51 protein-coding genes (2 of these 51 running past the window's edge) are annotated in these 57,671 nt (G+C 65.2%); 37 read left to right on the top strand and 14 right to left on the bottom strand.

The genetic code is table 11. From position 1 onward, the window contains the following. The 7 genes from VN706_13790 to VN706_13820 all read left to right on the top strand — a co-directional run. On the top strand, window positions 1-753 hold the 3' end of the coding sequence (locus tag VN706_13790) for a hypothetical protein (protein HXT16705.1). It extends 783 nt beyond the left edge of the window; the window shows 753 of its 1,536 coding nt (coding positions 784-1,536); its start codon lies beyond the left edge, outside the window; its stop codon occupies window positions 751-753. 5 nt (window positions 754-758) lie between these two features. Beyond that, the gene (locus tag VN706_13795; GenBank protein ID HXT16706.1) at window positions 759-1,898 is read left to right on the top strand and encodes a glycosyltransferase family 4 protein; all 1,140 of its coding nucleotides are present in this window, start codon (window positions 759-761) and stop codon (window positions 1,896-1,898) included. A gap of 8 nt (window positions 1,899-1,906) precedes the next feature. After that, window positions 1,907-3,049 (top strand): glycosyltransferase, encoded by a 1,143-nt coding sequence (locus VN706_13800; GenBank protein ID HXT16707.1) that lies wholly within the window; start codon window positions 1,907-1,909, stop codon window positions 3,047-3,049. 77 nt (window positions 3,050-3,126) lie between these two features. After that, the gene (locus VN706_13805; GenBank protein HXT16708.1) at window positions 3,127-4,932 is read left to right on the top strand and encodes a carbamoyltransferase C-terminal domain-containing protein; all 1,806 of its coding nucleotides are present in this window, start codon (window positions 3,127-3,129) and stop codon (window positions 4,930-4,932) included. A 7-nt stretch (window positions 4,933-4,939) separates the two neighbouring features. Further along, window positions 4,940-6,058 carry a glycosyltransferase gene (locus VN706_13810; protein HXT16709.1) on the top strand — a complete coding sequence of 373 codons (1,119 nt, stop codon included), beginning with the start codon at window positions 4,940-4,942 and terminating at the stop codon, window positions 6,056-6,058. Continuing rightward, window positions 6,055-7,083, top strand: a complete 1,029-nt coding sequence (locus tag VN706_13815) for a glycosyltransferase (GenBank protein HXT16710.1) — start codon at window positions 6,055-6,057, stop codon at window positions 7,081-7,083. Before VN706_13810 ends, VN706_13815 begins: the two co-directional genes overlap by 4 nt. Window positions 7,084-7,192: 109 nt before the next feature. Then, on the top strand, window positions 7,193-8,407 hold the full coding sequence (locus VN706_13820; GenBank protein HXT16711.1) for a glycosyltransferase family 4 protein: 1,215 nt from the start codon (window positions 7,193-7,195) through the stop codon (window positions 8,405-8,407). Here VN706_13820 and VN706_13825 read toward each other — a convergent pair. Both VN706_13825 and VN706_13830 read right to left on the bottom strand, forming a co-directional pair. Continuing rightward, window positions 8,401-9,429 (bottom strand): glycosyltransferase family 4 protein, encoded by a 1,029-nt coding sequence (locus VN706_13825; GenBank protein HXT16712.1) that lies wholly within the window; start codon window positions 9,427-9,429, stop codon window positions 8,401-8,403. The two genes, VN706_13820 and VN706_13825, sit on opposite strands and share 7 nt — an antisense overlap. Continuing rightward, window positions 9,426-10,397 carry an NAD-dependent epimerase/dehydratase family protein gene (locus VN706_13830; protein HXT16713.1) on the bottom strand — a complete coding sequence of 324 codons (972 nt, stop codon included), beginning with the start codon at window positions 10,395-10,397 and terminating at the stop codon, window positions 9,426-9,428. Before VN706_13830 ends, VN706_13825 begins: the two co-directional genes overlap by 4 nt. A 109-nt stretch (window positions 10,398-10,506) precedes the next feature. Here VN706_13830 and VN706_13835 point away from each other — a divergent pair, with 109 nt between their 5' ends. From VN706_13835 to VN706_13845, 3 genes are all read left to right on the top strand, one after another. Next, entirely contained in the window at window positions 10,507-11,661 is a 1,155-nt protein-coding gene (locus tag VN706_13835; GenBank protein HXT16714.1) for a glycosyltransferase, read from the top strand. Window positions 11,662-11,730: 69 nt separating this feature from the next. Further along, window positions 11,731-12,747 carry a hypothetical protein gene (locus tag VN706_13840; protein ID HXT16715.1) on the top strand — a complete coding sequence of 339 codons (1,017 nt, stop codon included), beginning with the start codon at window positions 11,731-11,733 and terminating at the stop codon, window positions 12,745-12,747. A 2-nt stretch (window positions 12,748-12,749) separates the two neighbouring features. Continuing rightward, window positions 12,750-14,189, top strand: coding sequence for an MBOAT family O-acyltransferase (locus VN706_13845; protein HXT16716.1), 1,440 nt, complete (start codon window positions 12,750-12,752; stop codon window positions 14,187-14,189). A gap of 2 nt (window positions 14,190-14,191) precedes the next feature. Here VN706_13845 and asnB read toward each other — a convergent pair whose 3' ends face one another. From asnB to gmd, 3 genes are read right to left on the bottom strand one after another with little or no spacing between them, the layout of a single operon-like run. Continuing rightward, a complete protein-coding gene (gene asnB, locus VN706_13850; GenBank protein HXT16717.1) occupies window positions 14,192-15,991 on the bottom strand; it encodes an asparagine synthase (glutamine-hydrolyzing) in 1,800 nt (599 codons plus the stop codon). Between the two features lie 15 nt (window positions 15,992-16,006). Then, a complete protein-coding gene (locus VN706_13855; GenBank protein ID HXT16718.1) occupies window positions 16,007-16,978 on the bottom strand; it encodes a GDP-L-fucose synthase in 972 nt (323 codons plus the stop codon). After that, window positions 16,965-18,044 carry a GDP-mannose 4,6-dehydratase gene (gene gmd, locus VN706_13860; protein ID HXT16719.1) on the bottom strand — a complete coding sequence of 360 codons (1,080 nt, stop codon included), beginning with the start codon at window positions 18,042-18,044 and terminating at the stop codon, window positions 16,965-16,967. Before gmd ends, VN706_13855 begins: the two co-directional genes overlap by 14 nt. A gap of 189 nt (window positions 18,045-18,233) precedes the next feature. Here gmd and VN706_13865 point away from each other — a divergent pair, with 189 nt between their 5' ends. Beyond that, window positions 18,234-19,589 (top strand): polysaccharide biosynthesis C-terminal domain-containing protein, encoded by a 1,356-nt coding sequence (locus tag VN706_13865; protein HXT16720.1) that lies wholly within the window; start codon window positions 18,234-18,236, stop codon window positions 19,587-19,589. On the opposite strand, the gene VN706_13870 is transcribed toward VN706_13865, so the two are convergent. Then, on the bottom strand, window positions 19,571-20,299 hold the full coding sequence (locus tag VN706_13870; GenBank protein HXT16721.1) for a WbqC family protein: 729 nt from the start codon (window positions 20,297-20,299) through the stop codon (window positions 19,571-19,573). The genes VN706_13865 and VN706_13870 overlap by 19 nt on opposite strands. A gap of 17 nt (window positions 20,300-20,316) precedes the next feature. Between VN706_13870 and VN706_13875 the strand changes: the two genes are divergently transcribed. Next, window positions 20,317-21,132: a class I SAM-dependent methyltransferase gene (locus VN706_13875; protein ID HXT16722.1), complete on the top strand. Its 816-nt coding sequence runs from the start codon at window positions 20,317-20,319 to the stop codon at window positions 21,130-21,132. Here the strand turns inward: VN706_13875 and rffA are convergent. Continuing rightward, a complete protein-coding gene (gene rffA, locus VN706_13880; protein HXT16723.1) occupies window positions 21,127-22,290 on the bottom strand; it encodes a dTDP-4-amino-4,6-dideoxygalactose transaminase in 1,164 nt (387 codons plus the stop codon). The genes VN706_13875 and rffA overlap by 6 nt on opposite strands. Before the next feature lie 51 nt (window positions 22,291-22,341). Here rffA and VN706_13885 point away from each other — a divergent pair, with 51 nt between their 5' ends. From VN706_13885 to VN706_13925, 9 genes are all read left to right on the top strand, one after another. Then, window positions 22,342-22,557, top strand: coding sequence for an acyl carrier protein (locus tag VN706_13885; GenBank protein ID HXT16724.1), 216 nt, complete (start codon window positions 22,342-22,344; stop codon window positions 22,555-22,557). 6 nt (window positions 22,558-22,563) lie between these two features. Further along, entirely contained in the window at window positions 22,564-23,298 is a 735-nt protein-coding gene (locus VN706_13890) for an SDR family oxidoreductase (protein HXT16725.1), read from the top strand. Window positions 23,299-23,341: 43 nt separating this feature from the next. Further along, window positions 23,342-24,862, top strand: coding sequence for an amino acid adenylation domain-containing protein (locus tag VN706_13895; GenBank protein ID HXT16726.1), 1,521 nt, complete (start codon window positions 23,342-23,344; stop codon window positions 24,860-24,862). Then, window positions 24,859-25,863: a glycosyltransferase family 2 protein gene (locus tag VN706_13900; GenBank protein HXT16727.1), complete on the top strand. Its 1,005-nt coding sequence runs from the start codon at window positions 24,859-24,861 to the stop codon at window positions 25,861-25,863. The genes VN706_13895 and VN706_13900 overlap by 4 nt, the downstream gene beginning before the upstream one ends. A gap of 137 nt (window positions 25,864-26,000) precedes the next feature. After that, window positions 26,001-27,032 carry a class I SAM-dependent methyltransferase gene (locus VN706_13905; GenBank protein HXT16728.1) on the top strand — a complete coding sequence of 344 codons (1,032 nt, stop codon included), beginning with the start codon at window positions 26,001-26,003 and terminating at the stop codon, window positions 27,030-27,032. Between the two features lie 55 nt (window positions 27,033-27,087). After that, a complete protein-coding gene (locus VN706_13910; GenBank protein HXT16729.1) occupies window positions 27,088-27,753 on the top strand; it encodes an acetyltransferase in 666 nt (221 codons plus the stop codon). A 10-nt stretch (window positions 27,754-27,763) separates the two neighbouring features. Next, window positions 27,764-28,705 carry a hypothetical protein gene (locus VN706_13915; GenBank protein HXT16730.1) on the top strand — a complete coding sequence of 314 codons (942 nt, stop codon included), beginning with the start codon at window positions 27,764-27,766 and terminating at the stop codon, window positions 28,703-28,705. A 33-nt stretch (window positions 28,706-28,738) separates the two neighbouring features. Next, complete coding sequence (locus VN706_13920; GenBank protein ID HXT16731.1) at window positions 28,739-29,131, top strand: SMR family transporter; 393 nt, start codon at window positions 28,739-28,741, stop codon at window positions 29,129-29,131. Continuing rightward, the gene (locus VN706_13925; protein ID HXT16732.1) at window positions 29,128-30,726 is read left to right on the top strand and encodes a DUF6798 domain-containing protein; all 1,599 of its coding nucleotides are present in this window, start codon (window positions 29,128-29,130) and stop codon (window positions 30,724-30,726) included. Before VN706_13920 ends, VN706_13925 begins: the two co-directional genes overlap by 4 nt. Here VN706_13925 and VN706_13930 read toward each other — a convergent pair. Further along, window positions 30,712-31,338, bottom strand: a complete 627-nt coding sequence (locus VN706_13930) for a class I SAM-dependent methyltransferase (protein ID HXT16733.1) — start codon at window positions 31,336-31,338, stop codon at window positions 30,712-30,714. The genes VN706_13925 and VN706_13930 overlap by 15 nt on opposite strands. A gap of 11 nt (window positions 31,339-31,349) precedes the next feature. After that, complete coding sequence (tkt, locus tag VN706_13935; protein ID HXT16734.1) at window positions 31,350-33,362, bottom strand: transketolase; 2,013 nt, start codon at window positions 33,360-33,362, stop codon at window positions 31,350-31,352. Between the two features lie 38 nt (window positions 33,363-33,400). Between tkt and VN706_13940 the strand changes: the two genes are divergently transcribed. The 7 genes from VN706_13940 to VN706_13970 are packed head-to-tail and all read left to right on the top strand — an operon-like array spanning window position 33,401 to window position 40,435. Next, a complete protein-coding gene (locus VN706_13940) occupies window positions 33,401-34,207 on the top strand; it encodes a YdcF family protein (GenBank protein HXT16735.1) in 807 nt (268 codons plus the stop codon). Window positions 34,208-34,255: 48 nt separating this feature from the next. After that, entirely contained in the window at window positions 34,256-35,401 is a 1,146-nt protein-coding gene (locus tag VN706_13945; GenBank protein ID HXT16736.1) for an FAD-dependent oxidoreductase, read from the top strand. Then, the gene (locus VN706_13950) at window positions 35,398-36,339 is read left to right on the top strand and encodes a glycosyltransferase family 2 protein (GenBank protein HXT16737.1); all 942 of its coding nucleotides are present in this window, start codon (window positions 35,398-35,400) and stop codon (window positions 36,337-36,339) included. Before VN706_13945 ends, VN706_13950 begins: the two co-directional genes overlap by 4 nt. Next, window positions 36,336-38,060, top strand: a complete 1,725-nt coding sequence (locus VN706_13955; protein HXT16738.1) for a hypothetical protein — start codon at window positions 36,336-36,338, stop codon at window positions 38,058-38,060. The genes VN706_13950 and VN706_13955 overlap by 4 nt, the downstream gene beginning before the upstream one ends. Before the next feature lie 10 nt (window positions 38,061-38,070). Next, a complete protein-coding gene (locus tag VN706_13960) occupies window positions 38,071-38,856 on the top strand; it encodes a glycosyltransferase family 2 protein (protein ID HXT16739.1) in 786 nt (261 codons plus the stop codon). Further along, window positions 38,853-39,629 (top strand): NAD(P)-dependent oxidoreductase, encoded by a 777-nt coding sequence (locus VN706_13965; GenBank protein ID HXT16740.1) that lies wholly within the window; start codon window positions 38,853-38,855, stop codon window positions 39,627-39,629. The genes VN706_13960 and VN706_13965 overlap by 4 nt, the downstream gene beginning before the upstream one ends. Further along, window positions 39,626-40,435 carry a sugar phosphate isomerase/epimerase family protein gene (locus VN706_13970; protein HXT16741.1) on the top strand — a complete coding sequence of 270 codons (810 nt, stop codon included), beginning with the start codon at window positions 39,626-39,628 and terminating at the stop codon, window positions 40,433-40,435. Before VN706_13965 ends, VN706_13970 begins: the two co-directional genes overlap by 4 nt. 22 nt (window positions 40,436-40,457) lie before the next feature. Here VN706_13970 and VN706_13975 read toward each other — a convergent pair whose 3' ends face one another. The 3 genes from VN706_13975 to lhgO all read right to left on the bottom strand — a co-directional run bounded on the left by VN706_13975 (window position 40,458) and on the right by lhgO (window position 43,414). Then, window positions 40,458-41,570: a S8 family peptidase gene (locus VN706_13975; protein HXT16742.1), complete on the bottom strand. Its 1,113-nt coding sequence runs from the start codon at window positions 41,568-41,570 to the stop codon at window positions 40,458-40,460. Between the two features lie 370 nt (window positions 41,571-41,940). Further along, window positions 41,941-42,156: a hypothetical protein gene (locus tag VN706_13980; protein ID HXT16743.1), complete on the bottom strand. Its 216-nt coding sequence runs from the start codon at window positions 42,154-42,156 to the stop codon at window positions 41,941-41,943. Then, on the bottom strand, window positions 42,146-43,414 hold the full coding sequence (gene lhgO, locus VN706_13985; protein HXT16744.1) for an L-2-hydroxyglutarate oxidase: 1,269 nt from the start codon (window positions 43,412-43,414) through the stop codon (window positions 42,146-42,148). The genes VN706_13980 and lhgO overlap by 11 nt, the downstream gene beginning before the upstream one ends. An 84-nt stretch (window positions 43,415-43,498) precedes the next feature. On the opposite strand from lhgO, the gene VN706_13990 reads away from it, so the two are divergent. From VN706_13990 to VN706_14020, 7 genes are all read left to right on the top strand, one after another. Further along, window positions 43,499-45,763: a VIT domain-containing protein gene (locus VN706_13990; GenBank protein ID HXT16745.1), complete on the top strand. Its 2,265-nt coding sequence runs from the start codon at window positions 43,499-43,501 to the stop codon at window positions 45,761-45,763. A 10-nt stretch (window positions 45,764-45,773) separates the two neighbouring features. Further along, entirely contained in the window at window positions 45,774-46,301 is a 528-nt protein-coding gene (locus tag VN706_13995; GenBank protein HXT16746.1) for a sigma-70 family RNA polymerase sigma factor, read from the top strand. Further along, window positions 46,285-47,337, top strand: coding sequence for a zf-HC2 domain-containing protein (locus VN706_14000; GenBank protein HXT16747.1), 1,053 nt, complete (start codon window positions 46,285-46,287; stop codon window positions 47,335-47,337). Before VN706_13995 ends, VN706_14000 begins: the two co-directional genes overlap by 17 nt. 66 nt (window positions 47,338-47,403) lie before the next feature. Next, a complete protein-coding gene (locus tag VN706_14005; GenBank protein ID HXT16748.1) occupies window positions 47,404-48,150 on the top strand; it encodes a TVP38/TMEM64 family protein in 747 nt (248 codons plus the stop codon). Between the two features lie 75 nt (window positions 48,151-48,225). After that, the gene (locus VN706_14010) at window positions 48,226-50,316 is read left to right on the top strand and encodes an alpha-1,4-glucan--maltose-1-phosphate maltosyltransferase (protein HXT16749.1); all 2,091 of its coding nucleotides are present in this window, start codon (window positions 48,226-48,228) and stop codon (window positions 50,314-50,316) included. A 46-nt stretch (window positions 50,317-50,362) separates the two neighbouring features. Further along, the gene (treS, locus tag VN706_14015; protein HXT16750.1) at window positions 50,363-52,033 is read left to right on the top strand and encodes a maltose alpha-D-glucosyltransferase; all 1,671 of its coding nucleotides are present in this window, start codon (window positions 50,363-50,365) and stop codon (window positions 52,031-52,033) included. Beyond that, window positions 52,030-53,481 carry a hypothetical protein gene (locus VN706_14020; GenBank protein ID HXT16751.1) on the top strand — a complete coding sequence of 484 codons (1,452 nt, stop codon included), beginning with the start codon at window positions 52,030-52,032 and terminating at the stop codon, window positions 53,479-53,481. The genes treS and VN706_14020 overlap by 4 nt, the downstream gene beginning before the upstream one ends. A 330-nt stretch (window positions 53,482-53,811) precedes the next feature. On the opposite strand, the gene VN706_14025 is transcribed toward VN706_14020, so the two are convergent. Continuing rightward, the gene (locus VN706_14025) at window positions 53,812-54,675 is read right to left on the bottom strand and encodes a neutral zinc metallopeptidase (protein HXT16752.1); all 864 of its coding nucleotides are present in this window, start codon (window positions 54,673-54,675) and stop codon (window positions 53,812-53,814) included. Between the two features lie 62 nt (window positions 54,676-54,737). Then, window positions 54,738-55,274 carry a GNAT family N-acetyltransferase gene (locus VN706_14030; GenBank protein HXT16753.1) on the bottom strand — a complete coding sequence of 179 codons (537 nt, stop codon included), beginning with the start codon at window positions 55,272-55,274 and terminating at the stop codon, window positions 54,738-54,740. Between the two features lie 95 nt (window positions 55,275-55,369). Between VN706_14030 and treZ the strand changes: the two genes are divergently transcribed. Together treZ and glgX are read left to right on the top strand one after the other, a co-directional pair. Continuing rightward, the gene (gene treZ, locus VN706_14035; protein HXT16754.1) at window positions 55,370-57,298 is read left to right on the top strand and encodes a malto-oligosyltrehalose trehalohydrolase; all 1,929 of its coding nucleotides are present in this window, start codon (window positions 55,370-55,372) and stop codon (window positions 57,296-57,298) included. Window positions 57,299-57,312: 14 nt separating this feature from the next. Further along, window positions 57,313-57,671, top strand: the 5' portion of a protein-coding gene (glgX, locus tag VN706_14040; GenBank protein ID HXT16755.1) for a glycogen debranching protein GlgX. 1,765 nt of this gene lie beyond the right edge of the window; the window shows 359 of its 2,124 coding nt (coding positions 1-359); it begins with the start codon at window positions 57,313-57,315; its stop codon lies beyond the right edge, outside the window.

Genomic DNA, 57,671 nt, shown 5'->3' on the forward strand with positions numbered 1-57,671 from the left:
TGGCTGGCCAAGGGCAGCGTCGGCTGGCGCGCAATCGTCGGAGTGCTCGTGGTCGGCGTCGCGATCGTCACGTTGCGCGGTCTCGCCGTGCAATTCCGCGCGGTCGTCTGGTTTGGCGGAACCAATTACACACTCGGCCAGCGGTTGACCGTGTTGCACGACGTCGCGCAGGACCGCGTCGCGTCCGACGGTGTCTGGGGGACTATCACCGACGGCGCAACACTCGTTGCGGGCCGTTCGGCGTACGCGGACATCTTTGCGGACGTGTATCGCTTGACGCCGCGATACATCAAGTACTGGAACGGTGGGACGTACGTCGCGCTCATTGGCGTCGCGATACCGCGCGCGCTGTGGCCGTCCAAGCCGGTGTCGTCCGTCGGCCAAATGTTCGGCCATCGATACAACTACATCGGCGATTTCGACTTCGGCACGTCCGTCAATCTGCCGTACTTGCTGGAATTCTTCGTCAATTTCGGCCCGATGGGTGTGCTGTTCGGCATGGCGGCCATTGGCTCGATCTACGCGTTTCTCGAGCGCGTCGTGAATCGCCCTGGACAGCCGCCGGAGCTTTCGATGGCGGGTGCCGCGCTGCTGTTGCCGTTGTTGAACATCGAGTCGGACTTCGCGGTGACGTTCGGTGGATTGCTCATGAACGGTGTCGCGCTGTGGTTGGTCTATCGGCAGCTGGTTCGCGTGCCGCGCCCGAAGGCGGTCGTCGCCGTGCACAACACAGTTCTCGGGGCAGCCACCTGAGCGCGGTGACGGCAATCGAGAACGCGCGCGCCCGGTCGCATCGCGCGAGTGCCGCGCTTGGTGTGCCGGGGTTTGCCGTTGTGGCGCTCGGTGGCAGCGGCGATGGTATCGCGTACTCCGCGCGCCTGGCGGATGCGGTGCTGCGGGAGCTGAGCGGTGACGCGCGTCGGGTGATCGAGCTCGCACCGCGTGCGGCGACCGGGGTGTCGATTGGCGAGCGTTTCCGATTCACCGCGAAACTCATCGCCGCGGACACGCGCCGCCGGGTCGATTGGTGGCTGTTCAATCATCTGTCGGTGGCGCGAGCCTATCGGCTCGTGCCTACCCCGCTGCGTCGTCCGTACGGGATAATCCTGCATGGCATCGAGGTGTGGGATTCGGCACTGTCGAGCGACCGCCGCGCGGCGTTGCGCGGCGCGCGCGTGCGGATCGCAGTCTCCGCGCACACGGCGAGCAAGGTCCGCGCGACGCATCCCGACGTCGGCGACGTCGTTGCATGCCCGCTCGCCTTGCTGAACACGCCGGCTTCTCCGCGACGCGAGGCCGACACCGCGCTCCTCGCGCGACTTCGTCCCCGCAGCGTCGCCATCGTGGGCCGCATGAGCGCTGCCGAGCGGTACAAGGGGCACGATCAATTGCTCGAGGCGTGGCCGATCGTTCGTGAGCGCGTTCCGGGCGCACAGCTCGTGATCGTCGGTCAAGGGGACGATCGCGCGCGTCTCATCGAGAAAGCACGCGCGCTCGAGCTTGGCGACGACGTCTTGTTCACTGGATTCGTGTCCGACGCCACGCTGCAGCATGTGCTCGAGAACGTCGCCGTGTTCGCGATGCCGAGTCAGGGCGAAGGATTCGGCCTTGTATATCTGCAGGCGATGGCGGCGGGTCGTGCATGCATCGGTTCCGACCGCGATGCGGCTGGGGGTATCATCGTGCCGGGGGAGACCGGCTTGCTGGTCAATCCCGACGACATCGGCGGCGTGGCCGACGCCGTGGCGACGCTGCTGGATAACGAAGAACTGTGCCGGCGGATGGGCGCGGCCGGTCGCCGCCGCTACGAGGCGGAGTTCACCTATCCGCGATACCGCGATCGGCTCGGCGCTCTGTTGGCGAGTGCGTTCGGCGAACAGACGCCGCGCCGCGGATGACTCGGCAAATGCGGCCAAACCGGCTGCGCGTGCTGCATACGCTGCCGAGTGCCGCGGTGAGCTACGGGGGTCCGACGTATTCGGCGAAGGCGTTCGCCGACGCCGGCGCGGCGGCGGGGGAGGACGTCACGATCGCGGCGCCCGTGTTCGCGCACGAGGGCCCGCTCGGCCTGCACGAGCGCGACGATTCGTTCACGCTGCGGCTCTTTCCGGGCCAGGGACGCGGTGCGTTCGTGGCCTCGCGCGCGATGTGGATGTGGCTGAGGCGCGAGGTCCGGACCTTCGACGTCGTGCACATTCATACTTTGCTCAATCCGGTCAGTGCGGTCACGGCGTGGATCTGCCGCCGGGCCGGAGTACCGTACGTGGTGCGCCCGTGCGGGATGCTCTCGCGTTACAGTTACGAGCATCGCCGCCGGCTGCTCAAGCGAGCGTACTTCACGCTCGTGGATCGCGGTGTGGTGACCGGCGCGGCGGCTGTCCAGTTCACCACGGATGTGGAAGCGAACGAAGCTCGCGAACGCGTGGCGCTCGATCCGTCGCGTGTGGTCGTCGTGCCGCCGCCGTACGTTCCCAATGCGCTCCGCTTGCCGCGTGCTCCCGGCACCGACGCGCCCGTCGTATTTCTGGCGCGTCTCAACCCGGTGAAGGGGCTGGAGACGTTGCTGGCGGCATGGCGCGAGGTGGTGGCGCGCCGTCCGGCGGCGCGGCTGGTGATCGCGGGGGACGGCGAGGCTGCATATGTCGAGAGCCTTCGCGTGCTCGCGGAACAACTTGGCATTGCGTCGCGCGTGGAGTTCGCGGGCTTCGTCTCAGGTGCGCGCAAGGCTGAACTCCTCGCGGGTGCCGCGCTCGTGGTGTTGCCGTCGAAGCACGAGAATTTCGGTGTCGCGGTGCTCGAAGCGATCGGCGCCGGGGTCCCGGTGATCGTGTCGCCCGAAGTGCAGCTGTCGTCGTTCGTACGGCGGCATGCGCTGGGCGTGGTCGTCGAGCGCGAGCCGGCGAAGCTCGCGGCCGCGATCGTTCAGGTGATCGGTGACGACGCGTTGCAGGCGCGTTGTGCCGTCGCCGGTCCGGCGGCGGTGGAGTCGAGCTTTTCCGTCGACCGCATCGGCCGGGCGCTCGAGGAGATGTATCTTTCGTTCGGCTGAATGCCGTCGGCGACGCCGAGCGCGTCGTGACGCTCCGGTCGTCTTTTTTTTTTTCGTCGATTTCAATTGTTGCATTCATGAATTCTCGTCGTTCGCGCCAATCCACGTACGTGTTGGGAATCAACGCCTATCACGGCGACGTGGCCGCGGTGCTCCTGCGCGACGGCGTGGTCGTTGCCGCGCTGGAAGAGGAACGGTTTCGCCGCGTAAAGCATTACGCGGGCTTTCCGACGATGGCGATTGCCAGGTGCCTGGACATCGGCGGCATCACGGGCGCGGAGGTTCAGCATGTCGCGATCAGCCGCAATCCGCGCGCGAATCTGCTGCAGAAGGCGGCGTTCGCCTTGTCACGGCGACCCGGCCTGGCGCTGATTCGCGACCGGATGCGCAACGCGGCGAAGGTGCGTGACATCCACGCGCCCCTGGCCGCGGCGTTGGGGCGTCCCGCGGACGATCTGCCGAAGCTTCATTTCGTCGAGCATCACCCGGCGCACCTCGCCAGCACGTTCTTCGTCTCGCCGTTCGACGACGCGTCCGTGTGCGCGATCGACGGCTTCGGCGACTTCGTCAGCACCTCCATGGCGGTTGGCCGCGGGAATTCGCTCGAGGTGCTGGAGCGAGTCTTCTTCCCGCATTCGTTGGGAATGTTCTACACCGCCGTCACCCAGTATCTGGGTTTTCACGGGTACGGCGATGAATTCAAGGTGATGGGCCTGGCGCCGTACGGCAGTCCGCGGCACGTCGAGCCGCTCCGCGAGCTCGTGAAATTGAAGGACGGGGGTACCTTCGAGCTGGCGCTGGAATATTTCCGTCACTGGAGCGACGGCGTCGAGATGGAATGGGATTCAGGGTATCCGACGCTCGGTCTCGTGTACGCGCCCGCGCTCGAGCAGTTGCTCGGCCCAGCGCGCCGGCCGGACGAGCCGCTCACGCCGCATCACGAAGATCTCGCGCGTTCGCTGCAAGCCGTCTATGAAGAGTGCGCGTTCCACGTGCTCAACGGTTTGTGGGAGCGAACGAAGAATCCTCGCCTCTGTCTCGCCGGCGGCTGTGCCATGAACAGCGTCGCCAACGGCAAAGTACGATCGCACACCCCGTTCACCGATGTGTACGTGCAGCCGGCGTCGAGCGACAATGGAACAGCACTCGGCGCTGCCTACTACGCGTGGAACCAGGTGCTGCGTCAGCCGCGGTCGTTTGTGATGACCCATGGCTACTGGGGTACGGAGTATCCAGGCGCCGACATCACGGAAGCCATCGCGCGGCGCGACGATCCGGAGTGGCAGTACGAATGGACGAAGTACGGGGACGAGGACGAGTTGTGTCGTGAAACGGCGCAGTTGATCGTCGGCGGGAATGTCGTCGGCTGGTTCCAGGGCCGCATGGAGTGGGGGGCGCGCGCGCTTGGCAATCGCAGCATCCTCGCCGATCCGCGCCGCTCCGACGTGCGGGAGCTGATCAACACGCGCATCAAGTTTCGCGAGAAGTTTCGTCCGTTCGCGCCGTCGATCGCCGAAGAGGCGCTGCATGACTATTTCGTCGACGCGGCCCCCGATCCGTTCATGCAGCAGGTCTATCCCGTTCAGCCCGACAAGCGTGCGGTGCTTCCGGCGATCACGCACGTGGACGGGACGGGGCGATTGCAGACCGTGAGCGCCGAAACGAACCCGCGCTACTACAAGTTGATCCGCGCGGTGGAGCAATTGAGCGGCGTGCCGGTCGTGCTCAACACCAGCTTCAACGAGAACGAACCGATCGTGGATACGCCGGAGCAGGCGCTCGACTGTTTTCTCCGCACGCGTATGGACGCCATCGTCGTTGGCAATATGATCGTGCGCCGTCAGCCGGTGCATCGCGCCGCGGTTGTGACGAGCCCGAGTTGATCGCGGAATGTCCTCGAGCGCGCGGCCACTGCTCTTCGAGGAACGATCGGCGGAGACGCCGCTGTTCTCGGTGTGCATTCCGCAGTACAGTCGCTTTCCCTTTCTGATCGCCGCGCTCGAGACGCTGCGAGACCAAACAGAACGCTCGTTCGAAGTGTGCATCTCCGACGACGTGTCACCGGAGGGGCGCCACGAAGACGTCGTTGCCTTTCTGCGTGCGGCGCGGATTCCGTTCGGTTACGTGGTGCAGCAACACAATCTTCGCTACGACGGCAACCTGCGCGCGGCGATGGCCCTGGCCCGCGGCCGGTTCTGCCTGTTGATGGGCAATGACGACGCCCTCGCGGATGCGCGCACCCTCGAACGATACGCGGAGCTCATTCGCGCCAACGCGCCGCTCGGCGTCGTCATCACCGACTTTGCGGACTATGTCACCGGCGAACGCGCCGGACGCATTCAGCGGACCGCCCGATACGACGGCGACGCCCAAGTGGCGCTCCAACACTTTCGCAATTTCAGTTTCGTCAGCGGGATTTTGCTCGACCGCGCGGCGGCGCATCGCGAAGCCACGACGCGCTGGGACGGGAGCGAGATGTATCAGATGTACATAGGCTGCCGGCTCATCGCGACCGGCCACGCGCTGCTCGAGATCGCGGAGCCGATGGTGCGGAAGGACATTCGCATTCCCAACGAGAGCGTCGACAGCTACGCGCGCCGCCCGCGTGAATCGTCGTTCAAGCGTCGCGAATTGCCATTCAATCGACTGGGTGCGTTGCTGTACGACGCGATCGAGCCCGCATTGGCCAAGGACGGCCTGCAGCGCGCCATTCGCAGCATCTTTGGTCAAATCCTGGCGATCACGTACCCGTATTGGCTGCTGGAGTATCGCCGTGTGCAGCCGTGGGGGTACGCCGTCGGCGTGGCGCGCGGGATGGCCCCGGCGCGCATCCTGAAGGAGGTGCCGGCGTCGGGCGCGACGCGCCTGTTCGTTCGCACACTCTACACGGCGGCGACGATCGCGGCGCTGGCCATGCCACAAGTGCTGTTCGCGCGCGCGCGGGCGACCCTGTATCGGTTCGTCAAACGTCCCGGACGAGCCGGCGAAGCGACCGCGCGCGCTGTATGAGAATTCTCATCGTCGGCAACGAGGGCGGCACCAACGTCGGGTGGTCGCTCTTCAGAGCCGCGAAACTGGCGGGCCACGAGGCCGCCTTCGCGAACGCGCTCGAGGCGGCGCGCGGACCGCGGTGGCTCAAGCGAGTGGCGTGGCACTTCTTCGACCATCGCCCGCCGCGACTGGGATCGTTCAGCCGGGCGGTGCGCGAGCGAGCGCTCCGCGACCGACCGGAGCTCCTCATCGCCACCGGCGCCGTGCCGATCACGGCCGGCGATCTTGGACGCATTCGCGCGGCAGACATCCGTACCGCGAACTTCACCACGGATGACCCGTGGAGCCCGATCAGCCGCGCAAATTGGTTTCTTCGCGCGCTGCCCGCGTATGACGTCGTCTTCACGCCACGCCGCGCGAACATCGCGGACCTACAGCGCGCGGGCTGCCGGCATGTCGAGTTTCTTCCGTTCGGCTATGATCCGGAGCTGTGCTTTCCCGAGGAACTCTCCCCGGCGGACACGGCCGCTTTGGCGAGCGACGTGATTTTCGTCGGAGGTGCGGATGACGGACGTGCCGCGCTGATCGCTGACCTGGCGCGGGATATCCCGAACGTGTCGCTGTACGGAAGCTTCTGGGAGCGATATCCGGCCACGCGTGCGCTCACGCGCGGACAGGCCGGTCCCGAGACCATTCGGCGCGCCACGCGCGCGGCCCGCGTCAGCCTCTGCCTGGTGCGTCACTCGAACCGCGACGGTCACGTCATGCGCTCGTTCGAAATGGCGGCGATGGGCGCATGTATGCTCGTCGAAGACACGGCCGAGCATCGCGAGCTGTTCGGCGAGGACGGCGAGCGGGTCCTGTTCTTTGTCACGCCGCGCGACATGACGTTGAAGGCACAAATTCTCATCGCCGACGAGGCGCTGCGCCGCCGGTTGTCCACGGCGGTCATGCGGCACGTCACGGCCGGATGCAACACCTATGCGGACCGCCTGAGCCGGATGATGACGGCCTCGCTTCAGGGGGCGCGCGTCGGTTTGTAGATTGCCTCCCACTCGCGGCGCATCGGGCCGCGTTTCACGCCACTCCCGCGCCCCGCATGTTCGCACCGTTCAAATTCGTGTCGGCGAAGACGATCGATCGGTCGACTCGGTGAGCCGACCGCTCGCGATCGTTGCCATCTCGCAGGTCTACACGCCCGATCCCGCGAGCGTCGGGAGGTATCTCGCCGACGCGACCTCCGAGCTCGTGCGCCGCGGCCACCGCGTCACGGTCTACACGGCAGCGCGCGGCTACGACGACCCGTCCCTTCGGTACCCGGCGCGCGAAGTGATCGATGGTGTCGAGGTCCGACGCCTGCCGTTTTCATGGTTTGGCAAGACCTCGATCCTGTTGCGATTGATCGGCGGCTTGTCGTTCATCGCGCAGGCGAGCTTCCGCGCGTTGTTCATGCGACGGCTCGATGTCCTCCTGATCAGCACGACGCCGCCGGTCGTGCCACTCGCGGCACTCGTTCTCCGCGCGCTTCGGCGCCCGCGCCTCGTGTACTGGATCATGGATCTCAATCCGGACCAACTCGTCGCGCTCGGCGGCGCCAGGCCGGGGAGCATATCGGTTCGGTTATTCAATTGGTTGAATAGAAAGACCTTGGCGGCGGCCGCGTCGATCATCGTGCTGGACCGCTTCATGCTCGAGCGCGTGAATCGCAAGGTCGACGTGAGCGACAAGGCGGTGGTGATTCCACCGTGGATGCACGACGACAAGCTCGTCGCGATTCCGCGCGAGGCGAATTCATTCCGCACCGAGCATGTGCCGAACGAACGGCTCGCGATCATGTACAGCGGCAATCATAGTCCGGCCAATCCGCTCGACACGATTCTCGAGGCCGCCGCCGCGCTCCGCGACGATCCGCGCTTCACGTTCCTGTTCGTGGGTGGCGGCTCGCGAAAGCGCGACGTGGAGCGGCTGCAGCTCCCGAATGTCGTGTCGCTGCCCTATCAACCCGAGGAGCGGCTGCCCGAGTCGCTCAGCGCCGGCGACGTGCACGTCATCACGATGGGTGACGAAGTCGTCGGCATCGTTCATCCATCCAAGATCTATGCGGCGTTGGCGATCGGCCGTCCATCGCTGTACATCGGGCCGCGAGAATCGCCGCTCGCCGATTTGATCCGCGAGTTCCGTGTCGGGTGGGTGCTCGAGCACGGTGATGTGGACGGCGTCGTCCGCGCGCTCGACGAAGCGGCGGCGAATCCCGGTTCGCTCGAATTGATCGGCGAACGCGCTCGCGGAATGGCGCGCGCGCGTCTCAGCCAGGCGCTGCTCTGTTCAGCGCTGTGCGACGTCATCGACGGCAGCGGCGTTCAGTGATTGCCGCGGAACGGCGCGCGCCGTTCCACGAGCACGTACAACACGCACAAGATCACCGAGCCGGCGACCAGTGCAGCCGGCAGTCGTCGGGGCGCCTGCTGCGCGTACCAGGCGAGCCCGGCGAGTACGAGCGTCGTGAGGAGCGCCGCGCTCGTCGTCCGCGCGTGCGACCAGCCGCTCTGCGTCATGCGTTGATAGGCGTGACTGCGATGCGCTTCATACCATCGCTCACCGTGTCGCACACGTCGCACCAGCGTCACGGTCGCGTCGAAGGTGAAGACGCCGAGCATCATCACCCACGACACGATCGGGACGGCATGAGCATTCTCTGAACCCACGGCGAGTGCGCCGAACAGAAAGCCGAGCAGGCCGGAGCTCGTGTCGCCCATGAATATCTTCGCGGGCTGCCAATTCCACACGAGGAAGCCGAGGCACGCGGCGCTCGTCAGCGCGGCGATCGCCGCGAGTCCCGCGGCACCGGCGGAAGCTAGCACGAGGCTCGCGGCCCCGCCGACCACGGCCGCTTCTCCCGCCGCAATGCCGTCGATGCCGTCCATGAAGTTGTACAGGTTCGTCATCCACACGATGAACAGGACGGCGAGCACCGGACCGAGCGGCCCGAGCGGAATCGAGATCAACCCAAGGTCGATCGACGAGAAACCGCCAAGCAGCCGGACCGCGAAGATTGCCGCGACGACATGGACCGCGCTTCGACTGCGCACGGACACGTCGCCACGATCGTCCATCCAGCCGACGAACGCGACCAGTGCGCCGCCGCCCGCCATGGCGGCCGTCTGCGCCGCCGTGAGGATGCCGAGGACGTCCATCACGACGAGCGCGAGCAACACGACGGACGCGATCGCGACCCCGCCGCCGCGCGGAGTCGGCACGGTGTGCGAGCTGCGATGCGACGGAATATCGAGAATCTGACGCCGGCGCGCGTATCCGATGTACACGCGGGTCGCCGCGAGCGTCACGACACAAACGAAGAACAGTGCGATCGCGGTCGTTGCCAATGTCATCGCGGCCGCGCCAGCGCGCCTTCATACCACATCGCCGTTTCTTGGAGCGCGTCACGCATGGGGATCGGCGTATAGTGTGTCGTCTTGCGCAGTCGCGTGATGTCCACTTGAAGCGATTCCGTCAGGCGCGCGATAGCCGGTCGCATGGCCGGCAGGCCAAACAGGCCATGCATTGGATCAACGATTCGCGCTCCGGCGCGCAGCATCCAAAGCGGCACGGGAACGAGTCGCGCCGGCCGGCCCATCGCCGCGGCGATTCGCCGGACGAGCTCCGCCGCGGATACATCGTCGTCATCGCTCACGAAAAACACCGACCCCGCCGCCGCATCGCTCGCGAGCACCGCGTCGACGGCTCGCACTGCGTTGCCGCTGTAGAGGAAACTGCGCCGATTGTGAACGGCGCCGAGCGGAACGGGAATGCCTCGCTTCACGAGGGCGAAGAGCTGCGGAATGTTTCCTTTCATCTGCGGGCCGTACACCGCCGGTAGCCGCAACACGGACACGGCCATGTCATGTGCACACGACAGCGCGAGACGTTCTGCCTCGAGTTTGCTTCGGCCGTAGGCGTCGAGCGGCTCTGGTGGCGTGAGCTCGGTCCACGGACGCTCACTGCGTTCGCCGACCGCCTTGACGGAACTCGTAATTACGACTTTCTCGACGCCGGCATGCGTCGCGGCAGATAACACGGCCCGCGTACCCTCGACGTTCACGGCCCGATACTGCGCCTCGGCGTCGGCTGACGTTTCGCGCATCTGGTGAACGCGAGCCGCCAGATGCACGACGACGCCTGCCCCATGCATCCCACGGCGCAGGCTGTCTTCATCGCGAAGATCGTCGCCGAACACCGGCTCGACGCCGGAGGGAATCTTGGATCCGCGACGAATGAACCCGCGAACATGGAGTCCGCGCTCAACCCATTCCTTGCACAACGCGTGGCCGAGGAAGCCGCTCGCTCCCGTCACGAACATGAATGACACGAGGTCAAACATAACCGGCGGAACGGCTCGCTTGCCTATATTTCCCGCGCGGCACGTGAAGGAAAGAAGCGCACGCCGCGCGGCCGGTAGCCAAGGGCAAATGACCAAGACCGTTCTCTTCGTTCAGCACGCGAACACGGACTATTACCCGACGACTTACAACGCGTCGCGTCTGCTGGCCGGTGAAGGGTTTCATGTAATCGTGTGCTGCCGGGGTGACCGTCAGGTAGTCATTCCGGAATACGGGCGAGGAATCGAGGTTCTGCGTGTTGGGTCGACCGGCGGCGGTGTGCGGTCGGTTCGCGACTTCTTTCGCCTCTCGTGGGTTGCGTGGAGGTCCGCGCGACGCACCGCCGCCTGTGTGGTGGTCGGGTTCGACATTTACGGTGGCGTAATCGCGTATCTCATCAGCCGCCTGACGAAGATTCCGTTCTTCTATCACTGTTACGACGTTTTCTCGGCGTCCGAGGGAATCGGGCGATTTACCCGCGCGCTAAAACCCTTGGAGCGTCGCGCCGCGTTCGCCGCGACGCGAGTGGTGCTGCCGTCGGAGAGCAAGGCCGAACGATTCGAGGCCGAAGTCGGCGCGGGGTTCGAGCGCACGATCGTCGCCAACGCGCCGCCACTCCAACCGCGGAAACGCACAGACGTGCTGCGGCGCATGCTCGCCGAGCGGGGTGCGCCGTTCGAATATGTCGTGTATTACCACGGATCGATTGCGGCGGACAAAGGTCTGCTACAGGTGCTTCGCTCGATGGTTCGTTGGCCCGCAACGTCCTCGTTCGTTCTGGTGGGCCCGGCCTACGATGCAGCGTTCATGGCCCGGTTCATGGAAGCGGCGCGCAACCTCGGTCTCACCTCTCGCGTGATGCGCTTGGACATGATGCCGCTCACCGAGTTGCTGGATCTGACGCGGTCGGCGGATGTGGGTGTGTTCGTTCCGGAGCCGGACAGCATCATCAACGTGTACTCCGGCGCAGCCGTGGTGAAGTTGAACGACTACCTCGCGTGTGCGCTGCCGTTCGTCACGAGTCGTATCCCGCCACTCGAGGCGCTTGTCCTGACAACCGGCGCAGGCATCGTCGTCGATCCGCAGGACACCGCGTCGATGGGTGATGAAGTCGCCGCGCTGCTCACCGACACTCGCCGCCGCGCGACCATGGCCGACAACGCGTATCGCGCGCACCGCGAGTCTTACAATCTCGAGCGGCAGTACGCAACGACGCTCGAGACCATCCGCACGATTTGCGGGTGACGTCAGGAATCCGGTCCGTGATGCGTTTGTCCGGCGCGCGCGAGTTCAACAGCCTGACCGACCCCAAGGTTGAGTGAATCGGGCGTCGCATCGCACGCGAGCGACGCACGCGTCACCGCGCTCCTCACTGCGTGCGTCGCCCTCGGCGCCCTCATAGGCGTCGCGCTCGCGCTCGCGGCGTTCGGCCGCGTTCCGACCGAGCTTCGCCGAGTCACGGTGATCATGCACGCGATGCGTTCGCCGGGTGTGCCCCCGACGATCGCCGTCGGAAACAGCGTCGTCATGAACGGCATCGACGCGCGCCTTCTCGGTACGACGCCTGCCGGCCGGCCGGCCGCATGGAATTTCGCGACCACCGGTCAACTCGTCTCGGAAAGCCTGGTGATCGCCGATGCGCTTCCTGCCGAGGTTCACCGCGTGGTCCTCGGCATTACGATCGACGAGCTGACGCACGGCGCGCCGGTGGTGCCGCTCAACAAATACCTGGCGTTCCTGCTCAGTGGCTACCGCCCGTCGCAAGAATTGTCATCGCTCGTCGCGCGCGATACGGCGCTGGACGCCATGCTGCACACGCCCGAGTGGCGAGGGGCGCTGCAGTCGCGGTGGGTGTTTCGATCCGTCGCTGATTTTTACTTGAGAAGTGTGCTGCGCCGCGACCTCGATTTCGAGCGCGCGCAATCCGATCTCTATCATCCGGCGCCATTCACGCGGCCGGTGCGCGGCGATGCGCTGACGCATTTGCTGCAACTCGACGCGGCGCGGCACGCGACGTTTGCCCCGAGCTCCGCCATCCTTCGACAGATCCTGGACATGAACGCGCTACTGCGCGCGCGCGGCAAACAGTTCACGGTCGTGATCATGCCGGAGCATCCACTGCGGTTGCGAAGCGCAACCGCAACGTATCTCGATGAACTGCGAACGTGGATCGCGAGCGCGCCGGCGCTCGGCCTCGACGTGCTGGATCTGCACGATCGACTGGGCGCCTCGGACTTTGTCGACGACGTCCATCCGTCGGCGAGCGGGTCGCGCATCGTGACGCGGGCGCTTGCCGCCGCGCTGTCGCCGATATCCGTCGCAGCGCCGTAACGATGCTTTTCCACACGACGGCGTTTCTCGTCTTTTTCTCGATCACGGTCGCGCTCATCGCGATCGCGCGGCAGCACCGCAATCAGAAAGTCGTGCTGCTCCTTGCCAGCGCCGTGTTCTACATGTGGTGGAATCCGGCGTTCATTCTCCTGATTCTCACGTCCGCGACGATCGACTACTGGGCCGCCGATCGCATCGACCGCAGCGAGAGCGACGGTCGGCGCAAGTTCTTTCTCACCATCAGCGTCGTGGCCAACCTCGGCCTGCTGGCGTTCTTCAAGTACGCCAATTTCTTCGAGCACAACCTGCTGTTCGGGTTTCGCCTGCTGGGCTACCGGCCGAACTGGACTGATTTCGACATCGTTCTCCCCGTTGGGATTTCGTTCTACACGTTCAACACGATCAGCTACACCGTGGACGTGTATCGTCGCCGGCTTGCGCCGTGTCGATCGATGCTCGACTACGCGGTGTTCGTCACGTTCTTTCCGCACCTCGTCGCCGGCCCGATCGTGCGCGCGACGGACTTTCTCTATCAGCTCGAGGCGCCGCGCCGCATCACCTTCGATCGCGAGGCGCTGTTCCTGTTTCTGCGCGGCCTGGTGAAGAAGGTGATCGTCGCCGACGGCGTGAGCATGTTCGCCGACACGATCTTCCGCGCACCGGGCGACTGGAGCAGCGTCGTCATCTGGCTCGCCGCGATCTGCTTCTACGTGCAGATCTACTGCGACTTCTCCGGCTACACCGACATGGCGATCGCGGTCGCGCGCGTCGTCGGCTACAAGCTGCCTCAGAACTTCGATCGGCCGTACGTCGCGGCGAGTCCGCCCGAGTTCTGGCGGCGGTGGCACATCACACTTTCCTCATGGCTGCGCGATTACCTCTACATCCCGCTCGGCGGCAACCGGCGCGGGCGGTTGATCACGTTCCGGAACCTGATGCTGACGATGCTCATCGGCGGATTGTGGCACGGGGCGAGCTGGAACTTCGTGCTCTGGGGCGCGCTGCACGGGCTCGCGCTCGTGGTGCACCGGGGCTGGAATCGCGTGAAGGGACGGATTGGCGTCACACCGGCGGTTGAAACGCGGCGCTGGTATCGCATTGCCGCGACGGTACTGATGCAATACTGGATTCTCCTGACCTGGATTCCGTTCCGCGTCAGCGGCACGCACAACATGGTTCTGGCATTGCGCAAGTTCATGCTGTTCGACGGAAACTTTCACCTCGCCGAAGTGGGCCTTGGCGCGCTCACTCCATTCACCACGCTACTGATCGTGACGGGGTTCCTGATCGTCCACTGGTGGTCGGCACGCTTCGGCGGCCTGGACGAACGATTGCGGCGCGCTTCGCCGATCGCGGCGGCCGCGGCGTGTGTCGTCGTCGGTGCCGCATTGTTCCTTCTGTGGCCGCCCGCCGAGGCGCCGTTCATCTACTTCCAGTTCTGACGCTACCGCTGCGCGAATCGATCGTAGACGAACCGCGCCCACCCGCGTAGTCCGCGGCCGGCGTATTTCGCGCCATGCTCTCCAACGAGCCATTCGCGCGTCGGAATCTCGAAGCCCGTCTTCGGCCGCGACAACACCGCGGCGGGCAGCGGACGCCGCGGCGTTTCGGCGATCGCGCGCTTGGGCAAACTTCCCGGACATGCCGCGATGAGCGGTGCCACCGCGCGCCAGAACGTCCAATCGACGAGTGGCACGCGCACCTCGAGCGAATGGCTCATGCTCGCCCAATCCGTGTCGCGCAAAAGCTGATTGCGCATGTACCACGACGCCTCGAGGGCCGACACCTTGAGACGCGGCGCCTCGATGCCATCCACGATCGCGTCGAGTCGCGCGAACTGTTGCAGCTCGCGCCATCCCTCGCGCGCGAGATCCGCGTCCATCACGTCCGGCAACTCCCACGGCATGTACATACCGCGGCGCAGCAGATACGCGCCGCCCCACGTGCCGCCATATTCGAGAACGCTCGCGTACTTCGGTGACGTGAGCTGGCCGACGATCGGCGCTGCGATGAACCGAAGCCCCCGTCCGACGGTCTCCGTTCCGGGAACGCCGCCGAGCGCGCGCACGAGACGCGGCACGTCGCGAAAACTTGGATAGCCGCCGAATAGCTCGTCGCCTCCCAAGCCGGAAAGCGCCACTTTCAGTCCCGTCTTCGCCGCGGCGCGCGCGACGAAATAGCTGTTCACGCCGTCCACCGACGGTTGATCCATGCGCTCGAGCAGCCGATTCGACTGCTCTTTGAAATCGGTGCTTCCGATCCACACGGTCTGGTGATCGGCGCCGCACGATCTCGCGACTTCTTCCGCAAGCGGCGTTTCATCGAAGGCGGTTCCGCGAAACTCGGTGAAGCCGAGCGTGACGGTCTTGAGCGTCCCGCCATTCTCCGACGCGAGCGCGGTCAGCGTGCTCGAGTCGATTCCCGCCGAGAGAAATACACCCACGGGCACGTCGGCCACGAGATGATGGCGCACCGTATCGCGCAACGCGTCGCCGAGTCGCTGCTCGAGCTCACCGGGATGCAGGCGCGGCGCGCGCTCCTCCGCGTTCCGCAGCAAGGCGGTGACGTCGGCGTACTTCACCGGCGCCGACGCACCCGCGGCGTCGATCCACATGGTTGATCCTGCGGGCAGCGCGCGAATGCCGCGGTACATCGTGTACGGCTCGGGGACATGGCCCCACAGGAAAAAGCCCGCATGCGCCGCCGGCTCGGCGGAACGATCGACGCCGCTGCCGCGCAACAACGCCCGCACTTCCGACGCCGCGCGCACGGTCGCGCCATCGTCGGCGTAATACAGCGGCTTGATCCCGAAGTGATCGCGGGCGAGCAGTACGCCGCCGCGCCGCGCGTCGAAGAGCGCGAAGGCGAACATCCCGCGCAGCTCGTGGACCATGTCGGCGCCATGCTCCATGTACAGATGGAGCAGCACTTCGGTGTCGGACTGCGTGGTGAAGGAATGGCCGCGCCGCTCGAGACGATCGCGCAGCGCGCGGAAGTTGTAGATCTCGCCGTTGAACGTGATGACCAACGCGCCGTCGGGCGTCGACATCGGCTGTGCGGCGAGATCGCTGAGATCGATGATCGCGAGCCGGCGATGCGCAAGCGCGACACGCCGGTCGTCGCTCACCCACTCGCCATGCCCGTCAGGACCGCGACAATCCATTCCATCGCGAATGCGCACGAGCTCCTCGAGCTCGACCGGTGCGCCGCCGCGATAGTTGAAGATCGACGCAATGCCGCACATGAACCGTGCGTCGCGCTAGCGCGCGGCGACTCGCTCAGCGGGCGCCGGCTCGGCGGCATCCGCGACCGCGCGCACATACCAGGCGTACGTGTCGCGCAATCCTTGCTGCAATCCGATCGTTGGCCGCCAACCAAGACCGGTCAGTTTGCTGATGTCCAGGAGCTTCTGCGGCGTTCCATCGGGCTTCGACGTATCGAACACGATCTCGCCGTCGTAGCCGACGACCTCCGCAATGAGTTGCGCGAGCTGCGCGATCGTCAGGTCCTCACCGAAGCCGATGTTGACGATCTCCGACGAATCGTACCGCTCCATCACGAACGTGCACGCCGCCGCCAGATCGTCGACGTGCAGGAATTCGCGGCGCGCCCGGCCGGTGCCCCACACCGTCACGCTCGGCGATCCCGACGTCTTTGCTTCGTGAAATTTCCGAAGCAGCGCCGGGAGCACATGACTGTTCTGCAAATCGAAGTTGTCGCCCGGCCCGTAGAGATTGGTCGGCATGACGCTGACGTAGTTCGTGCCGAACTGCCGGTTGTACGAGCGGCACAACTCGAGGCCCGCGATCTTCGCGATGGCGTACGGCCGGTTGGTCGGCTCGAGCTCGCCGCTCAGCAGATACTCTTCCTTGATCGGCTGCGGCGCGTGCTTGGGATAGATGCACGAGCTGCCGAGGAAAAGCAGCTTCTTCACGTCGAAGCGATACGCGGCTTCGAGCACGTTGAGCTGAACCGCCAGATTGCTGCGAATGAAATCGGCCGGGAAGGTGTTGTTGGCCATGATGCCACCCACCTTCGCCGCCGCGAGCAGCACGTACTCCGGGCGCTCCTCGGCGAAAAAGCGCATGACGCTCGTCTGGTTTTCCAGGTCGAGCTCTTCATGCGTTCGCGCGATCAGTTTTGAGAAGCCGCGTGCTCGCAGATGCCGCAGCAGCGCCGACCCAACCAGACCGCGGTGGCCGGCCACATACACGCGACTATCGAGTTGCATGCGCGAATTCGTGTACGGGATGCTTGTTCGCCGCGCGAACGCCGAGTGCCGCGCGTTCACCCGCGGCGCGCTCGAGATCCTCGCGGACCATCATGCGCACCAAGTCCTTGAACGAAACGCGGGGTTCCCACCCGAGCTCGGTCCGCGCCTTGGACGAGTCGCCGAGCAGATAGTCGACTTCCGCGGGGCGGTAGTAGCGCGGATCGATCTCGACGTGCTCCCGCCAGTCGAGCTCCGCCTGCTCGAACGCCATCTCCAGAAATTCGCGGACGCTGTGCGCCTCGCCGGTGGCGATGACGAAATCGCCCGGCGCCGGCGCCTGCAGCATGCGCCACATCGCGTCGACGTAGTCGCCCGCAAAGCCCCAGTCGCGCTTCGCGTCGAGATTGCCCAGAAAGAGCTTCTGCTGCAGGCCGTGCTTGATGCGGCCGACGGCGCGCGTGATCTTGCGCGTCACGAACGTCTCGCCGCGACGCGGCGATTCGTGATTGAACAGAATGCCGTTCGAGATGAACATCCCGTACGATTCGCGATAGTTGATCGCGAACCAGTGCGCGGCCACCTTGCTGACGGCGTACGGGCTGCGCGGATAGAACGGCGTGGCCTCACTCTGCGGCGGCGAGGCGGCGCCGAACATCTCCGACGAGCCGGCTTGATACACGCGCACGTCGTTGCCGGTGCGCTGCCGGTAGTCCCGCACCGCCTCGAACATGCGCAGCGCGCCGACGCCGACGACGTCGGCCGTGTATTCCGGCTGGTCGAACGAGACGCGTACGTGCGACTGCGCCGCGAGATGATAAATCTCTGATGGCTCGACTGCCTCGAGGATGCGCCGCAGGCCGGACGCGTCGGACAGATCCCCGTAGTGCAGGAACAGCCGCGTCGATTGGTCGTGCGGATCGCGGTAGAGGTGCTCCAGCCGTTCCGTGTTGAACGTGGAAGCCCGCCGGATGATCCCGTGCACCTCGTAGCCCTTCTCGAGGAGCAGCTCCGTGAGATACGAGCCGTCCTGCCCCGTTATTCCGGTTATCAGAGCACGGCGCGGCGATCCGCCAACAACAGACATTCGGTCCTCGTTCGGGTACACGCAAACAGCGCGGTTCAGGGTCAGTCAAATATGTATTCCCGTACAAGCTGTGGCGAGGACGTGAGACACTTTAGCCACCGTGAAATCCCCGCTGGAGAGTGTACCTACCGTCGCCACAGGCGTACTTTGCGAGTCTAATTCCCGGTCCGTGTTACCCGCCTCCCCCGAATGACCCATACTCCGGCCGAAAAGCGCCTGCACGCTACTGAATCGTGGGCAGCGGCTGTCGCGGGGAACCTGGCGGTCCGGTTGTGCGGGTTGATCGGCGGAATCTTCATCGCGCGCGCGCTCGGTCCGACAGGCAAGGGCGTCATTACCTCGGCCACGATCTGGCCGACGGTCGCCTTGAGCGTCGGCGCCGTGATCAACGTCCAGACGGTCACCTATTTCACGGCGCGCCAGGGTGAGCGCGGGCTGCAGGCCTGCCTGTACCTGGCGATTGGTTTCGCCGTCGCACTGCTGCCGGCGTCGCTGCTCCTGAATTGGCTCGGTCTGGGGCTCACCCATCGCGGCAGCTTGCGCGCGGCGAACGCGTATGCGCTATCGGTTCCGTTCTCGGTGTTGGCCGGCGTGTTCTCCGCCGCGCTGCTGGCCGAAGGCCGCGTGGTGATGTACTGGCTCATGAAGGTCATCGGCGCCGCGTTGCTAATGGTGCCGATTGTCGTGCTCGCGCTGGCCGGGCACTTGACCGTTCGCGTGTACGTGATCGCGGCGATCGCCGGAACGGCGGCGACCGCCCTGCTCACGGCGTTCGCGCAGCGTACGACGCGCGTGCGTTTGACCAAGCCCGACGGAGCACTCGCGAAGTCGATTCTGTCATTCGGCGCGAAGACGACGTTCACGCTCGTGCCGTATCAGTTGAACCTGCGGCTCGACCAGCTCCTGATGTCGGCGATCGCGCCGCTCGAGGTGCTCGGCGCGTACAACGTGGCGTTCGCGTGGTCGTCGACGCTGTCGATGGTCGGCAGCGGCTTTTCGAGCGTGGTGCTCGCGCGCAGCGCGCGCATCGATCCCGAGCGGACGGACGACTTGCACGCCGCGGCGCGAACGCTGCGTCGGGCGTTCATCGTGCTGTTTCTCGCGGGCACCATCGCGGCGCTGGTTTCGCCGATTGCGGTGCCGCTGCTCTTCGGCCAGGACTTCCGGGCGGGCGTGACGCCGGCCGTCATTCTGTGCGTCGCGGCGATTCCGCTGTATGCCAACTTGCTGCTGCACGAGTTTCTTCGCGGGCTGGGGTATCCCGGGCTTGGCGGCATGCCGGAGATGATTGGTCTCGTGGTGAGCGCCGTGGGACTCGCTGTGCTGTTTCCGCGGTTCGGCGCCACGGGAGCGGCCATCGCGTCGCTCGCGAGTTACCTGATCGTGATGGGTACGCTCGTGACGCGCGCCGTGCGGAGAATTCCGGGTTTTTCAGCGGTGTGGCTGGTGCCGCGACTCGGCGATCTGCGCGCGATCGTCATTGCCGGCGCCGCGTTCGCGCGGCGTCGCACCCGGTCAGCTTTCGGTCACGCGGTTTCCAGATAGCGGCGCGCCGCGTCGCCGGCACACAGCAATACATCGACGATCGAGACTTCGTGCACGAACGGACCCCATGGCTGCGGATACTCGGGATAGGGCCCGTACGACATCCACACCACCTCGATGTCGCTCGAGCGGAAGCGCTGTTCGTCCAGATATGCCCGCGCGGCAGGACCCGAGAGATAGCGCGTGGCGCCGAGCGCGGTGCAGAGCTCCACGAGTCGTTCCGTCGCGTCCATGTCGGCGAGCGCGGAGCGACCGAGCACGTCGATGTCGCGCCGAACCGTGGTGGTGATTCCGAGTCGGTTCGCAATACCGCGCAACAGAAACTCGTTGAGGTCCGTCAGGCGGCTGTGCGGCGCCGCCGCATCGAACAACTCGTGCAACCATGGCGCCGTGCTCGAAAACTCCGCCGCGCGCGCGTAGTTGCTCTCGATGTTGCGCCAGTGATCGCGCGCCCACGCCTTCGACGCGATCTGCACGTCGTCGATCGGCTGAGCGTACCGGCCCTTCACCTCCACCGGAATGGTGAGCCATTGCGGGCCACGCGGCGTCTTGATGCGATTGCGATTGCGCCAGTCGCGGCGCGTGAATTGAACGGAGTCGAAGATCACGAACTCATCGCAGCGCGCGAGCAGATCGAAGTAGCCCTTCCACGGGATGTAGTTGGACTGGCTGATGGCGACGGTCTTGCCACCGTTGCTGTGCACCGTCATCACCGATCACACTCCGTATGCCGCAATCGCTGATCGCGCTCGCACGAAGCGGCGGTCGTCTTCCCGCCCTCGATGTTGCGTCGGTCCACTATCCGGCCGAGGGCGCCGCGGCGCTCGCGAGCATCGAAGCGAGTCATTTCTGGTTCACGTCGCGACGTGCCGCCGTATGGCGTCTCCTTCGGCGCGCGCTCGGTCCGAGCGACCCCGCGGGTCGCATCGTTGGGCTCGACATCGGCTGCGGCTCGGGATACACCGCCGCGTGGCTCACCGATCGCGGCGCGCCGACGCTCGGCGTCGATGCGATGCCCGCACCGAGTTGGCCGGCGTTGGCCGACCGCACGCTCGGGTTGCTCCCCGGCGACATCACGGCGATCGATCCGGCGCAGGAATTCGACTTCGTCCTGCTGCTCGACGTGCTCGAGCACATCGACGACGATGCGGCCTTCCTTGCGCACGCGCTGGGATTTCTGAAGCCCATGGGCGTCGCCATCGTGACGATGCCGGCGTTCGCCTGGCTCTGGTCGCCGATTGACGCATATTCGGGACACCGCCGCCGCTACACGCGCGCGATGGTTCGCTCGCTGGTCGATCGGATTGGGCCCGGCGCACGGTTGGAGTTGGCGAGCTACTTCTACGCCACGACATTCCTGCCGTTCGCCGTCAGCCGGCTCCGCCGGCGTGAGGTTCGCCGAGCTATTCACGACGAAAGCTCGCCGCCCGCGTGGATCAACGCCACGCTCGCGGCGCTCCTCCGCGCCGAGGCCCGCATCGTTTCGTTCGGCGTCGTCCCCTTTGGATCCTCGGTCGTCGGCGTTGTTCGCAAATACTCATGAGGCGCGCCAGGAACGGACGGAGTCGAGCACGTACGCGAGCTCGCTCTCGGTCATGTCCGCGTACATCGGCAAGCGCAGCAAACGCTCGGAGACCGACTCCGCCACGGGCAGCGAGACGTTGCCCACGAGTCGCTGCCCCATTTCCGATTGATGCAGCGGAATGTAGTGAAACACCGCGGAGACACTGCGTTCGGCGAGGTGCGCGATCAAGCCGGTCCGCGCCTCGGCCGTCGGCATGACGAGATAGTACATGTGCCAACTCTGATCGCAGTGCGGCGGCACCGTGGGTTGAGCGACACCGTGTGTCGCGGCCCACGCCGCGAGCTCGCGATGGTACGTGTTCCACACCGCACGCCGGCGATGCTGGATGTCGTCGAGCGCTTCGAGCTGCGCCAACAGGTATGCGGCGAGCATATCCGAGGGCAGATAGCTCGACCCCACGTCGACCCACGTGTACTTGTCGATTTGCCCGCGATGAAAGCGGCTTCGATTCGTGCCCTTCTCGCGCAGGATCTCGGCGCGCTCGACGAGATTGGCGTCGTTGATCAATAACGCGCCGCCCTCGCCGCACGTGACATTCTTCGTTTCGTGGAAACTCAGCGACGCCGTGCTGCCGAACGTGCCGAGCATGCGTCCGCGATACGCCGACAGCAGCGCGTGAGCGGTGTCCTCGACGATGGCGATCTTGTGCGCGTTGGCGAGCGCGACGATCGCGTCCATCTCGCATGCCACGCCGGCGTAGTGCACGAGCGCGATCGCCCGCGTGCGCCGCGTGATGAGCGATTCGATCTGCCGTTCGTCGATGTTGAGCGTGTCGGCGCGCGAATCGGCGAACACGGGCGTCGCGCCTCGCAACACGAACGCGTTCGCGGTCGACACGAACGTGAATGTGGGAATGATGACTTCGTCGCCCGGGCCGACATCCAGCAGGAGCGCGGCCATCTCCAGCGCATGCGTACACGACGTCGTCAGCAACGACGTCTCGACGCCGAGCCGTGCCTGCAGCAACTGCTGGCATCGATGCGTGAAGGGACCGTCGCCAGAGAGCCAGCGCTGCTCGATCGCTTGCGCGATGTACTCCGCCTCTCGGCCCGTGACGAGCGGGCGATTGAACGGTATCCGTGCACGCGCTCCCGCTATCGGCGACGGCGACGCCATTATACATTCACTCCCGACGGACTCGTGGCTTTTCATCGAAGGTAATCTCGAATGGACGCGCAGGCACTGGTGGCCGCGATCGTGGAGCAGCAACTGCCACCACTGGCGCCGCGGACGCCGCTGAACGCAATACAAGGATGGGACTCGCTCGCGACGGTGCTGCTGGTCGGCCGATTGGAGGAGATCCTCGGACGTGAGCTCGATGAAACGGAATTGGAGCGCTTGGTCACGCTCGAAGATATCGAGAATCTGCTCCAGGTGAGGTGACCGCGCATGGCTGCCGAGCAACGGCAGTGGATCGTGGTCGCGGGCGGCGCCGGGTCGCTCGGCGACGCGATCGTTCGTCGCTACGGCGAGCGTCGCGAACGGGTCCTCGTGCTCGACCGAACGCCGGCACACACGACGTTCGAGACCGTCGTTGCACGCACGGTCGATTTGACGTCAGCGCCCGAGGTGAAAGAGGCGATCGACGCAGCGATTCCCCGTTCCGATCGCATTACTCTGCTGGTGAACGCCGCCGGAATGATCTGGAACGAACCGATGGTCTCCGTTCGAGGCGGTGCACTCCAGCCACACTCGATCGACCACTGGCGCGCCGTGCTCGACGCGAATCTCACGACCGTGTTCGTCGTATCGTCGCACGTTGCGGCGCGCATGGTTCGCACACGCGGTGGCGCCATCGTCAACTTCAGCTCTCTGTCGGCGCGCGGCAATGCGGGGCAGACCGCGTATGCGGCCGCGAAAGCGGGTGTCGAAGGCCTCACGCGTGCAATGGCGGCCGAGCTCGGCCCCGCGGGAATTCGCGTCAATGCGATCGCTCCCGGATTCGTCGACGTCGCGTCGACTCGCGCGGCGGTGGCCGATGAACGCCTCTCATCGCTCGCGAAAGCGACTCCGCTGCGCCGGCTCGGTCGGGCCGACGAGATCGCCGACGCGGTCGAGGCGCTTGCATCGAACACGTTCATCAACGGAGTCGTGCTGGATGTCGATGGTGGGCTACGACTCTGACCTTCGGAGCGCCTCTCGCGTCCTGGCGTCGTCGCGTGCGAGCGTGACGCTCTGGGACGCATTCGAGGAGACGGTGCGTCGTGGCCCGAGCGCGCCGGCGCTCGTGCTGCACGACACGACGGTCACGTTCGCCGAACTGCGCCACGATGCCGAGCGATGCGCAAGCTGGCTCGCGCGGCGCGGCATTGTGCGCGGCGACGTCGTCGCGCTGCAACTGCCAAAGCGACGCGAGACGTACGCACTGTGGCTCGCCTGCGTTCGTCAGGGCGCGCCTTACGTGTTCATCGATCCACGGCAACCAGAAGCGCGCACGCTCCGTGTGCTCGACCGCGTCGGAGCGCGACTCCTCGTAACGGCGACGCCGGGCCAATTCGCAGATCAGGTCCTGCTGGAAGATGCCGACTCGGGGTCGCGGTGGCTCGGGGAATTGGCGGACGATGATGTGCCGGCGCCAGCGGCGCTGCACTCGCAATCGCCGGCGTACGTGATGTTCACCTCCGGATCGACCGGCGAACCGAAGGGCGCCGTCATTCCACACGGTGGCGTGCTCGCCCTCATGCGTTGGGCGGAGCGCAATGTCGGAACTGGAATGGATCAGCGCTACGCCAACCTCAATCCGCTGCACTTCGACAACTCCGTGTTCGATTTGTATTGCGGTCTGTTGAGCGGCGCCGCACTCATTCCGGTGGAGACGGCCGGCGAAGCCAATCCCGCGGTGTGGGTCAAGTCGCTGCGCGAGGGTGCGGCCACAGTCGTATTCGCCGTTCCAACGTTATTTCTCACGCTCGCGCGTCTGCGGCTGCTGCGGCCTCGGTCCCTTCCGAGCGTGCGCACGTTCCTGTTTGGCGGTGAAGGGTTTCCGATCGACGAGCTGCGCGCCTTTCATGAAGCGTTCGCGGGGCATGCGCGTTTGATCAACGTCTATGGCCCGACAGAGACGAGCTGCATCTGCGCGAGCCTCGAGATCGACGGCGCAGCATTGGCCGCCGCGGGGACCGGTTTGGCGGCGCTCGGCCGAATGCATGAAGAATTCGAATACGCCGTGCTCGATGCCGATGGCGCACCCGTCGCGCGAAACGATGTGGGCGAGCTTTGGATCGGCGGGCCGTGCGTCGGGCTCGGCTACTACGCCGCGCCGGAGGAGACCGCCGCGCGTTTTCGCCAGGATCCGCGGCAGGAATCGTATCGTTCGGTTTGGTTTCGATCGGGCGACCTCGTTCGCGAGGACGCGGACCGCCTCCTTTGGTTCCACGGTCGAGCGGACAATCAAGTGAAAGTCCGTGGCCACCGAATCGAGCTCGAGGAAATCGAGCTCGTCATACAGAGCGTGGCCGGCGTTCGGCGTGCGGTCTGTGTCGTGGTTCGAGACGGCATGGCGGCCGAGCTCCGTGCCGCGTTTGCCTGCGATGAGGACGACGTAACAGCCCACGTGCAGGCCGCGTGTGCCGCGCGGTTGCCGGGATACATGCAACCGGCACACCTGATCCGAGTTGCCGACCTTCCGATTAACGCCAACGGCAAGGTCGATCGTCGAGCGGTGCGCGCGATGATGGAATCCTCATGACGACTACTCCGCCCGTGCTCTCGATCGTCACGACCGTGTACAACTCGGCGGATACGCTCGAGAGCTTCTACGAGCGCATGTCGAAATCCGCGGCGAGCATCACCGCGGATTTCGAGATCGTGATCGTCGATGACGGATCGCCGGACGACTCGCTCGCCATGGCGCGCGGTCTCGCCGCCCGAGACCCGCGCGTTGTCGTCGTCGAGCTGTCGCGAAATTTCGGGCATCACAAAGCGCTCATGACGGGCCTGGACTTCGCGCGCGGAGAAATCTGTCTGTTCATCGACAGCGATCTCGAGGAACCGCCCGAGTTGCTGCCGACGTTCTGGACGATGCTGCACCAGACGGACGCCGACGTGATTTACGGCTATCAGGTACTGCGCGGCGGCAACGTCGTTCGTCGCCTGACCGGTGGAATCGCGTTCTGGCTGTTCAAGGCACTCATTCCGTACGACGTCCCGCGAAATCTCATCACGCTGCGCCTCATGCGGCGCTCGTACGTCGACTCGCTGCTGTTGCATCGCGAGCGGCAAACCGTGATTGGCGGCCTGTGGGTCATTACCGGGTACAAACAGCTAGGCGTTCCGGTCGAAAAGGAGATGCGACGCCGGACGACGTACGGCCTTCGGCGGCGTTGGAGTTTGCTCATCGACTCGATCACCTCGTTCAGCGAAGTCCCGCTCATCGGCATTTTCTATCTCGGCATGATCATCTCGCTGCTCGCCGCCGCGATGGGCATCTGGCTGCTGATCCGCAAAGCTGTGAGCGGCGTGGGTGTCGAAGGGTGGGTCTCGGTGATGCTGTCGGTGTGGTTCCTGGGCGGGCTTTCGATTTTTTGCCTCGGCATCATCGGCATCTATCTCTCGAAGATTTTCATCGAGACGAAGCAGCGCCCCTATACGCTCGTCCGCGCGGTTTACGGCGGCGCTGCTGACGCACGAACGTTGGGCCGTCGCGATGACCCTCGCATCTCGGTTGCATCGGACACCGGGCGGCGATGACCGCGAGCCACTGTCACGCATGCGGGGCTTCCGAATGGTGGGCGCTGCCTGATCCGGCGCCCGACCGTTCCATCACGACCGCCGGATTGATCCTCGACCGACCACTCGCGAAGGCGCAGTGCGCCCGATGTGGATTCGTGCAGCGAACGCGCGACCGTTTCGTCGGCGAATCCGACTACTATGCAGAGCGCTATGCGTCGTATTACGCGCGACCCGGCGCGACCACGTACGATGCGGAGCGGTATCGCGTCATGGCTGAATGGATTGGAGCGTCCATCGCAATTTCGGCCCCGGCGAAAATCCTGGACGTCGGCTGCGGCGCGGGTTGGGCGATGGATGCTCTGCGCCGTGTCTATCCCGCCGCGACGATCGAGGGGATCGAACCGTCCATCGCGAACGCCGAAGCCGCGCGCAGCCGCGGGTTGTCTGTGCGCACCGGTACGCTCGACGAAGACCTTCGTTCGTCGACCGGCGATGACGGCTATGACCTCGTGTACTCGATCAACGTGCTGCAGCATGTTCTCGATCCGGTCGCGTTTCTCCGCGGGATCGCCGAGCGGCTCCATCCTCGCGGACGCGTTGTTCTCATCTTGCCCGACGCCACTCGTCCAACGAACGAAATCCTGTGGGCCGATCACAACTTCTCATTCGAGCCTCGGCATGTCGCCATGGTTGCCGACCGTGCCGGGCTGGCCGTGGTGGGGTGGTTCGGTCAACCGGAACACATCAGCATTCTCGACAAGCAACTCGTCGTCCTCGCTCGTACGGATCTCGCCCCGTCGCCGGAACTTGCCAAGCTGCGCCATCCTGAGGACTCGTTCGCGGACCGCGAGGCCTATCTGCGAGAGTGGAGTGACGTGCGCGCTCGGCTGCGAGACGCTACTGTCGGATTCCGACAGGTGGCGAATTTCGGCGCCAGCATGTGGACCTTTCTGCTGGCGGGCTACGCACCTGAATACTGGGGCCGAGTGGACTATTGTGTGGTCGACGGATTCGCGGGAACATGCCTGGACAAGACCGTGCGGCCGTTCGCGGCAGACACGTTCAGCGCCGAGGATTGTATCGTTCTGGGAGTACACCCGCGCTCGCAGCCGGCGCTGGAACAGCGACTGGCGCCGACCGGTTCCCGAGTGATCGCCTGGGCGGATTGCGTGCCGCACGACTCATGATGAAACACTCATCGACATGACAGAGGCCGAGTCGCCTTCGAGGGCGCATCGCGTCGTGATCTTCGGAGCCGGGCAGGGCGCCCGCACCGCGACGCGCTATTTGCACGACGACACGGATCACGAGGTCGTCGGCTACGTCGTCGACGCCGAGTTCGTCGGCAACGGTTCGCTCGACGGCAAGCCCGTGGTGGCGGTCGGCGACGCGACATCCGCGTTTCCGCCCGCCACTGTCCACGCTTTCGTTCCGCTCGGCTCGACCAACCTCAACGCCCTGCGCGCCGAGAAGTATGCTCTTCTCAAGACGCTGGGCTATCGGTTCATCAGCTACGTCCACTCATCCGTCCGCGCGTATCCCGATTTCGTCTGCGGCGAGAACTGCTTCATTCTCGATGGCCAAACCGTGAACTATGGCGTCTCGATCGGGGCGAACGTCGTGATGTGGAGCGGCTGTCATCTCGGCGACGGCAGCCGAATCGAGGACGACGCGTTCCTGGCGTCGCATGTCGTTCTCAACGGCGAGGTCGTCATCGGGCGTGGCTCGTTTCTCGGGAGCAATTGCACGATTTCGAGAGGCATCACGCTAGGCGCCGAGTCGTTCATCGGAGCAAACGCGCTGATCACCGCCGACACCGCGCCGGGTGCCGTGCACATCGTGCAAGCCACGCCGGCCGCGCCCATGACCAGCCGCAAGTTCGTCAAGTTAATGCGGAACCGTTTCTAGAGATGATTGCGTGTCCGTCTATCTAGATCCACGTGCGGCGACACGCAGGCTTGGTCTCGTCCAGGGACCGACCGGTGTGCCGTGGCACGTGACGCACTGTCAGAATCCGTTTCCGCAGGCGCTCGGCGGCGGGCGGTATCGAATTCACTTTTCGGCGCGCGACGCGCGCAATCGATCTCGCGGCGCGTGGGTGGATGTGCACGTCGCGGGCGATCAAATCATCACAGAGCACGTCGCACCCATTCCATCGCTGGAGCTCGGACGTCTGGGCGCGTTCGACGACGCGGGCGCGATGCCGGGTTGTCTCGTCGACACTCCCGACGGACTGCGGATGTACTACACGGGCTGGACGCTCGGCGGAACAGTGCCGTTCCAATTCGAAATCGGCTGCGCGATCTCGACCGACGGCGGCGCAACGTTTACCCGCATATCCGAGGCGCCGATTCTCGGTCGCAACCACCATGACCCATTCGTTGTCGGTGCACCGTGGGTACTCCGTGACGGCGACGGGTATCGCATGTGGTACGCCGCCGGTACGGAATGGAAGTCGGACGCCGCCGGCGCCGGCAAACCGGTGCACTATTACACCATCAAGCACGCGTCGAGCGACGACGGCCTCACGTGGCGAACATCAGGTCATCGATGCATCGACTATGGCGAGGGCGAGCACGCGATCGCGCGACCTGTCGTCATCCCCGACGGCGACCGCCTGCTGATGTTCTATTCAGCTCGTCGCCTCGGTGAAGCCTATCGAGTGTACGTGGCTGTCTCTCGCGACGGTCTGTTGTGGGAGCGGAAGCCACGACCATTCCTCGACGTCGGCAGCGCCGCGTGGGAGAACGAGATGGTCTGCTACGCGGCTCCGCTTCAGGCGGATGACCGCTCGTTCGTGTTGTATAACGGCAACGGTTACGGCAGCGCGGGAGTCGGCGCGCTCCTCGTCACAGCTTGAGCTCTCCTTCGTTCGTTCTCTTCTTCCTCGCCTATGCGTTCCGCATCGATCTCTCCTCCGTTCACGGGCTATCTCTACGTCCTCGGCTGCGTGCTCTTCACCGTGTACGGCCAGCTGATTCTGAAATGGCAAGTCGGCCGCGCCGGTTCGCTGCCCGTCGGCTTCGCCGACAAGGCGCGCTACATGATCGCGCTGGTGCTCATGCCGTGGATGTTGACGAGCGTCATCGCGGCGTTTCTCGCGTTCGTGTGTTGGGCTGCGGCCATGACGAAGCTCGATCTCTCCTACGCGTACCCGTTCACCAGCCTGTCCTTCGTGCTCGTGAGCGTGCTCAGCGTCGCGGTGTTTCGCGAGACCGTGCCGCCCACCCGCGTTCTGGGATTGGCGCTGATCGTCGTCGGCATCATCATCGGTAGCCGCGCGTGACCGATGCGGCCGTTCTCGATCGGAAGGAGGCCGTTGCAGCCGACCAACCTCCGTTGTCTCGATACGGCATCCTGCCGCTCGCGCTCGTGGCCGTGGTGTTCGCGCTCGCGTTCCAACAATCGCCGCTCTACACGCTCAACCAGAACGCCGCGTTCCTCCGCGGCCTCGCCAAAGGCGGCCTCGGTTTTCTGAGCGCGGATTGGGAAGTGCAGCGGCAGGAAGCGTTGCCGAGTTTCACGTGGCTCGTGACGGCAACGTATCGCGCGCACTTCGAGAACGCGTTCTATCTGTATTATCTGCCGCTGCTCGCGATCTACGCCTATGCGCTGTCCGAGCTCGTGCGGCGGCTGGTTGGCCTGCGCCGGTATTCGGCGCCGCATCTCCTCTTTCTCGCAACGTTCCTCGCGCTTCATTGTAGCCTCGCGTTCGAGCTTGCGAGTCCGTTCGGCCGCGCCAGCCGATTGTTGCATCCGGAAGGTCCGCTCCTCGCGGGTCTGGGCGGCATGTACGCGTTGGGCTCGTACTTTCAGCCGTCGTGCTTCGGCGTGCTGCTGTTCCTCTCGATGTTGTGTTTCGTCGAGAATCGACCGATGATCGCGGCCGCGGTTGCCGCCCTGACCGCGACGATTCATCCGACGTTCGGACTCAGCGCCGCGTTTCTCATTGCGACATACAGCGCGATCATTCTGCTCCGCGACCGGAATCTCGCTCGCGCACTGTGGGTAGGCGTGTGCGGCGCGGTATTGATGCTGCCGATCGCGGTCTACGTCTTGAACACCTTTGGCCCCTCGTCGAAGGAGCTCTGGGCGCAAGCGACCTACATCCTGGCATTCGTCCGCATTCCGCATCACGCGCGTCCCGCGGTGTGGTTCGGCTACAAGGCCGCCGCGCAGTGTCTCGTGATGGTTGGCGCGGTTTGGTTGCTGCGGCGTGACGTGCGCGGCCTGCTCCTGGCGATTCCGCTCGGACTGTCGCTGTGTCTGACCGCCATGGCGGCGATCGTCGACAAGCCGTGGTTCTCGCTGATGTTTCCGTGGCGCATCACCGCGTTCCTGCTTCCGCTATCCACGTGCGTCATTCTGGCGTGGCTCGCCGCATGGCTGGCGTCGCGACTCCAGCGGACGTCGTGGTTCAGGCCTGCGTCAGTCGCCGTGACCGCGGTCGTCGTCGCCTGGCTCGCCATCGTGGGTGTCGCGCAGGTGTGGCGTCTCGTTCGCTCGACGCCGCGCGTGCCGTCGGACGCAGCGCTCGCGTTCGCGCGGCAGACCGCGCGCAAGGGCGACGTCTACGTCATCCCGATCGATCTCGAGGAATTTCGCCTGGCGACGGGCGTCCCGATCGTCGCCGACTGGAAGACAGCGCCGACACAGGACACCGACCTGCTCGAATGGTATTCGCGCATCGAGCGCATCAAGCGATTCTATGCCGAGCACGGCGCCGGCGCCTGCCGACACTTGAGCGAACTGCAAACCGCCTATGCGGTGACCCATGTACTGCTGCCGGCGCCCGCCGAATTATCCTGCGCCTTTGCACGGCTCGTGTTTCGCGACCGCGCGTTCACGGTGTATGCGCTCACACCGTCATTTGCGGACTAGAATGGTGAACTCGTAGAGGTCATAGTCGTGCAGCAGCGCCACCTTCTTCGAGAAGCGTTGTTTGCACGCGGCGAAGATCTCGGACGGGTTCGCGTAGTACAAATCGCTTCGCATGCGCCCCGGATCGCTGTACGAGGTCAGCATGTTGAACGCGAACCCGCGCGTCGAGAGCGCGTCGAGACGCTCCAGCGTCGAGTCGATATGCGCGCGCCAGGCGTCGTCGGACACGCCGAGGCGCACGTTGAAGATGCCGCTCGCCACGACGTAGTCGGCGGCGGAAACGCGGCTCGCGTCGCTCGTCAACTCTTCGTGGGCCACGTCGACGAGCTGCTCCCGTGCCGCGGCGATCATCTCCGGAGCGACGTCGTAGCCGGAATATCTCGCCGGCCACCGGTGCTGGGAGAGGTACAGGCCGAGCGCGCCGTATCCGCAGCCGTAGTCGAGCAGAGCGAACTCGCGGCTCGGGTCGCAAACCTTCAACAACTGCTCGAATCGCAGGGATTGCGACGCCGCGTCGTTCCAATCCACGCCGCGCGGCACCGGGCCGTGCGTGCGCAACGCCGCGGTGTAGTAGTCGCGAACGAGATCGATTGGCGATTCGTGCGTGCTCATTCGCGCTGCCGCTACGCGCCCTTCGCCAGCCCCTTCGCCGCATCGATCACCTTCTGGACGGTGATCCCAAGATGCTCATATATCAACTCATACGGCGCGCTCGCCCCGAACCGCTCCAGCCCGAGCACGACCCCGTTCCCGCCGATCCACTCGTACCACGACATCGGATGCGCCGCCTCGATCGCGATGCGCGCCGACCCCGGCGGAAGCACCGAGTCGCGATAGTCCTTCGATTGCCGCGAGAACAAATCCATGCTCGGCATGCTCACCACGCGCGTCGGAATTCCTTGCTCGGCCAGCTTTTGGTGCGCCTGGAGTATCAGCGCGACCTCGGACCCCGACGACATCAGCACCACTTTCGGCTCGGCGCCGCTCGGCGGATCGGCGAGCACGTAGCCGCCGCGCTCCAACCCTTCCGCCGACGCATACGTCTCGCGGTCGATGAAGCCGAGCTTCTGCCGCGTGAGCACGAGCGCGACGGGTCCACCATTGTAGTTGACCGCGAACTTCCACGCGACCGCGGTCTCCGTGGCGTCGGCGGGACGCACCAGCAACATGTTCGGAATGGCGCGCAGCGCCGACAGCTGCTCGATCGGTTGATGCGTCGGGCCGTCTTCGCCCAGCCCGATCGAATCATGCGTGTAGATGTAAATCACGTGCTGCTTCATGAACGCGGCCAGACGCACCGCCGGCCGCATGTAATCGGAGAAAATCAGGAACGTGCCGCCGTACGGCAGAATGCCGCCGTGCACGGCCATGCCGTTCATGATCGCCGCCATTCCATGTTCTCTAATACCAAAATGCACATAGCGCGCGGCATAGTCCTCGGGCGAGAAGTTCTTCCACGCCTTGACGGAGGTGTTGTTCGACGGCGTCAGATCGGCCGAGCCGCCGACGAGCTCCGGCAAGAGCTCCGCCGTTGCGTTGAGCACCGCGCCGAACGCCGCGCGGCTCGCCACGTTGCCGTTCTCCTTCGTGAACGACGGAATCTTCTTCTCCCAACCCTCGGGACGCTTGCCCGAGAGCCGGCGCTCGAGATCGCGCGCGTCGTCCGCGAATGCCGTCTTGTACGCGCTCCACTGCTTGTCCCAGTCGGCATGCAGCTTCGCGCCCTTCTCCTTCGTCTTCCGCCAATGCGCGAGCGCCTCATCCGGCACGAAGAACGGCTCCATGCTCGGCCAGCCGAGATTCTTCTTCGTCAGCAGCACCTCGTCCTTGCCGAGTGCCTCGCCGTGCGCCTTCGAGGTATCCTGCTTGTTCGGGCTCCCGTAGCCGATGTGCGTGCGCGTCACGATCAACGTCGGCCGCTCGGTGTCCGACTGCGCTTCGCCGAGCGCGGCTTCGATCGCGTCGAGATCGTTGACGTCGCTGATGTGCAGCACCTGCCACCCGTACGCCTCGAACCGCTTGCCCGCGTCGTCGGTGTAGGTGAGCTCCGTCGGCCCGTCGATCGTGATGTGATTGTCGTCGTAAAAGCCGATCAGCTTTCCAAGCTTGTAGTGCCCCGCGAACGACGCCGCTTCGTGCGAGATGCCTTCCATCAAATCGCCGTCGCTGCAGATGAAGTACGTGTAATGGTCGATGACGTCGTGGCCCGACTTGTTGAACGTCGCCGCCAGGTGCGCCTCGGCCACCGCCATGCCGACCGCGTTGCCAATGCCCTGACCGAGCGGGCCGGTGGTCGTCTCGACACCGGGCGTGTAGCCATACTCGGGATGCCCCGGCGTGCGGCTCTCCCACTGGCGGAACTGCTTCAGGTCCTCGAGGCTCAGGTCGTATCCCGTGAGATAGAGACAGGAGTAGAGGAGCATCGACGCGTGGCCGCACGACAACACGAAGCGGTCGCGATTCGTCCAGTGCGGATCGGCGGGATCGTGGCGCATCGTGCGCGTGAAGAGCACATAGCCGATCGGCGCGAGCGCCATTGGCGTTCCGGGATGGCCGGATTCAGCTTTCTGCACCGCATCCATCGCGAGCGTGCGAACAGTATTGATGCAGAGCAGATCGAGATCGCTGGTAGGCATACGCTTCCTGACGTGAAGAGCAACATGGCTTGAACTCCATGAAATTAGCGAGACAGGGAGCCGCGCGAACGGCGGCCGCGGGCGCGTTGCTGGGAGCGCTTGGCGGGCGGCTCTTCGCCGACCTGGGGCTTGCCATCGCCACGGGCCAATCCACGATCGCGGTGATCTTCGCCGGTCTGTTGGTCGGCGTCGTCATCGGTTGGCTGGCCGCGCTGAAATGGCTCCTCATTGGCGACGCCGTTCTGCTCGCGGCGTACACCGTGATCGCGCTGACGCCGCTGGCCGCGCACTGGTCGGCGGAATGGGTGCGCAGCGACTCCGTGCCCGCGCACGTCGACGCGATCGTCGTACCGTCCTCGGGCGTCACCTCCGACACGACGCTCGACGTCCAGGGACTCGACCGTCTGATCGAAGGCTTGGCGCTCATTCACGCCGGCGTGTCGGACCGCCTCATTACCACGCGCGCCGTCGCCACACTCGGGTCACAGCAACTGAGCACCGAGATCGACGAGCGCCGGATGATCGCCCTGGTCGGCGCGCCGCGATGGGACGTCGTCGATACCGTGCACACCACGCGCGACGAGGCCGAGCGTGTCGCGCGGCTGTTGCCGGCGAACGGCCCAGGAGGATCGCGGCTCATCGTGCTGGTCACGAGCCCAATGCACACACGGAGGGCATGCGCCACGTTCGAGAAGGTGGGCCTCCACGTCGTTTGCGTTCCGGCGCGCGAGCACGATGCGTCTCGCTGGCACCCGCGAACGCCGGACGAGCGCCTGGCGGCGTTCAGATCGTACGTGTACGAGCGCCTGGCGATGGTGAAGTACCGCTTCAAGCACTGGGTCTGAGTGCGCGAAAGCCGGTAACGTCCGCCCGCCGCGAATCGTCGTAAGCACGTGTCCACGCCCGCACCCACGCCGGCACCAACGCCCGCATCCGCGCGGAAATCAACGGCTCGATACGACGCGCTGATCGTCGGCGGCGGCTTCTACGGCGCTCGCCTGGCGCTCATGCTGCGCCGTCGATTCGATCGCGTGCTGCTCGTCGAGCGCGAAGCGATCCTGCTCGGCCGCGCCTCGCTGAACAATCAGGCGCGCGTGCACGGCGGATATCACTATCCGCGCAGTATTCTGACGTCGCTCCGGTCGCGCCACAACTATCCGCGGTTCGTAGATGAATACGGCGACTGCATCGATCGCTCGTTTCCGCATTACTACGCCGTCGCGCGTGGCGTGTCGAAGGTGACGGGCAACCAGTTCGCCGAATTCTGCCGCCGGATCGAAGCGCCGCTGTCGAAGGCGCCGGCCGCGGTGGCGCGCCTGTTCGATTCCACCCGCGTCGATGCCGTGTTCGAGGTACAGGAATGTGCGTTCGACGCCGTGAAGCTGCGCGAACGGACCAGCCGCGAGCTCGTTGACACGGGCGTCGAAGTGCGCACGTCGACGGAAGCCGTGAGCGTGCGCAACGCACCGGACGGAGCGCGCGTCACCTTGCGACACGCCGGCGCGGAAAGCGAGGTCCTGTCATCGCTCGTGCTGAACTGCACCTACTCGCGCGGCAATCAGCTGCTCGAGCATTCGGCGGCGGCACGCATTCCCATGAAGCATGAGCTGACGGAGATGGCCATCGTTCACCCACCCGATGAGCTCCAGGGCGCGGCCGTCACCGTGATGGACGGTCCCTTCTTTTCGCTCATGCCGTATCCGCCGCGCGGATTGTTTTCCTTGAGCCACGTTCGATACACGCCGCATTGCAGCTGGGACGACAATCGGTCGGCGGAACAGGCGCTCGCCTGCGCCCAATCGCGATTCTCGCACATGGCGCACGACGCGGCGCGCTACCTTCCGTGCATGCGCAACACGCGCTACGTCGATTCACTGTGGGAGATCAAAACGGTGATGCCGCGCAGCGAGCAGGACGACAGCCGGCCGATTCTCTTCCGCCGCAGCGCCGAGCTGCCGGCGGTGATCACCGTCCTCGGTGCGAAGATCGACAGTGTGTACGACGTCGAGGACGCTTTGGCGCAGGCGCACAGCTCGTGATCGAATCGCTCGTCTCCATCGTTGCTCCGCTCGACAACGACGACACGAGCGCCGTCGAGGCGTTCGTCGCCGAAACCGTCGAGGTGCTGCGCAATCTCGTGACGCACTACGAGATCGTGCTGGTGGACGATGGCGCGCCCGAAGCCACCGTCGCGAGTGTCCGCGCGCTCCTCGGCCGCTACGACTTCGTTCGGTTCCTGCGCTTGTCGCGCCACTTCGGCGAAGAGACGGCGATCGCCGCGGGGCTCGATGCGGCCATCGGCGACTACGCGGTCGTCATGCTGCCGAACATGGATCCGCCGTCGCTCATCCCGGAATTTCTCGACCGCGTCCGCGGCGGCGCGGACATCGTGTACGGCGTGCGGCTCCATCGAAAGGCGGAGCCGTTCTGGTATCGCGTGGGCGCGCGCGTGTTCTACTGGTACATCAATTCCGTCGTCAAAGCGGGCATCCCGAAGGATTCGACGCAGTTCCGCTGCATGACGCGGCAGGTCGTCAACGCCATCGGACAGATCCGCGCGCCCGATCAGTACCTCCGCCTGTTGACGTCGTACGTCGGCTTTCGGAAGCACGCGCTGCCATACTCGCCGATCAACCGCTCGGGACGCGCCAACGTGCGGCCCAAGGGCGAAGCGCTCGAGCTGGCGCGCGCGTTGGTGATGGACCACACGACGCACCCGCTCCGGGCGGTCGTGCGGATTGGACTGCTGATCGCGCTCGTGGACTTTGTCTGGACCCTCGTCGACCGCGGCGTCGATCCCGCGTCGCGGCACATCGCGTTCGCGCTGTTCATCATCGCGTGCATGATCACGATGCTCGCCGAATACGTCGGCGGTTTGTCGCGCCGCATGCGCGACCGGCCGGCCTATTACGTCCGCGAAGAACAGACGAGCTCCGTGATGCTGCGCGAGGAGCGTCGCAACGTGGTGTCGCAGTGACGGACGATTCCGCCGAGGCGAGATCCTGGATTCGTCTGGCGTCGTTCGCGACCCTGGTGCTGTGTGTCGCCGGCTTCGTCGCCATTCCCGATTCGAACCGGCACCTGCTGCAGTATCGCAGTCTGTTCTACGAGCAATTCGCGCGCTTCGAGCCGCCTGCGTTGGTGTTGATTGCCGCGTTCGCGGTCGCCGCGCTGATCCTGAGCTTTCGCGCGCCACAAGCACCCGAGCCCGACGCAGAACCACGCGTCTTGAACTGGCTCTCCACCGATCGGCGCGCCCTGTGGCTCACGGCGGCGTTCGCCGCGGTCGTCGTGTTCCTCGGCTTCGCTTTCATATTTCATCATTACTTCCTCGCCGACGACGAGAACGCCGGCTGGGTGCAGGCGCTCATCTTCGCGCACGGGAAGACGAGCGCGGTCGTTCCGCAGCCGTGGTGCCGCTGGATTGGCGCGATGACGCCAACGACCGTTGCGATCACGCCGCCGTGCGGCTGGAACCTGCAGTTCTTTCTGCCTGTCCACTCGCTGATTCGAAGCTGGTTCATCGCGCTGCACGTTGACTGGCTCGCCGGACCGCTCACCGCGGTCGTGACGCTGGTGCTCGTGTGGTCGACCGCGCGCATCGCATGGCCCGAGCGCCGCGACCGCGCCGTCATGAGCGTGCTCGTCGTCGCGTTGTCGACGCAGTTCCTCTTCATGTCGATGACGATGTTCTCCGGTCCAACGGACCTCCTGTTCTCGGCGCTCTGGCTATGGCTGTACGTGCAGCGGCGAACGTGGGCAACGCTGTTGTTCCCGTGGGTTGGATTTCTCGCGTTCGGCGTGCACAACCCGCTCACGCACGCGCTGTGGGTGGCGCCGTTCGCGCTGCGCATTCTTCGCCGCCGCGAGTGGAGAACCGTCGCGTATCTCACGATCGTGTATGTCATCGCGATCGCGTTCTGGGCGCATCAGCTGAAGCTCGCGGGGACGGCGGCGTCGGCTAGCACCGGCGTCGTCGCGAAGAGCATCACGTCGGTCACGGTCGGTGGCGCCGCGGTCCGATCGCATTTCGCGGTTCCCGACCTGCTCGACTTGCTCACCACGGCGATGCACGTCACGCTCATCGCCACCTGGAACTCGCCGATTCTGATTCTGGTGCTCTTTCTCTGCGCGCTCGACTGGTCTGGGTTGGACGACCTCGGGCGCGATCTGCTGCTCGGCGTCCTCGTCATGATCGCGGTGCGCGCCGTCGAGCCCGTGACGCAGGGAGAAGGCTGGGGATACCGGTTCGTATATCCAGGAGTCATCAACTTCGGGCTGCTCGCCGCGCTCGGCATCGATACGATCGCCAGCGCGATCGGACGCAGGCGCGCGTATGCATTCGCGGCGGCATCGCTCGTCGCGAGTCTCGTGATTCAGCTCCCCATGCGCGCCGTGCAGGTCGAGCATCTCGTCGGGCCGTACGCGCGCACCTATCAGTGGGTCGCCAGTCGCAACGCCGACGTCGTCGTCTTTCCGCTGCAGTACGTTCGCTGGGGAAGGCAGATGCTTCGCAACGACCCGTTCCTGCGCAATTCGCCGAAGCTCGTCGACGCCTATGAGCTCGACAAGGCAAACCTCGCCGCCCTGCAAGCACAGTTTCCCGGGCGGGTGCTGGTGCTCACGCGAAAAGACGTGCTGCAATTTGGCGCGGAGACGGCGCCGATCATCGTCGGCGGTTTGATCCTGACGCAGTGATGAAGCGCTGATGCTCGTCCCACAGGCTCCAGGCATTCCAGCGCACGAGCGCCACATCTTTGCCCCTCGGCGATACAGATATTGTGTCGCTGTTTTCTGTATCAACGAAGGCGAGCGCATTCGCGCTCAGCTCCGCGGGATGTCGGCGTTGGCCGATACGATCGACATCGTCGTCGCCGACGGCGGCAGCACCGACGGGTCGCTCGACGTCCCGACACTCGGGGAGTTCCGCCTGCGCGCGCTGCTCGTCAAGCGCGGGCCCGGAAAGCTCAGCGCACAGATGCGCATGGCCATCGCGTTCGCGCTCGAGGAAGGATACGACGGACTGATCGTGATCGACGGCAACGGCAAGGACGACTTCACCGCCATTCCGCGGTTCATCGAGCTGCTCGACCAGGGCTTCGACCACATTCAGGGCTCGCGCTACATCCCGGGCGGCCACGGCATCAACACGCCGCGCAGCCGCACGCTCGGTGTGAAGCTGTTGCATGCTCCGCTCATCAGTCTCGCCGCCGGCGCGCGATACACCGACACGACGAACGGCTTTCGCGCCTACAGCCGGCGATTGCTCGCGGACCCGCGCGTGGCGCCGCTCCGCGACATATTCACGGGGTACGAGCTGCACTACTATCTCGCCATCCGCGCCGCTCGGCTTGGGCTCAGGGTGACCGAAACACCGGTCACGCGACGCTATCCCGAGCGCGGCGCCATACCGACCAAGATCAGCCCCGTGAAAGGAAATCTTCTCATTCTTCGCACGCTCGCCGCGGCGGCGCTCGGGCGATACAACCCATGAGCGACGATCGAAGCGCCGCCATCATCGGCCACACAGGCTTCGTCGGCAGCAACCTGCTGCGCCAGCGCTCGTTCGACGACTGCTTCAATTCGCGGAACATCGACCAGATCGACGGACGCAGCTTCGACCTGCTCATCGTCTCGGGCGCGCGCGCCGAAAAGTGGAAGGCGAACGCCGAGCCCGAACGCGACCTCGACAACATCGAACAGCTGTTCAAGGCATTGAGCCACGTCAATGCACGCAAAGTCGTGCTGATCTCCACGGTCGACGTGTTCATTCAACCAGTCGGCGTCGACGAAGACTCGCCGACGCCAATGGACGGTCTGCACGCCTACGGCCGGCATCGGCGCCGACTGGAGCAGCTCGTCTCCGCGCGCTTCGACGCGCTCGTCGTGCGACTCGCCGCGCTCTACGGCCCCGGTCTCAAGAAGAACGTCATCTTCGATTTCCTGCACGATAACGACGTGCGGAAGATCGATTCGCGGGCCGTATTCCAGTTCTATGATATCGGCCGCTTGTGGCGCGACATCAGGATCGCCATGAACAACGAGCTTCCGCTCGTGCATCTGCCCACGGAGCCCGTCACCGCCGCCGAGGTCGCGCGCGCGGCGTTCGACCTCGATTTCGAGAACGAGGTTGCCGAGCGGCCCGCGCGCTACGACGTGCAGACGCGATACGCGCATCTCTTCGGCGGAGAAGGGCGCTACGTCGAGGACAAACCGCGCGAGCTGCAAGGCATCGCCGAGTTCGTGCGGCAAGAACGTTCGAAATGAAGGGCCTCGCGGTCTCGAACATTGCGTGGACGCCTGAAGAGGACGAGGCGATGGCGGCAATGCTTCGCGACGAAGGCGTTACGGCGATCGAGCTCGCCCCAACCGCCTGGCGAAGCGAACCCTACGACGCGTCACACGCCGACGTGCTCGCGTTGCGCGACACCTGGAAGAACCGCGGGCTGAGTGTCGTGTCGCTCCAATCGCTGCTGTTTGGCCGCCCCGACCTGCAACTGTTCGGCGACGATAGCGTGCGGCGAGCGCTCGCGGAGTACATGAGGCGCGCAATGGACTTCGCGCGCACGCTCGGCGCGCGCACGCTCGTGTTCGGCTCGCCGAAGAATCGCCGCCGAGGCGATTTGCCGCTCGCCAATGCGCTCGAGATCGCCGCCGACTTCTTTCGCGATCTTGGCCCGTACGCCGCGAACGCCGATGTCACGATCTGCATCGAGGCGAACCCAGCCGACTACGGGGGCGACTTCATTCTCACAACTGACGAAGCCGTCGAGCTGGCCCGTTCGGTCGATCACCCGAACATTCGAGTGAACGGCGACCTCGGCGGGATGATGCTTGCGGGTGACGACATCGCTCGAACGATCGCGAGCTCGGCGCCATGGCTCGCGCACTTTCATGCGAGTGAGCCGGCGCTTGCCGAATTGTCAAATGCGGCGACACACGAGCTTGCCGGTACCGCGCTCGAGCAGGCCGGCTACACCGGCTGGGTGAGTATCGAAATGCGTCGCGCGGCGAGCGGGTCGAATGTCGACGCCGTCCGCCGCGCGATTCGTGTGGCCAGTCGCTCGTATTAGGAACGACTCGTCATCTATACCTTCACCGCCGCGACGCGGTTCGCGTCACCAACCGCGTGTCGCGCGTTCCGACGTAGAGCATGCGTGATTCGGTCGCTCGCGTGTCGCGCAGCACGTTGGCCGTCGCGCTCGACTTGAGCTCGTCCGCGACGTCGTCGGGCGTCGCGTTCGGATGCGTCTCGAGATAGAGCGCCGCCGCACCGCTCACATATCCCGCCGACATCGACGTGCCGTTCCACAACTGCGTGATCGGCGCGAACGAGCGATCGAGGCTCGGCAGCAGTACCGAGTCGCCCGGCGCGTACAGGTCGATGCACGCACCGAACGCCGTGCCCGGCGAGCGGCGATCGATCATCTGCGTACCGCCGTTCGGCAGCGGCTCCGACGTCACGGCCGACGCGCCGACGACGATCGTGCCCTGCGCGTTCCCCGGCGACACCTTGCACGCATCGATGTCGAGATTGCCCGCGGACACGATCACCGGAATGCCCGCCGCGCGCAGTTCATTCACCGCACTGTCCAGTGCGGGGATTCGCGAGGCGGTATCGGCGATGAACGACCAGTTCGCGATCGCCGGTCCCGGATGTTGCTTGTGATCTTCGATCACCCACCGGGCGCCGTCGACGATCGCGCGAATCGTCCCACGGAGCTTCTCGCACTGCACCATCTTCACGTCGACGATCTCCGCATCGGGCGCGACGCCGAGTGTCGAACCGGCGATCGCGCCGGCAACGGCGGTGCCGTGCGCGTTGCAGATCTTTGGATCATCCGGGAATCCGGAGAAGCCAATGCGAACGCGGCCGGCGAGCTCGGGATGCGTTGTCGAGACGCCGCCGTCGAACACGTACACGGTCACGCCCTTGCCCGTTGCCGGATGCCGATATGTGTGATCGAGCGGCAACCCGCGTTGATCGATGCGATCGAGCGCGAACGAGATGGTGGACGTCGAGTAGACGATGGCCGGCCGGGCGCTGCTGCTTGCAAGACTGTAGATGCTGCTCGACTCATCGAGCGACGGCGTCGTGCTCGCCAGGCCCGGCCGCGACACGTGCGCACACCCAGCCAGAATCGCGGCGGCGCTCAATGCTCCGAGGCCGAACGAGATGCTGTTGTGGGTCAGAACGCGGAGACGCATGAGACAGCCGGTTTGAAGTTCCCTGCTCGCGAGGCATCTGCGATGCGGCCGCGAGACTTCCTGCGAATACGTGCTAAAGGAATTGGCGTGCCACGCCGACGTGCGCGTCATGAGTTTCGCTTTTCACGTGTCGTCCCGAGCGACGTGGTACGCTCGATGCTTTATCGACAGGCGCTCGGGGCGAGCGGTAGTGGCGGCGGTGTGGCGGCGGGGCGGGCGCTTTAGCTCGAGTGAGATGAGAGCACGTTGAGACGAACGGCAACGGCGGAGCACCTGTCGAGGTGCTCCGCCGCTTGTTTGTGTTTCTGAATGGTGCGTCGTTCCAGTTCTCTCGTTCGCTCTCGCTCGCTCTCGTTCGCTCTCGCTCGCTCTATTTCGCTCCACCGTGCGGTCCGCCGCCGCCGTAGTTGCTCTGATGCTCGTCGTCGTGCTCACCCGGTGGAACGCCGCGACGGGCTTCCTGTCCCGCCTCCGTACCGCCTGAGCCTTGCCGCGATGTGTCGTGCACGTCAGACCGCTTTGCCGCACCGCCCGCGTCATGCGCGGCCGCGGTGTCACCGTCGTTACCACGCGTCTCATCGGCCATTCAGATCTCCCGTTGGATGCGACGCGTTGTGGGGCAACGACGGTGCCAGCCCCGGCAGCAGCACGCCCGCTGCCGCCTCGGTGAGCCGAGCCACCTCGTCGCCGATCGCCAGCGACGCGGTCGCCGCGGGACTCGGCGCGTTGAGCACGTGCACGGCATTTTCACGCACGACGAGTTGAAAGTCCTGCACGAGATCGCCATTCGGCAGCATCGCTTGCGCGCGAACGCCCGTCGGCCCGGGCACGAGGTCGCCGCGGCGAAGCTCCGGCACCAGCCGCCTGAGCGACTTGAGGAACAAGCGGCGGCTGAATGAGCGCGCCACTTCGTAGGTAACGACGCTCGGATAGCGGGCGATGAATCGCCAGAGGCCGCGAAACGTCACCGCCTCGGCGAGATCGCGCACGTTGACGTCCCGCTTCCGATACCCCTCGCGTGCCCAAGCGAGCACGGCGTTCGGACCTGCCTCGATGCCGCCGTGAATCAAGCGTGTGAGGTGTACGCCAAGAAAGGGAAAGGCTGGATTAGGAACCGGATATATCAGATTCCTAACGAGCGATGCGCGGTCCGCCCGTAGCGTGTAATACTCGCCGCGAAACGGCACGATGCGCACGTCCGTCTTCTCGCCGGCCAGGCGCGCGACACGGTCGGCGTGCAGTCCGGCGCAATTGACAATTGTATTGACGTCGATATATCCGCGCCCGGTGCCGATTCTCCACCCACCGTTCGTCCGCTCGAGGGACGCGACGCGGGCATCGAGCACGACCTCGCCGCCGCGCGCGAGGATGAGCCGTTTGAGCGCCTGCGCGACACCGGCGTAGTCCGCGATCCCTTCTTCAGGAACGTGAACCGCCGCGATGCCGCGAGCATGTGGCTCGATCTCACGCAACTCGCGCGCGTCCAGACGCCGCAGTCCCTGCAACCCGTTCGCGTGCCCACGTTCGAGCAGCGTGGCGAGTCGCTCGAGCTCGGAGTCCTCCGTCGCGACGACGACCTTGCCGCATTGCTCGTGCGCGACGCCCTGTTCCCGGCAAAAGGCGACCATCGCACGCAATCCACGCACGGCCAGCCGCGCCTTGAGCGATCCCGGCGTGTAGTACAAGCCCGCGTGCAACACACCGCTGTTGTGCGTGGACTGGTGTCGGGCGACATCCGGCTCCTTGTCCAGGAGCAGGACGCGATCGAACCGTCCGCCCGCCAGCAGCTCCTGCGCGCTCGCGAGGCCCACCAGACCGCCCCCAATGACCGCGACCGTCGGCATGGGCTGAAAATAAGCGTCGATGTGCAAATCGCCCACGACACGGCGTCTCCCTCTGTGACAACTGGCCACATGCCGAGGCGTTCCATGCAGACCCGACTCTCGTTCGCCGCGCGTTTCGCGCTTTCTCTCCTCTGTACCGCGCCGGTCGGCGCTGCTCTCGGCGCGCAAGGGTGGATCATTCCACGTCCCTGCGTGAGCTGGACGCCGATGACCGAGCGGCCGGGAGTGACCGTGCCGATTCGCGACTGCGCGACCAACATCGCGCGCACGCGAAGCGACGTACACGTCGAGCTCACCGATCGCGTGCTGCACTATGAGGTCGAAGAGCGATTCGTGAATCGCGGCGCCGGGCTTGGCGAGGCGGACTACATCTTCCCGCTGCCCGCGAACGCGGCGTTTCAGGATCTCAAGCTGTCGATCAATGGCGAGCTGGTCTCGGGCGAAACGATGAATGCCGCGGACGCACGGCGCATCTATGAGAACATCGTGCGCACGCAGCGCGATCCCGCGCTCGTCGAGTGGATGGGCCGCGGCCTGGTTCGCGCGCGCATCTTTCCGCTCAACCCCGGAGAAGAAAAGCGGGTCGTCATTCGCTTTCAGAGCGTCGCGCCGCGCGAAGGCGACGCGCTGCGCATCGACTACTTCCGCGCCGCCGGCGTGTCGTCGTCGAACGTGCACGACGACGGAAGCCGCAGTTTCACGCTGACGTATTCGCCGGGCGCCGGCCTTGGGAATGCGTATTCACCCACGCATTCGCTCGACGTCAGCGACCGCGGCGGCCGCCGTGAGGTGTCGGTGCGCGGCGATGCGCGCGATGTCACGCTCCTCGTGCCCGTACGCCGCACCGACGCTTCGTCGGTGGGAATGCTGCCCTACGCGCCGGGCGGCGAAGACGGCTTCGCGTTGTTCACCGTCACGCCGCCCGCGGTTTCCGCCACGGAGAGCTCGCCGCGAGACATCACGCTCGTACTCGACGTATCCGGCTCGATGTCGGGACGCAAGATCGAACAAGCGCGCGCGGCGGGCGTGCAACTGCTTTCCACACTGCGTCCGAGCGATCGATTCCGTTTGATCGACTTCTCGAGCGACGTTCACAATTTCCGCGACGAGTTCGTCTCCGCCACTGCGGAGAACGTGCGTGCCGCGCGACGATACCTCGAGTCGCTCGAGGCCGACGGCGGCACGAACATCGAAGCGGCGTTGCGCGAAGCGCTGCGTCCCGCCGTCACGAATGGCCGCCTGCCGCTGGTGCTGTTCGTCACCGACGGCGAGCCGAGCGTCGGCGAGCGCTCGCCGGATCGCTTGACCGCGATCGCCGTCGAGGCGAACGCGCACGCCGCGACACCGCGACGGATCTTCACCTTCGGTCTGGGGTCCGACGTGAACGTGAGCTTGCTCGAGCAGCTCGCCCTCGAGGGGCGCGGGACGTCGCAGTTCGTGCGGCCGGACGAATCGGTCGAGCGCATGGTTGGTGTCGTGGCGCATCGGCTCGTCGATCCGGTGCTCACCGACGTTCGTGTGCGCGTGGACGGTGACGTGCAGCTGGCGAAGATGCTGCCGACACAGCCCGCGGACGTATTCGCCGATGCCGATCTCGTCCTCCTCGCGCGATACTCGGGTCACGGATCGGCACGCGTCGTCGTCGAGGGAAATCGCCGCGGTGCGCCGGTCCGCTGGACGTCGACCGTCGACTTTCCGGAACGCGATCGCTCGAGTCCGTACGTCGCACGCTTGTGGGCAACGCAGCGCGTCGGATTTCTGAGCGCCGAGCGTCATCGCAACGGTGCCTCGCCGGAGCTCGACGACGAGATCAAATCGCTCGGCGAGCGCTATGGCATTCCGACGGAGTTCACCTCGTACCTCGTCACCGAGCCGCGGTTTGCCGCGAACATCGGCGTGATGAGAGGGGCGTTGAACGGCGCCGCGGGATCACCGGCAGCGGCGGCCGCGCCCGCACCAGTCCAACTCCGCGATCTTCGGTTCGAGGCCGCGAAAGCAGCGGCGGAGCAGCGCGCGGTCACGACGACGGTGGCGCTGGACTCCATGCTGGCGAGAGGCAGCGGCGGCGCGAACGGCGCGGCAATGCGGCATGTCGGCAGCCGTGCGTTCGCGCTGCGCGACGGCGTGTGGACCGATGTCCGCTATCAGCCGGGCATGAAGAAGCTGATCATCAAACCATTCAGCCGGGCGTACTTCGACATCCTCGACGCCATCCCCGAATTGCGGAACGCGTTTGCGCTCGGCACCCGCGTCGCGATCGCCGGCAAGTCGCAAGCGATCGTGCTGGCCGACGACGGCGCGACGGAGCTTTCGTCCCAGGCACTCGCGGCCATCGCGAAAGAGTGGTAAGGATTCACTCATGACCGATCTGGATCGTCTCTTTCGCGAGTATCATCAACCGCTCGTCAGATATCTGACGCGGCGGTTGGGCGATCGCGATTGGGCGGAAGAGATGGTCCAGGAGACGTTCCTTCGCGCCGCGCGGCAGGATTCGATCGTGAGCGAACGCTCATGGCTTTTCGCGGTGGCGACCAACCTGGTGCGCGACGAAGCACGCAAGGACGCGCGCCGCCGCCGGCATCTCGAGTTGTTGCGCGAGCAGGCGAAAGCCGACGACGTGGTTGAGCCGGAGCCCCTCACGATCGAGCGCGCGGAAGAAGCGGCGTTGGCGCGCCGCGCGCTGGAAATGCTCGCGGAGCGTGATCGCGAAGCGCTGTTGATGCGCGAGGAAGGGTTGGACTACACGGAGATCGCGAGCGCGTTGAACCTGTCGATTGGATCGGTTGGAACGACGCTGGCGCGCGCGCGCCGCCGGTTGGTGGAAGCGTATGAATCATTGCAGCCGCGCGAGAGTGCGGCTCGAGGACCGCATGCAGCATCTCGATGAAGGAACCATTCACGCGTGGCTCGACGGCGCGTTGAACGACGAGGAAACGACGGCGATCGCGAGACACCTCGTCGAGTGCGCGACGTGCACGGCGCAGGTCGCCGAGGCGCGGGGGATGATCGCGGGCGCGTCGCGGATCGTGTCGTCGCTGGACGTGGTTCGCGGGAACGTGATTCCGCCCGCCGCGCCGGTGCGCGCGGGCTCGGTATGGCGTCGGTTGCGACTGACGCCGGCTCGCGCGGCACTCGCGGCAAGTGTTCTCCTGGCGGTGTCGGCGATGCTCGCGGTACGCCACGACACGCCGAACAAAATGGTGCCGAAGACGGTCGTCTCCGGTCCTGACGCTCGCGTTTCGGCGCCGGCCGCGGCGACTGCTCCGGCGCCGGCTACTGCTGTTCCGGCTCGTTCCGTTTCCGTTGTGCGCCCGGACAGCGCCGCGGCGCAACCGCGCGCTGAAACTACCGCGACGGCCGCGCCACCGGCAAAGGCGGCGATGAGCACCGCCGCGGCAAATCAAGCAGTCGCGGCATCGGCCGGCACGGCGGTTGATACCGTGAAGCCGCACGACGAAAAGGCCGCGCGTATTGTCGCGGCGCCACAGTCGTTCTCTCCCGCTGCGACGGCAGCTGCCGCCGGCGCACCGGGTTTCGCCAGCGCGCAAGGCGTCAGCGCGCGACCGGCGATGAACGAGATGCGCTCGGCCGCGCTCGGGGCACTCACACCGGGCTGCTATCTCGTCGAGCGCGACAGCAGCGCGTGGCTGCGAGTCATTCCGCCGCGTTTCGCGCTCGTTCGTGACGACGCCGCGCAACGCAACGTCGTTCGCGCGATCACGCTTGATGCGCACATCGACAGTGTGGTGCCCGGCAGTGCGTGGCGCGAAATCCCAAATCGCGGCATCGTCGTGGACTTTCGTGCGCAGCCGGAGCTGCGGCCGGTGTCGCTGACGCTGTCGGCCTCGGGTCGCGTCGCGGAAGCGACCTCTGGCGCTGAGAGCAGGCCGGTCGAAGTACGGCGCGTGGGCTGCCCACACTAAGAGCCAATAGCGCTCGGGGAATCGCGCCGAATCGCGGGCACGCGTTGTGATCTTTAGTCAGGCTGCATGCAACAACGGCCAAGCTTCGCGACGCGAGGCGTTCCCCACACAAAATCCGCCCTCGTCCGACTCGGCGTCCTGGCGCTGATCCTCGTTGTGGCCGGACTTGCCGGATGGAAGCTTGGCTGGTTCGACTATCGCCACGCCCTCGAACACGTCGCTCGCCTGCGCCGCTCTCACAGCTTCGTCGCGTTCGCCGTCGGATTCGTCATCGTGTTCGCTATCGGGACGTCGGTCGGCGTACCCGGAATGCCTTTCACCGTCGCGGCCGGCGTGCTCTTCGGTACCCTGCTCGGCAGCGTGCTCGCCTGGATCGGCGCGATGCTCGGTTCGCTCACTGGTTACTGGCTCGCGCGCACGATTGCGCACGACGTCGTGCTGCGGTGGGTGCATCGCTTCAAGAAGGCGGCGGCCGCGGTCGAGGACTCTCGCGACTTCGACGGAATGCTGCGCCTCCGCCTGGTGCCCGTGATCCCGCTCGGCACGGTGAATTTCATCGGCGGGTTGGCGCGCGCGCCGCTCGGTTCCTACCTGGCCGCGACGGCGATCGGCGTTCTGCCCTCGACACTGATCTACACGTATTTCGCGGACAGTCTGCTCGAGGGTGTAGGCAACGGCCGGCGTCAGGCGACCACGAGCCTCATCATCGCCAGCGTTCTGCTCATCCTGCTGTCTCTTGCGCCAAAGCTGTGGACGCGCTTGTCGCAGCGGGGCGAGGTTGTCATTCATCGGGAAGCGCGGAATCTTCCGTAGGCCCGCGCGGCAGTAACCGTTCGCCGGAATATTTGTTGCGACGGGCGGTTACGCTTCCACCCCGCTTCTGGCACCATGCCCCAAAGAAAAACCGACCGGCGGTCTTCGGCACGCCGGCTCGAATACATCGTCATCGAGTGCGTTACACCTGAGCTCGACGGCGGCCGTCATTCCGTCAAGCGCATCGTTGGCGACGTCGTCAGCGTCGGGGCCGACATCATCAAGGAGGGCCACGATCTCGTTGCCGCGCGCGTGATCTATCGCGCGCCGGGCGAGAGCGAGTGGTCTGCCAGCCCGCTGGTCTACGACTTCGACAGCGACCGCTGGTTCGGTGCGTTCACGGTCGATCGCATCGGCCGGTGGACGTTCGCCGTGGAAGCATGGACGGACCGCTTCGCCACCTGGCGCGCGGGGCTCGAGAAGAAAGTGAGCGCGGGGCAGGACGTGCAGCTCGAGCTCGCGGAAGGTGCGCAGCTCGCGCGCACGGCGGCGCGCTCGACGAGGTCCGCCGCCGCGAAAGCGTCGCTCCTGATGACCGCCAAGCTTCTCGAGGACCGGCGCGACTCGGCGATCGAAAAACGAATTCAACGCGCGCTCGACGAGGACTTGAGCGCGCTGATGCACGATCACTACAAGCCGTCGGACGTCACGCGTTCTCGCCACGAGCTGACCATCACGGTCGACCGCGAGCGAGCGCGATTCGCGTCGTGGTACGAGATGTTCCCGCGATCGCAGACGGCGCCGACGCCCGGACAACCGCCGCGCCACGGCACGTTCATGGACGCTGCCGCGCGCCTGCCGCACGTCGCACAGCTCGGATTCGACGTGGTGTATTTGCCGCCGATTCATCCGATCGGCCACAAGTTTCGCAAGGGAAAGAACAACTCGCTCACACCGGAGCCCGACGACGTCGGCAGTCCGTGGGCGATCGGCAACGAGCATGGCGGCCACACGGCGATCGAGCCGGCGCTCGGGACCATCGAGGATTTCGATCGCTTCGTCGAGACCGCGCATGGCCTCGGCCTCGAGATCGCGCTCGACTATGCGCTCCAGTGTTCGCCCGATCATCCGTGGGTGAAGGAGCATCCGGACTGGTTTCACGTTCGCCCCGACGGCTCGATCCAGTACGCGGAGAATCCGCCGAAGAAGTATCAGGACATCTATCCGCTGAACTTCTGGTGCGAGGATCGCGAAGGCTTGTGGAATGCCTGTCGCGACGTGCTCCTCTACTGGATTCGACACGGCGTGAAGATCTTCCGTGTGGACAACCCGCACACGAAGGCGTTCGCGTTCTGGGAGTGGGTCATCCGCGAGGTGCAGAAGGATCATCCCGACGCGATCTTCTTCGCCGAAGCGTTCACGCGGCCGAAGCGCATGAACGCGCTCGCGAAGCTCGGCTTCACGATGTCGTACACCTACTTCACGTGGAAGAACGCCGAGTGGGATCTGCGGCCCTATCTCGAGGAGCTGACGCAGACTCCGATGGTGGAGTACTACCGCGGCAATCTGTTCGCGAATACACCAGATATCTTGAATGAGTATTTAGTAACCGGCGGCCGGCCGGCGTTTCGCATTCGGTTGCTGCTGGCGGCGACATTGTCGCCGCTCTACGGCATCTACAGCGGGTTCGAGCTCGGCGAGAACGTTCCGGTGCGCCCGGGCAGCGAGGAGTACCTCGACTCCGAGAAGTATCAATTGCGCCCGCGCGACTACGCGGCGCACGGCAATATCAACGACGACATTGAGACGTTGAATCGCATTCGGCGCGAGCAGCCCGCGCTGCAGCGCTATGCCAATCTGTCGTTTCACACGAGCGAAAACCCGTCGGTCCTGTTCTATCGCAAGGCACCGGTCGATCCCGCCGAGCAGTGGACGGGAACGCGGCCAACGCCGGTGCCGCGCAAGATCGCGCAATCGCTTGGGCTCGGTCTACCCAGCGGCGCGAGTCATCTGCTCATCGCCGTCGCCACCGATCCGCATCACGTGCAGGAGACGATGGTGCACGTCCCGATTCACGAGATGGGAATCGACGACGAACAGTCGTACGTGGTGCACGATCTGCTGTCGGGCGCGCGCTACACATGGCGCGGCGTGCGAAACTACGTTCGGCTCGATCCAGCCCTTCAGCCGGGGCATCTCTTTGTCGTGGAGAATGTATCGTCGTGAAGAGCGCCGTTTCCATTCGCAGTTCCGCCGCCTTTTGAAGAGCACGATGCCCGATAACGACTCCTTGTGGTACAAAGACGCCATCATCTATCAGCTGCACATCAAGAGCTACCGCGACTCCAATGCGGACGGCTTTGGTGACTTTCGCGGACTGATCGAGAAGCTCGACTACATCCACCAGCTCGGCGCCAACACGATCTGGCTGCTGCCGTTCTATCCGTCGCCGCTCAAGGATGACGGCTACGACATCGCGTCGTACGAGGAAATCAATCCGACGTACGGCACGATCACCGACTTCCGCACGTTCCTCGAGGAGGCGCATCAACGGAACATTCGCGTGATCACCGAGCTCGTGATCAACCACACGTCGGATCAACATCCGTGGTTTCAGCGCGCCCGGCGCGCGCCAAAGGATTCACCGGATCGCAACTGGTACGTGTGGAGCGACGACCCGAACAAGTTCGCCGAGACGCGCATCATCTTCACGGATACGGAGAAGTCGAACTGGAGCTGGGATCCCGAGGCGCAGCAGTTCTACTGGCATCGCTTCTTCAGCCACCAACCCGATCTCAACTTCGACAATCCCGACGTGCTGGAGGCAGTCAAGAACGTCATGCGCTTCTGGCTGCGCATGGGCGTCGACGGCCTGCGCCTGGACGCCATTCCGTACATCATCGAGCGCGAGGGCACGAACTGCGAGAACCTGCCCGAGACGCACGAAGTGCTGAAGGATCTGCGCCGCGCGCTCGACGCCGAGTTTCCAGGCCGCATCTTTCTCGCCGAAGCCAATCAGTGGCCGAGCGACGTGCGGCCGTACTTCGGCGACAACGACGAATGCCACATGGCGTTCCACTTCCCGGTCATGCCGCGCATGTACATGGCCCTGCGCAAGGAAGATCGCACGCCGATCGTGGACATCATGCGGCAGACGCCGGACATCCCGCCGGAATGCCAGTGGGCGATCTTCCTGCGCAACCACGATGAGCTCACGCTCGAGATGGTGACGAACGAAGAGCGCGACTACATGTATCGCGAGTACGCGCGCGATCCGCGCATGCGCATCAACGTCGGCATTCGCCGGCGCCTGTCGCCGCTCATGGAAAGCGGCCGACGCCAGATCGAGCTGATGAACGCGCTCCTCATGTCGATGCCCGGCACGCCGATCATCTACTACGGCGATGAGATCGGCATGGGCGACAACATCTATCTCGGCGATCGTAATGGCGTGCGCACACCCATGCAGTGGAGCGCCGATCGCAACGCGGGCTTCAGCGAAGCCGATACCGCCGCGCTCTACTCGCCGCTCATCGTCGATCCGCCGTACGGCTATCACACGGTGAACGTCGCGGCGCAGGAACGCGTGCCGACGTCGCTGTTGCGCTGGATGCGCCGCGTCATCGCGGTGCGCCAGGAATACCAGGCATTCGGCCGCGGCACGTGGGAGCCGGTCGACGCGGCGAATCGCCGAGTGCTCGTGTTCATCCGCCGCTATCGCGACGAAACGATACTGTGCGTCAACAACCTCTCGCGCTTCGCGCAGTACGTCGAGCTCGATCTGCACGAGTTCAACGGGATGATTCCGCTCGAGCTGTGGAGCAAGAACTGCTTTCCGCCGATCGGCGAGCTGCCGTATCTCCTCACGCTCGGACCGCACAACTTTCTCTGGTTCCGCATACTCTCGCCGCAGGTGGCGAAGGAATTCCAGCGGTCGACATGAACAACGTGCTCGCGGCGCTCGAGTCACTGCCTGGCGACGCGCTGCTTGGCTACTTGCAACGCCAGCGGTGGTTCGGCGCGAAAGGCGCGGTGCCTTCGGCCGCGCACGTTCAAGACGCCGTAGTACTGCCGTGGGGCGACGGCGCGTTTGCGATCGCGCGCATCGCGGTCGAGTTGGGCGACGGAACACGACAGACATACCAGCTTCCGGTGACGACACGCGCGAGCGGCGATGCAATCGGCGCGGGCCTGAGCGAAGCGTCCCGCGACGATGATTTTCGTCGCGGACTCATCGACGCACTAAAGCGCGGCGCGTCGGCCGAGACGAACGGCCTGAGGTGGATCGCGGAGTCGGCGAGCAACGTCGATCTGCCCGCGGAATCCACAGTTGGATCGGCCGAGCAAAGCAATACGTCGATCGTGATCGGAGACCGCGCGATCCTCAAGTTGTTTCGCATGCTGAAGCCCGGCGTGCAGCCCGACGTCGAGGTGACGAGGTTCCTGACGCGTGTTGGTTTCGAGAACACGCCGAAGCTGTTGGGCAGCATTCGGTTCGAGCGCGGCAACGAAGTGACGACCGCCGGGATGCTGCAGACGTATCTGGCCGGGTCATCCGACGCGTGGAGTCATGCGCTCGAGACGGGGCGCGCGTACTTCGCGGCGCCGATGAACGTCGAGCCCTCGAACGCCTTTCTCGACGACGCGAAACGGCTCGGCGTGATCACGCGCAGCCTGCATGAAGCGCTCGCGAGCGACGACGACGATCCCGCGTTCGAGCCCGAGCCGATCGAGCCCGAAGATCTCGACCGCTGGTCGCATCGCACGCAGCAGAGCATTCGGGATTCACTCGAGTTGCTCGAGCGGCAGCTCCCATCGAAGACGTTTCCCGCCGAGCGGCGCGCGGAAGCCGAGGCGCTCCTGCGCCGAAAGGATCACTATCTCGGGTGGATCGACGAGATCAACGACTATCTCGGCGACGATGTCGGCGTGCGCATTCGCGTGCATGGCGACTATCATCTCGGCCAGGTGCTGCGGACGGCGTCGAACGATTTCATGGTCATCGACTTCGAGGGCGAGCCGTCACGGTCGCTGGACGAGCGCCGCGAGAAGACCTCGGCGTTACGGGATGTGGCGGGGATGCTGCGCAGTTTTGCGTACGCCGCGGCAACGCTCGGCATGGAGGCGGGGAAGGCGATCGACCCGCGCACGCGCGAGATTCGCATGGCGCGCTGGGAGCGGGACGTGCGGCTCGCGTATCTCGAGGGGTATCTCTCGGCGGCGGTTGGCGACGAGTCCGACATCCTCCCCGAGGACCAGTCGCACATCAAGCAGCTCATTGCGCTGTTCGAGACGGAGAAGGCGTTTTATGAGCTTGCGTATGAGCTCAACAACCGTCCGGCGTGGGCGTGGATTCCCATGAGAGGCATCTCGAAGCTGTTCACGGCGTGAGGCGCGGGAAGATAAAAAGCCTACCACGGACAAACGGCGGACAACTGCGGACGGGCACGGAGACCGCGTCAACTGCGGTCAACTGCCGTTTAGAGACCTTTTTTAAGAACACCCTCGGGAGGCTTCAAGAACCGAAGCGGCCCGAGGGTGTTCCTAAGAAAGAACTGATTCTTTTTGAACAGCCTCGGGATGCTTTGCAGCTCGAAGCATCCTGAGGGATTTCTAGAAAGATTTTCACAACGGTCGTTAACTGCAGTTCACGCCGTCTCCGTGCCCGTCCGCCGTTGTCCGCCGTTTGTCCGTGGTCAACGGCCCGGGCGCGACGACACCTTATCCTCGCACGTCCGCAAACGTATCGCACGCCTTCGGATCCCCGGAATCAAACCCTTTCCTGAACCACGACGATCGCTGCGCCGACGACCCGTGCGTGAACGAATCGATGTTCACGTGCCCCGTCGCCTGCTGTTGCAGCCGATCGTCTCCGACCGCCGACGCCGCGCGCAACCCATCGTCGATGTCGCCGGGATCGAGAATGTTCTCATTCTGCATTTCGTGGCCGAACACGCCGGCGTAGCAGTCCGCCTGTAGCTCCAGCCGCACCGACAGCGCGTTCGCCTCGCCCGGGTTCGACTGCTGTAACCGACGCACTTGGCGATCGAGCCCATTGATGTGCTGCACGTGATGCCCCAGTTCGTGGGCAAGCACATACGCTTGCGCGAATTCACCCGGCGCGCCGAACCGCGTACGCAACTCGTCGTAGAACGCCAGGTCGATATACACCTTCTCATCGTTCGGACAATAGAACGGTCCCATCGTCTCCTGGCCCACGCCGCATCCCGTCTGTGTCGCGTTGCGATAGAGCACGAGCTTCGCATCATGCCACGGCTGGCCGAAGGCGCGTGGCTCGAGGCGCGACCACACCGCTTGCGCGGAGTCGAGCACGAACGACACGAATTGGACTTCGCGTGCCTCTTCGGGCGACTGCTGCGCCGGCGCGACGTCGCCGCTCGCCGTTTGTTGAGGGCCCGGATTCGTGTCACCGCCGCCGCCCACGAAGTTGCGTCCGAAGATGAGACTCAACACGATGAGCACCAGCGTTCCACCAATTCCCATTGGCGCCATGCCGAAGCCGCCGCCGCTCGAGCCGCGCCTGTCTTCGATGTTTCCGCTTTCACCGCCCGGTGTCCACCGCATCCCGTATCTCCCGTTATCTCCCGTCAGTTCGGTTCGCTCGACTGCAGTCGAACGCAGGAGAATCACAAGTTTTGCGCCATGACGTAGTCGTGCTGCAGATCCGACCCCAACTGGAATGTCTTGACCCCGACGCGCCGAAGCCCGCACTTCTCGTAGAACGCGATCGCGCGCGGGTTCCGTTGCCAGACCGCGAGCCACAGAACGTCGCACGACCACTCGCGCGCCTGAACGGTGCACGCCCGCATCATCACGTTGGCCACGCCGCGTCCGTGATAGGGTCGGTCGACGTAAATGCGCTGAATTTCCGCGGGATGCTTTGCATCCACCGATTCCGTGCGGCTGTCGCGCCACAGCATCACATAACCCATCGGCTCGCCAGCATCGTCTTCGGCGAACCATACGCGGCATCGGTCGTCGGCGAGCTCGGCAGCCTGCGCGTCGGCATGAAAGGTCTGCGCGAGATACGCGGCCATGTCGTCGGCGGTGTTGGCCGCGGCGAAGGTTTGTTCGAACAATCGCGCGCCGAGGCGTGAGAGGAGCGCGGCGTCATCGGTGGTCGCTCGACGCAGCCGAACGCCAGTCGGTGTATCGTTGTGCATGATGAAATTTGTACTCGACCGGACGATTGACGCACCAACGATTGGGGCGCGTCTCTTGCTCCTTCCCTGCGTCCATCCAACCCACGACGCCGCTCATGAACGACCTCTGGACCCTGCAGCGAGGGGCCCAGCTCCAGCCAGATAATTCGGTTCGATTCTCCGTGTGGGCGCCGCGTGCGAAGCAGCCGCGCGTGCGCATCGGTCGTGGATCGAACGCGCGCGATCATGTATTGGCGCGCGCCGCCGGAGAGTGTGGCGTGTGGAGCGTGACGGTGCCGAACGTCGGCGCGAATGCCGAGTACACGTTCGTGCACGACGATGGACGCGCGCTGCCCGATCCCGTGAGTCGGTGGCAGCCCGAAGGTGTGCATGGAGCCTCGCGCGTCATTCGGCCGGACGCGTTCCATTGGACCGATGTGGCGTGGCGCGGCGTCGCGCTCGACGAATTGGTGATTTACGAATTGCACGTCGGCACGTTCACGCCGGAAGGCACGTTCGCGGCGATCGTTCCGCGCTTGGTCGAGCTCAAATCGCTCGGCATCTCCGCGATCGAGATCATGCCCGTCGCGCAATTTCCCGGCGATCGCAACTGGGGTTATGACGGCGTCGGATTGTACGCCGTGCAGCAGAGCTACGGCGGTCCGAACGAGTTGAAGCAGCTCGTCGACGCCGCGCACTCCGTGGGTCTTGGCGTCATCCTCGACGTCGTCTACAATCACGTCGGACCGGAAGGCAACTATCTCGACGCGTACGGTCCGTACTTCACCGAGAAATACAAAACGCCGTGGGGCCGGGCGCTCAACTACGACGATGCGGGCTCCGACGAGGTGCGCCGGTTCATCGTCGACAATGCGTTGTACTGGGTGACCGAGTACCACGTCGACGGACTGCGGCTCGACGCGGTGCATGGCATCTTCGATTTCAGCGCGCTGCATCTCCTGCAGGAAATCAGCACCTCGGTGCACGACGAGGCGGCTCGTCTCGGGCGCGGCGTCGTGGTGATCGCCGAGAGCGACTTGAATGATCCGAAGTTGATTCGCTCGCCGGACGCGTACGGATACGGACTCGATGCCCAGTGGAGCGACGACTTCCATCACGCGGTGCACGCGGCGCTCACCGGCGAGCGTAACGGCTATTACGCGGACTTCGGTGGCGTGAGCGCCATCGCCGCGTCGCTTCGGGAGCCATTCGTCTATGACGGACGGTTCTCACGGCATCGCCACCGGCGCCACGGCGGATCCTCGGTCGGTCTTCCGCGCCGGCGGTTCGTCGTCGCCATTCAGAATCACGATCAAGTCGGCAATCGCGCCGAGGGCGACCGGCTATCGCGCACGTTGACGCCGGCGCAGCTTCGGCTCGCCGCGGCGCTGCTGTTACTTTCGCCCTACGTCCCGCTGGTCTTCATGGGTGAGGAGTACGGCGAGACGAATCCGTTTCACTACTTCATCAGCCACGGCGACGAGGCGCTTGCCACCGCGGTTCGCGAAGGCCGCCGCAAGGAATTCGAGACTTTCGGCTGGGGCGACGCCGTTCCCGATCCGCAGGCGCGCGAAACGTTCGAGCGGTCGCGCATCGACTGGGCAAAGCGCCAGGTCGCCGAACATCAGCAACTTCTCATGGTGTACCGCGACCTGCTTGCGCTGCGACGGGAAGAGCCGCTGCTGCGGCCCGACGGCGCGCGCGTGTCGGTCGCGGATGGCGACCCCGGCTGGATTACCTTGCTTCGGGAGCCGCTCGACGACGACGCGGGAAGCGGTTGGGGTGAATTACTCGCGGTCTTCAACTGTTCGGGAGAGGCGGTGAATGTCCCGGTACCGGCGCCCGATGCGCGCGCATGGACCCTGCGTCTGTCGACGGATGCGTCCGGTTACGGCGGCGCGGACGAGGTCGTTCCGGCGATTGCGGCCGGTCCGGCGCCGGGCGCGCCGCGCCGGCTCCTCGAACCGGAGCGCGATGCCAGCCGGCGCTCGGTGCGCATGCCGCCGTGGACCGCCGCGCTCTATGCGGCAATCACAAATTACTAGTTAAGAGATACTAAATGCGCGTTTGGCCAGGCAATCCCTATCCCCTCGGCGCCACATGGGACGGACAGGGAGTCAACTTCGCGATCTTCTCGGAGAACGCCACCGGCGTCGAGCTCTGCTTGTTCAGCGCCGCCGACGACGGCACGGAGTCCGACAAGATCATGATGCGTGAACGCACCGACCAGGTCTGGCATTGCTACCTGCCCGACGTGCGGCCCGGACAGTTTTACGGCTTCCGCGTGCACGGGCCATACGATCCGAATGCCGGCAATCGATTCAATCCCGCCAAGCTGCTCATCGACCCGTACGCGAAGGCGATCACGGGGTCGATCAAATGGAGCAACGCGTTGTTCGCGTACAAAGTCGGCAGTTC

The organism is Gemmatimonadaceae bacterium (assembly GCA_035606695.1).
Classification (GTDB): domain Bacteria; phylum Gemmatimonadota; class Gemmatimonadetes; order Gemmatimonadales; family Gemmatimonadaceae; genus JAQBQB01.

Bases quoted from the DNA above. Each gene is read 5' to 3' on its own strand.
- VN706_13995 (HXT16746.1), top strand. From the start codon at position 45,774: ATGACCGATCTGGATCGTCTCTTTCGCGAGTATCATCAACCGCTCGTC.
- VN706_14020 (HXT16751.1), top strand. From the start codon at position 52,030: ATGAACAACGTGCTCGCGGCGCTCGAGTCACTGCCTGGCGACGCGCTG.
- treS (HXT16750.1), top strand. From the start codon at position 50,363: ATGCCCGATAACGACTCCTTGTGGTACAAAGACGCCATCATCTATCAG.
- VN706_13970 (HXT16741.1), top strand. From the start codon at position 39,626: ATGAAGGGCCTCGCGGTCTCGAACATTGCGTGGACGCCTGAAGAGGAC.
- VN706_14005 (HXT16748.1), top strand. From the start codon at position 47,404: ATGCAACAACGGCCAAGCTTCGCGACGCGAGGCGTTCCCCACACAAAA.
- VN706_14000 (HXT16747.1), top strand. From the start codon at position 46,285: ATGCAGCATCTCGATGAAGGAACCATTCACGCGTGGCTCGACGGCGCG.
- rffA (HXT16723.1), bottom strand. From the start codon at position 22,290: ATGGCGTCGCCGTCGCCGATAGCGGGAGCGCGTGCACGGATACCGTTC.
- lhgO (HXT16744.1), bottom strand. From the start codon at position 43,414: ATGCCGACGGTCGCGGTCATTGGGGGCGGTCTGGTGGGCCTCGCGAGC.
- VN706_13940 (HXT16735.1), top strand. From the start codon at position 33,401: ATGAAATTAGCGAGACAGGGAGCCGCGCGAACGGCGGCCGCGGGCGCG.
- VN706_14010 (HXT16749.1), top strand. From the start codon at position 48,226: ATGCCCCAAAGAAAAACCGACCGGCGGTCTTCGGCACGCCGGCTCGAA.
- VN706_13815 (HXT16710.1), top strand. From the start codon at position 6,055: ATGAGAATTCTCATCGTCGGCAACGAGGGCGGCACCAACGTCGGGTGG.
- VN706_13930 (HXT16733.1), bottom strand. From the start codon at position 31,338: ATGAGCACGCACGAATCGCCAATCGATCTCGTTCGCGACTACTACACC.
- VN706_13965 (HXT16740.1), top strand. From the start codon at position 38,853: ATGAGCGACGATCGAAGCGCCGCCATCATCGGCCACACAGGCTTCGTC.
- treZ (HXT16754.1), top strand. From the start codon at position 55,370: ATGAACGACCTCTGGACCCTGCAGCGAGGGGCCCAGCTCCAGCCAGAT.
- VN706_13980 (HXT16743.1), bottom strand. From the start codon at position 42,156: ATGGCCGATGAGACGCGTGGTAACGACGGTGACACCGCGGCCGCGCAT.
- asnB (HXT16717.1), bottom strand. From the start codon at position 15,991: ATGTGCGGCATTGCGTCGATCTTCAACTATCGCGGCGGCGCACCGGTC.
- VN706_13990 (HXT16745.1), top strand. From the start codon at position 43,499: ATGCAGACCCGACTCTCGTTCGCCGCGCGTTTCGCGCTTTCTCTCCTC.
- tkt (HXT16734.1), bottom strand. From the start codon at position 33,362: ATGCCTACCAGCGATCTCGATCTGCTCTGCATCAATACTGTTCGCACG.
- VN706_13830 (HXT16713.1), bottom strand. From the start codon at position 10,397: ATGTTCGTGACGGGAGCGAGCGGCTTCCTCGGCCACGCGTTGTGCAAG.
- VN706_13845 (HXT16716.1), top strand. From the start codon at position 12,750: ATGCTTTTCCACACGACGGCGTTTCTCGTCTTTTTCTCGATCACGGTC.
- VN706_14030 (HXT16753.1), bottom strand. From the start codon at position 55,274: ATGCACAACGATACACCGACTGGCGTTCGGCTGCGTCGAGCGACCACC.
- VN706_14025 (HXT16752.1), bottom strand. From the start codon at position 54,675: ATGCGGTGGACACCGGGCGGTGAAAGCGGAAACATCGAAGACAGGCGC.
- VN706_13975 (HXT16742.1), bottom strand. From the start codon at position 41,570: ATGCGTCTCCGCGTTCTGACCCACAACAGCATCTCGTTCGGCCTCGGA.
- VN706_13855 (HXT16718.1), bottom strand. From the start codon at position 16,978: ATGCAACTCGATAGTCGCGTGTATGTGGCCGGCCACCGCGGTCTGGTT.
- VN706_13805 (HXT16708.1), top strand. From the start codon at position 3,127: ATGAATTCTCGTCGTTCGCGCCAATCCACGTACGTGTTGGGAATCAAC.
- VN706_13810 (HXT16709.1), top strand. From the start codon at position 4,940: ATGTCCTCGAGCGCGCGGCCACTGCTCTTCGAGGAACGATCGGCGGAG.
- VN706_13875 (HXT16722.1), top strand. From the start codon at position 20,317: ATGCCGCAATCGCTGATCGCGCTCGCACGAAGCGGCGGTCGTCTTCCC.
- VN706_13920 (HXT16731.1), top strand. From the start codon at position 28,739: ATGCGTTCCGCATCGATCTCTCCTCCGTTCACGGGCTATCTCTACGTC.
- VN706_13870 (HXT16721.1), bottom strand. From the start codon at position 20,299: ATGACGGTGCACAGCAACGGTGGCAAGACCGTCGCCATCAGCCAGTCC.
- VN706_13825 (HXT16712.1), bottom strand. From the start codon at position 9,429: ATGACATTGGCAACGACCGCGATCGCACTGTTCTTCGTTTGTGTCGTG.
- VN706_13835 (HXT16714.1), top strand. From the start codon at position 10,507: ATGACCAAGACCGTTCTCTTCGTTCAGCACGCGAACACGGACTATTAC.
- VN706_13900 (HXT16727.1), top strand. From the start codon at position 24,859: ATGACGACTACTCCGCCCGTGCTCTCGATCGTCACGACCGTGTACAAC.
- VN706_13960 (HXT16739.1), top strand. From the start codon at position 38,071: ATGCTCGTCCCACAGGCTCCAGGCATTCCAGCGCACGAGCGCCACATC.
- gmd (HXT16719.1), bottom strand. From the start codon at position 18,044: ATGTCTGTTGTTGGCGGATCGCCGCGCCGTGCTCTGATAACCGGAATA.
- VN706_13865 (HXT16720.1), top strand. From the start codon at position 18,234: ATGACCCATACTCCGGCCGAAAAGCGCCTGCACGCTACTGAATCGTGG.
- VN706_13885 (HXT16724.1), top strand. From the start codon at position 22,342: ATGGACGCGCAGGCACTGGTGGCCGCGATCGTGGAGCAGCAACTGCCA.
- VN706_13890 (HXT16725.1), top strand. From the start codon at position 22,564: ATGGCTGCCGAGCAACGGCAGTGGATCGTGGTCGCGGGCGGCGCCGGG.
- VN706_13800 (HXT16707.1), top strand. From the start codon at position 1,907: ATGCGGCCAAACCGGCTGCGCGTGCTGCATACGCTGCCGAGTGCCGCG.